Genomic DNA, 56,792 nt, shown 5'->3' on the forward strand with positions numbered 1-56,792 from the left:
TACCCACCCAAGACCACCTGTCATGACCGCTTCCAGGAATGGAACGAACGGCAGGTCTTCCCAGCCATCCTGGCCGCGCTCTACGAGCTCGGCGAGGAGCAACGACTCCTCGACCTGCGCGAGGCATTCATTGACGCCACCTTCAGTGCCGCAAAAAAGGGGGCGCTGACGTCGGCCCCACCAAGAAGAGCAAAGGCACCAAGATCATGATCATGGTCGATGCGAGCGGCGTGCCGCTCGCGCTTCACACCTGTCGCGCCAGTCCAGCCGAGGTGACGCTCGTCCACGACACGTTGGACCCCTCCTTCGGTATGGATTTCCCCGAACGCCTCATCGGGGACAAGGCCTATGACAGCGGCGGGCTGGATGCGGAGCTCGCGGTGCTCGGGACCGACATGATCGCGCCCAATCGCAGGAATCGAAAGAAAACCCAGGATGGTCGGCCACTGCGCCGTTATCGGCGGCGTTGGAAGGTCGAGCGCACCATCGCATGGCTCCAAAGCTTCCGTCGCGTGAGAACACGCGACGAAGTCAAAGCACAGAACGTTCTGGGGATGGTTCAGCTCGCCTGCATCGTCATCCTGCTCCGCGTAATTTCCGGATGATCTCTACAGATAGAGAAGAGGGACGTCCTACGGCTCAGTCTCACAGATGTCGCAAGGATCTCAATTGATCGTGAAGGTGATCGAGAATTCCTGTTAGCCGAATTTAAAGAGGAGCGTCTCCTTGACAAATTCGTATTGCAGATTAAGCCAACGCTCAAAATTGAATGGGGAAATGCATCTGTGTGGGCATGACCGCACGCTTGTCGTGTGAGTTGGACAAAATTTGACCCCTCGCTAGGTTAGCCCCCAGGAGGCAAGAAGGTTTACCCTCTCCTCCCCTTTCAGTCATTGAAGGTCAGCAGGTCAGGAAGGGACAGCCCAAACACCTCTGCCAGTTTTGCCAGTGTGCTGATGCGAACATCCACTTGACCTGTTTCAATACGGTGTGGATAGGCCCGGTGCATGCCTGTGAGATGCGCGAGGGTGTCTTGACTCCACCCTTGTTGCTCCCGTAACTGCCGGATGCGTTGCCCCACCACCTTCTGGAGTGGGACATCTGAAGCAGCGTCAGGATTCGGGTCAATCACGGCCCCAGCTTTCCGAAGACTTTGTGTCTGGCGTCTCTATAAAAATCGTCTTTATAAAAAGAGATAAACTGACGCTATCCCAGAGTCAGGAAGGTCCTCCGCTACGATGCCGAAGAAGAAACGTAAAGGCCAGTCTTCTCAACCAGAACGTAAGGTTGAGCTCACTCCTGCTCCCTCTCACCCCAAGCGCATGCCCTCAGAGCTGGAACCCTTCAGTACCACGATGACGCCTGCACATAAGCAACTGCTGCGGTTTATCAAGGCAGCTGAGGGACGCATGCAGTTCGAAATTCTTGGCGACGCCTTAGAGGCCTATGCGAAGGAGCATCACCCTGAGCTGCTCGCCCGCTACAGCTAGAGCCTACCTGCCAAGTGAACAGGTTGTTGAGGCGAGTTATGGGTCGAGAGCCTGTCGCTTCCCCGCAACTACAAAAGAAATTGTATGCCTGGGTAAGATCCCTCTGGTTTCCATGTCCAACGCCAATTAGACCAGGGCAGTATGGGCTGTCATTTTGTATCTGTTGTCGTGCTTAGGGAAAAACGCGCGCCATACTTTCCCTACGCGCAGCTTTCTCCGCCTTAAGTCCTGGTTTGCTGCGACATTCGCCGCCAGTGTGCTCTGTGAGGCTCTAGCTCAGCGCAGGCCAGCTCTGCTCCCTCCTGTGGGTCTGGCGGCAGATGTCGATGTGCAGGGCCCCGTAACGCGTATCGAAACCCTGGAAGGGCACCAGGTCACAGGTGTGACTCAGATTTCGACAGATGGACGTTCGGCCGTGTTCACCTCGCCTCGAGACAAGACCTTGCGTGGTGAGTACCGCTATGATCCCCGGACGAACCGACTGAGCTACACCCAACACAGCCAAGAGGGCCTCCTGACCTTCTTCAGTGAGTATTCGCCGGGCGGTTGTCTCACGCGCTCTGAAGTCAAACCTCCCAAGGATTCAGGCTTTCCAGCCACGACCACTGCCACCCACTGTGATGCTGAAAACCGCGCAGTCCGTACTGAGGAGCGGATTGCAGGTGTGCGTGATCCCGTGGTCATTACCCGGGCCTGGACGTTAGGGGGCCGCCTGGCGCGTGAGGTCTCGGTTGATTATCGTGGCAGGGAAACCCGCGAGGAGCGTTACGACGCGTCGGGGCGATTGATAAGTTCTAAAGTGGTTGATGCCTACGGCACGCACCTCACAATCGCAGTGACACACAAAGATGACGCATACGGTAATTGGCTCATGCGGCGGACCGTCACGGAGGTGCGCTTTGCTTGTGCCCCGGGTCCCACAGCAACGCAGTACGGTCTAAAGTGTCAACCAAACCTTCAGCCACAGGTCCAACTGGAACAGCGCCGCCTGACCTATCGCTGAGCGTTTCGGCAGCAGGCCCTCAAGCTGATCCAAGCCGGGTACCCTGCACTTGATCTTCGGATCATCCTCTTCTCTAAGCCCATTTAGTGTCAAAATCGGTTGATATGTTCCTCGTACCTCTCATCGGGCTTGGCTCGAAGGGCGATGGGCATTGCCACCTGAGGAATCATGTGGAAGGCATGGCAGAGCATCAAGGCGATGCGCACAGTCGATTCCCCTAGCTCGGCTGCTAGGAAAGCCGCTTCCTCCGACGTCCTACCTTCCGCTTTCCAGTCCTCCGCCAGGTACAGAAGCTCTAAGTAGGGACGTGACACATGATGAATGTAAGCGAATGGAGCGTCGAGAGGTGAATCTGCCGTTGACAATCGGCCTTACCCTGCAAAAGGGATCTAGGATGCGCCGGTACAGCTGGAATTGAGTCCAGGCTCCGGCTGTGGAGCCTTCCTTCTATCGGTGGCTTAGCTCGAAAGGATGGCATCCTCAAATGACTTACTTAGCCTTTCGCAAGGACATCACGGTAATACCGGAGACCATTTTCAAATTCTGAATTGTCGCAGTCGTTCAGCCCTTTTTCTAAACGGTAGTGCTGAACCATTTTCTCAAAAGCTTGTTGTGTCATCTCTTGAGTATCGGCATCATCGTTTAATGGAGGACCCCAGATATTGTCCATGTAACTGTGATCAATCCTAAAACTTCCATCAATCCAATCCATGGCGTAGGGCGTGCCGGCAAGAACTCTGTCATCCAAATGAATGACTTTGATTGGCCTGGCTCCAACGGCGAAATAGCTTACATTAACACTTTTCACTTATTTTCCTTTAGAATTTGCTGCCACACGTTCCTGTAGCCATCCTTGGCCATTTGAGTCAACTCATTCAGCCTCGCCTCTTCTGCTGGCGTGACTGGACGGTTCTCAGTGCTGAGTTTGGCTCGAATACTCCGCACCTCTTGGTAGATTTTATGTTCTGTGGCGGCAAAGTTTGACATTTTCGTGAGTTCTAACCGGAGTTCGACTACGTAGCCATTGCTGGCCCGAATATTCAGAACAATGTCTCTATATCCTGTCGCCATCGGTTCAACGAAACGATCTTTGACCTGAACTACGTTGTACCGGCTACGGATGTAGGCCAGAGCCTGGTACACATCGTCAAGCTTGTTGAACAGCAACCGCGATCCAGCCACGTCCAGGAGCGGTGCGGCGCTCCCCTCATAATCAGCCTGGACCTTCTCTGTGGAGCGGGTCACGTCCTTCAGGCCGTCCCGTGTCTGAAATGTTGCGCCATACCGGCGGGCCAGCGTATCCGTGAGGGGGATCAGCTCCTTATTGGCGGCCCGGCTGCCCTCGTAGACCGTGTTTATGGCACTGGACGGCTGTACAGGCTTGGCTGTTGGCGCCTGTACCTTCATGGTGGCTGACAGCGAAGCCTGCTTTTGCGTCAGTCCCTGTTTCATAGCGGCGGAGTACTGCGTCTGCCAGAGGGGAAGAGTCTGCTGCTGGGCTGTGGGAACGCCAAGCCCTTTCTGCTGCTGTGCGACGACTCCTTTGCCGGCTGCTCGACCAGCCGCTTTGCCGATCAGGCCAGCCAATCCAGCGGTGCCTAGAATGGCAGCAGCCTGCGCGAAGTGATTCCCAGCGATTTTCAGATCGCTTTCATTGGTGGCCCGGTCCGCTATGCGGAAGAACGCCCCCAGGTGCTCCCCAATAGCAAACGATGCGGGGCCATAAGTCGCCAGGGCAATAATCACAACCCCAACATCGAGAATCCAGCCTGCTGGTGTCAGTTGGAGAGCAACAAAAATGGCCGCCGTTGTGGCGATGGCCGTAACACTAATCATGCTCAGAAACTGCGTACGGAACGCTTCACCGACCGGCGCGTACTCAATGGCCTTCCCCAGTTTGGTGGCCAGTGGCATGTTGACGTAACGCCCGGCTGTCTCCAGAGAGGTGGTGGCCAGGGCTTGACCCTTCAGAGGAGCGTAGAGCGTAGGGCCAGCCAGACAGAAGTCAATGCTGGGGCTGCTGACCTTGGCCTTGACCAATGCCTTCCGCATCGGTTCCCAGGCAGGAAGACGCATGGCCGCGAGGAGCCCGATCACGGTGTCCCGCTGAGCCTGGGGCAGCTTTTGAAGGCTTTTGACGGCAGCATCAATCTGCCCAGCACTCATCTGGCGCTTGATCGCCTGCACAGTCACGATCAGGTTCGCAGTGGGGTCAGCCGTTTTTCTTTGAATGCTGCCATGGGTGAGGACTTTCCTGGATTGTGCAGGCCTGGCCAGGGCGCGGGCTGCTGATCTCGGGAGCGGCTGTGTGCTCAGCCGTCTTCCCATCTGCCGGGCTTCGGCTTCGAGGCCAGCATCGGGGTCAACCCCAGTGCCCGCGCGGCCCTGACTCTGTTGCACGGTATGGGTCACTTCGTGGGCCAGCAGTTCAAGGCCGCTCTGGCTGTTTGGGTTGAACTGGCCGGCCTGGAAGAAGATGTCCGTACCAGTGGTGAAGGCGAGAGCGTTCACCACTTTGGCCAGCCCGTGGGCTTCGGGATCATCATGAATGCGGACACGGCTCAGGTCATGATTCAGGCCCTGTTCCAGATGGCGCTGAATCGCTTCAGGCAAGGGATTGCCGGCGCCCCGCCGGGCCTGAATACGTTGGAAGACCGGCTGGGTGGCCTCGGCATCTAGGTCCGCGAGTTGCCGTTGCAGGGTGGCTGCGCGCAGCGTCTGATCCGCATGAGCCTGCTGTTCCCCCTGCCGCTGCACGGCATTGTCCACGGCACGCTGCAAGGCTAGCCGTTCGCCTGAGGGCACCAGACTCAGAACCACCCGGGCGACCGGCGCGCTGACCTCGTGGCGTTGCAGGGTCGCCAGATGATTGCCATACGTGTCGTACCGGGCCTGGGCTGGGCCACGGTCCGCTTTGAAGCCTCGGGTGAGATGCTGGGCCACCTGCCGTTGTAGAGCGGTGTGTTGCGCGAACTGGCGGCTATCCAGGCGCTGACCTTCGACCTGTTCCGCGTGACGTTGCATGACGGCCACCCAGTCTGCTGGGGTCTGAGGGCGAGCCGGTGGGGGAGTAGTTGGTTTGGTTTGCTGCTGGAGGACGGCCATCTGATCAGGGTGTGTAGGCCCCGATTCAGCCAGCCGGCGTTGCAGGATCTGGCGCTCACCCGTGAGACGGCTGACCTCTTCACGGTGTAGGTCCAGGGCGCGTAGCGCTGGGGCCGCCTGTTGCCGTTGGAGAGCCGGCGAGTGCAGGGTGAAGCGGGCGAGGTCGGCGCGCAGTTGGGCTTGACGTTGCAAGGCCGTATTGAGGGGTAACGTGGTGTGCTGAGGTGTCCCTTCTCTCTGAGTCTTGCGAGAAGATGTGCGTTTGCGGGCGTACTCCATAGACCTCCCGGGATACGTCCCCTCATGATGCCAGTCAGCGCCCCAGAAAGTGGCCGAAAATGACCATTTTTACCCGGATAGAACGGTAATACTAAATGGTTGGTGTGAGAATCGGCGGCAAAACTACCCATAGGGAGGGGACGAGTTGAACACTCCCTCCCTGTTGATTTCTGTCCTGATGTGAAGTGCCCGTCCTCGCCTTCAGCGGACCGCCTGGGAGAGCACCAGGCGACCCCTCAAGCCTGTGGCGGGCGCAAAAACAAAGCGCGCTAGGCTCCGCCCATGGCCCAAGACTTCACCTTCACACTGCCTACCGATAAGGAAGAACTGATTGAGCGCTTTCTGTCTGTCTCGGAGGGGCCACAGCGACTGCTGCTCATGGCCATGACACATGGGGTCACCGCACCGGGTCAGGCGCACATGGGGGAGACGATGCTGACGTGGCTCCGGACCGACGAGCGGACCCGGGCTCTGGTGAGCCAGCTGGAGTCCACCCCGGCACCCAAGCTCAGCAAGCCCAAAGGCGGGCGACGAGGCTTTGGCCGGAGCTGAGATCAATTCATCCCCCAACCTGGCCACCACCATCCAGGCTGACATCAGCAAGATCATTAGCATGACCACCACGGTTAGCCATGCCACTGGGTCCACCGTTGTTCCAATGAGATCTCCGGTTCACCCGTTGATCTTCGGTAGATTCCATCCACTTCTCCAGCTGCCGCTTCAATGTCGCTTTTCTGAGCTTGGGAGCCCCTTTAACTCGGCCCGTAGGTGCGTCTAGCGACCGCCTGTCCTGCCCATTTCCCTCTCTGCCATCTCGTCTACGCGACCGCCTGTCCTGCCCATTTCCCTCTCTGCCATCTCGTCTACGCGACCGCCTGTCCTGCCCATTTCCCTCTCTGCCATCTCGTCTACGCAAGATTAGCACTAAAGTGCATCTTGCCTCTGGAACGACGTTCCAGAGGAGAAAAACCTAAGCGCACGCATATCTTAATTAGCACTTCCCCTTTTTCCCCTTTACACTCAGGTATGACGAAGACGGCGGGACGCCCAAAACAGAAGCCCGTGCGGGTGACCGTGACGCTCGATCCGCAGCATGCCGCGGCGTTGAAACTGCTGGCGGACGAGGCAGGCGTGACGATGTCTGCGTTGTGCGCGAACGTGCTGGAGCGGTACAGCCTGCAGGACCGGCAGGTGATGACGTCCGACCTGGTGCGCACGCTGTTTGAGTCCCAAGCCGTGAAGCTGCAGGAAGGGCTGCGGACGGAGATTCACGCGCAGATGAACCGTGTGCGGCATCTGCTGGCGAGAAGTGCGCTGGAGAGCATGGCGGTTCGCAACGAGACCGGCTTGTTGCTCGTGGCGCAAGCCGGGAAGGAGAAGGCCCAGAAGTACCGGGAGCAGGCGTGGGGCCATGCGGTGCACTCCCTGAAAGAACCAACCCCCGCGATGCGTGCCGCATTGAACGAGCTGGCGGCTGGCATGGGGAACGACGACCCAGGTCTGCTGATGAAAGTGCGTGAGTCTACAGAGCAGGTCACGCACCAGCTGGCCCAGGTGCAAGGGCTGGCGAACCAGGTGGCGCTTCTTCAGCAACAACAGCAGGAGGTCACGACGGTCTTAGCGACGATGCAGCAGCAGCTCAAGGTGACGCAAAGTGTGGTGGTTAAGGCGGTGAATAAGCTGGAGGAAACGGAGGAAGAACTGCGGTCGAAACGCAAGGGGATCTTCGGGTTGTAAGCCGTGGCCAGACGCATGACGAACACGCAGCGGGTGGTGCGGTCAATCCCCGACCGTTCCGGCAACAACTACACCAAGACGAGTGCGGGTGGTCTCGCGAGAGCGAGCAGTGCCGTGAAGTACATGGACCAGAAGGAGCAAACCCAGCTGTACACCTACGAGGAGACCCAGCTGCGGGAGACCGACCGACTGCAGGCTGCCGAACGGATCGGGGAGACGACCACGAAGTACCAGCAGCACCTGACCTTCACCACGCAGCTGCCGGGAGAGCTGGAGGTTGACGAGCGACGGGCGGCCATGGTGGTCGCGCAGGCGGTGCAGGAGCGGCGTCCGGACGCGGACATCTATGCGGTCGCGGTGCATCAACAGGAGGGGAGCAACATCCACGTCCACATCTGCTTTGGGACCGACACCACTCTCCGAAGAGGGGCCGAGGGCGACCTGATCCACTTCCAGGGCAAGGCCTTTGAGCTGGAGCGGGACCTGGGCCAGGACCTGCACCTCAGCCCTTATGGAGAGCAGCGCAAGGAGCCGGCGGGCGGCTGGATCCTGGACGTGGACGAGGAAGACCTCAAGCCGCAGAAGGCGCGCCAGGTGCAGTGGGACATGGACTACTGACCCCCCTCCCTGTTGATCCCTTGACGGGGTGAGGCGACGGTCTGGCGTATGTTCGCAACAACGCCGCAGCACAGCGCCTGGTGGTCTGGGTCAGGTGTTTCAGGAGGGTGGCATGAAGCCAGAGGACAAGGCACCGATCACACCGGAAGAACGCGGCCGGCGATACGCGGCACTGGAAGCCGCACGGCATGGGATGCGCCTGTCGGGACTGCCGATGTACGGCCCGGATGAAGACCTGTTTGCAGCCTATGTGGAGGGTGACCTGGAGGCCGAGGAGGTGATTGAGGCGCTGCACCGCCGTCACAACCGCCGACGCTTTCCAGAGGGGCCGGATGGCCCTGAAGTCGTGGAAGAAGTCACGCAGCTGGAGGGGGTTGAGGTCATGGTTTACGAAGGGACCATTGAGCTGCCTGCTGATCTGCCGGCACCAATGCTGCCGGAATCCCTGGGGCTGAGTAAGCCCTACGACGGCTCAGATCCGTGGCTGGGACGGCGTATCCGATTTATGGCGCAGCATGGCCTCGATGACGAGGACCGACTGGACCTGAACTGAGAAAACGTGTTTGTAGACAGCTGCGGCGCCTGAGCCGAGAAGAAAGACGGCCGAAGCCGTCTTTGATGTTGAGCATTATAGCCCGGTATGTGCTTCTGTAAACAGAAAAGATTATAGCTACCTGGTTTCGGCGTAAAAGGTAGCTACGTGTATACAGGTCTATATGAGTAATAGCTTATTTAGGGTATATTCTCCTAATTCGGATATCTAACTTATTTATATTATATCTTCCGTGAAGCTTAGCCTTTGCGCTCTTTGAATCGTCAGCTGTAACCTCGCCTTCCCATTCATCTCCAAACTCTTGACTATATACTCTTCTGATTTTATAGGCAAATACGGCTTGAGCCGTTTCTTTATCGGCGAGCTTTTCTAACCGTTTTTGCTCTCTATTCTTTTCGAAATGTCTTTCCAAATTCCATTCATATTAATAGTCTCCACTAGTCTTATTCTTCTTTGATCTAGCATTAATATAGGTAGCGGCATTCAACAGATCACTAAATACTCTGCAAAAAAGATGAGTCCTCAAGTGAATTTTCATCCCGTCTTCTGAGTATATGCACCTCGGCTGGATATGAGTATCGGAGAATATTTAATTAAGACTCCTATTAACTTGTTTCTTCATTATGGCCATTTGCATGGCGAGATAAGCCTTCTCTTCGCCATATGCAATTGCTTGACGGCCATCATCAAGCTTAAATATAAAGTTTACCATCTTCTTACGACTTGCAAAAACACCTGCTATTAAGCCCACTGGACCAAGTATTACGCTTCCTAAAAGGCCTAGACCAATAGTTGAGCCTAGCTTTTGAACTGTTTCTGATGTAGCAATTTCGACACTTGTAACACGGCTAAGCTCGATAGCCTCTACTTTATTGGGATCGGAGTTTCCTTCTTTGAAGAAACCTAGTCGGTCACCAACCATCATATTTGTGTCCTCAGACCAGCTGCCGGCAAGAAGCTTGCATGTTGGTGGAAATAGTCCCATATGGCTAGTTTAATAGTGCCATCTTGCACATTTCTTCCAGTTAAGTTTTCTAACGAAAAAGACGACCCGAAGGCCGCCTTGATTTCTCTAACGTAGCGTCAAATACAGGGGGGGTCAACCCTATGCGGTGGGTTCGCGCCGCGCTGCCCTGGCATGAAGCCATCAGGGAAGGGTGGTTTCCCGCCTCAGTTCAGCGACTGATTGAGTTGCCTCGAGAACTTCGCCACGGTGGCGGGGACGTCCCCATACTCGTTCTCGTACAGCTCGCAGATCCGCTTATGAGCTGCGCGGGCTGCGGCGTGGCCTTTCAGGACCAGGGTCGCCTTCAGCAGAAACTCGTTGAGCGCTTCATCCAATGGATCAGTCCCCAGCAGGCGGGTGGCGAGATGCAGGCACTTCTCATGCTCACCCTGCGCATGCCATTCGTCCAGCGTTTCGAGGCCCAGTTGGATGATCCAGCTTTTCAATGCCTCACGCTCCGTTTCAATCCATTCCCCGTCCAGTGGCCAGAGCAGCGGGCCAGTGTAGAGGTCGAGCTTACCCAGAAAGTCGGGGTTTGACGAATCGTTGAGCGCGTGGCGGAGCTGCAGCAGATCCCATTCCAGTTGCAGGCCGTCCAGCACGACACTGTACGTCCGCCGTTCCCGGTTGTAGGGAATTTTTAGCCCGGGAATGCTGCGTTCCAGTTCACTGCGGGCCTGGTGGATATAACTCTTCGAGCGTTTGTGCTCCGCGTCTGGAAACAGCGTGATCTGCATCTGGTCCAGGCGGCTGTCCGGACGGTCAAGCAGGAATGTCAGGATTTCTACGCTGCGGGCCAGATCCAGCCGGACAGGTTTGCCGTCCATCAGCAGGCGGGCACCGCCCAGCGTCTCCAGTCGCACGGTGCGGGGGACGGCCCCTTCCGCTGCCGCGAGGTCCGTGAGCAGTTCCTGGCCATATTCTTCCGCTGCGCGGTTGCCCAGGTGGGCCTGCACCTGGGGCAGGGACCGCGACTCAATCACGAAAGCCTGACCACTGCCCAACGCATGCCGGAGATCAGTCGCTTCGGCCAGCGCTTCGTCCGCCGCTGTGATGTTGCCCAGGCGAAGATGGGCTTCCGCGAGATGCAGCCACGTCCAGCCCAGCTCGCGGTCCAGGCGGAGTTGGGTAAAGATCTGCTGGGCCCTGTGGAGTACGTCTGACGCGGTGGGTTGACCTTGCAGGGCCAGCAGGGCGCCTTCCCGCAGGAGGGCGAAGCCTTCCCCGCGCGGGCCGCTGGTCAGGTTGCGCCCCCGGGCCAGGTGTCGCCGGGCGACCTGGAATTCACCGGTGGCCGTAGCAACAGCGCATAAAGCCAGTTCGGCGTAGCACTCCGTTTCGTTCTCCCCGGCTTGTTTGGCCAGTGCTGCCGCTTCAGCAAAGAGCTTCTGAGCCCCTTGCAGGGCTCCCCTGGCGCGCTCAAGCACACCCCGGTTATAGGTCAGGACAGGTTGAGAGAACGGAAAGTGCCTGGCATGGGCCGCAGCGCTGCGCAGCGCTTCTTCCGCCTCGTCATATTGACCGAGGTAGACCAAGCTGAGACCTCTGGCCCCCAGCACAAAGGCCCGCCGGGCGGGATTGGCGGACCGCGTGGCAAATTCAAAGTACTCAATGGCGCGGGCGTCCAGGCCACGCAAGGCGTAGACCGTGCCCATCACCTGCGCGATAGAGACCAGCAGCTTATCGCCCGCCCAGGTGCCCTGACCTTCAAACCAGGCGCGTTCCAGCAGGGACGTGGCCTTGCCCAGGTCGCCCTCAGACAGGGCCTGTGAACTCGCCTCCCGGTACGCCAGGGCAGCGTCAAACGGCTCCAAGGGAAGCTTCATCAGGTCCGCCAGGGTGCTGCTGGCAATTTCAGGCTGACCCGCCAGCCGGTAGAGCGTGGCCAGTTCGATCCGTGCCGCTGCTTCCCCCCGCGAGACCGCTTTGGCCAGCAGGGTCTTGGCTTCAAACATGCGGCCCAGATTGTGCAGGCACAGACCTGCCCAGCGGTCGTCCTGAGCGCCTGGGGCTGAGAGCTGGGTGTAAAGCTCCCACCCACCCTCGTAGTCCCCCTCAAGAATGCGCAGCAGTACGGGATTCCGCTCGTCCATAAACGAGGCGAGTTTATACCCAGGACGGACCCAAACCGACCGCAAATTAGCCTCTGGGCACGTTCGAAGGAGGACGCCCCAGATGAAAAGCAACCAGAAAAAAACATTCTTCCTTAGCTTCGTCTTCATGGTCCTGCTGGGCATGGCCAAAGCGGATCCAACCGGCACCGGCACCGGCCTGCTGACCCCTGGCACCAAGACCACCGCGCCGTCCAGCCCAGCCCCGCGCTGAACGCCCTCCCTCCTTTTGAGATTTCCCCTTTTGAAGGTCAACAACATCAGGAAGACGCCATGCCCCGGCAGGACCCGTCTTTTCAAGACTAGACCCCAAGGAGGTGACTATGAAAGTTCAAGCCATCAAAACCCAGATGCGTAAGACCACCAGCTTCCTCAAAGACGTGCTGATGGTCTGGAACCACGCCCCCCGCCCCGGTCAGGACTGATTCCAGCTCTACCTTCCGCTCCCTCCTCACCCAATTCCGAGGTCCCTATGAAAGTACAAACCATCAAAGCCCAGATGCGTAAGACCACCAGCTTCCTCAAAGACGTCCTGATGGTCTGGAACCATGCGCCCCGCCCCGGCCAGGACTGAACTCCAGATCACCCCGCCGCCCTCCGCTCCTTACTCACCCGTTCCGAGGTCTCCATGAAAGTTCAAACCATCAAAGCCCAGATGCGCAAAACCACCAGCTTCCTCAAGGACGTGCTGATGGTCTGGAACCACGCTCCCCGCCCCGGTCAGGACTGAACGCCGCTTCCCGGAGGTGTTGGGGATGACCTCAACACCTTCCTTTTAAGGACACCTAACAATGGAACACCTCGTTGAATCCGCTCCCACCCACCGCTTCTTCACTGCTCTCATCCAGCGCGGCCACCTGCGCGGCGACGTGCGCGCCTACGTGCTGAACCAGCCCACCGCGCTGATGGATTACGCCGCCAACCACCTGTCGGACCTGGGGCTGCGGCGCAGTGAGAATCCCAGTGTCTTCACCCGCCAGATTCTGGTGTCGGTGAACCGCACCGACGTGGAACTGGCGTTGCAGGGCCTGACGACCCAGGACGCCTTCACGGCGAAACTGCTGGGGGAACGCGGAGACATCGAGGATTTTTTTGGGCAGGCGGCGGCCTCATCCGCCAGGGATCTGGACGCCCTGCTGAACTATTACGTGAATCGTGTGGGCTCCTGGAGTGACGCGGGCCGCGTCTGCACGGAGCTGGTGCTGCCGCAGCTGGCTGACCTCGTCAGAACGGACGCCGAATACGGGCCCATCCTGACGTTCAACACCGCCAACATGCTGGCCATCAACGCGGATCCCAGCTGCTTCAACCTGTACGACCAGGCGTTCGGCCTGTTCCACAACGAGTACATCCGCTTCTCCATCCTGTACCGCAAGATCGTGGCCAGCGTGAAGCGCTTTGACAACGCGTCGGTTGGGCAGCTCAACGCGTTCATGCAGGCCGCTGAAGCGTACCTGCAGTCCGCCAGTGACAGCCAGGAGTTCCACGACTTCTGCCAGTCCATGATCAGCAACATTCGCGCGCTCTACTACCTGAAAAGCGATCAGTCCGAACTGGCCTTCCGGGAGATTGAACGTGCCGCCCACCTCATTGACGGCATCGCCCGGATCGATGGAGACGGCCTGCACTACGACTCAGACATCAAAAAGCGCTACTATGTTCAGATTCACGAGAACTACGTGATGATGCTGAACATCCGCCATGAGACGGCGCAGTCCATCCGGACGATGCACAAGGTGATCGACTTCTGCCGGGCCCAGCACGACGAATCGCTCGTCGAAGCGCTGGCCATCCAGGGCTACAACTTCATCATGGCCGAGCGCTACGGCGACTCGCTGCCCTTCCTGGAAGAAGCCCTCGACATCCTGCGCCGCCGCTATGCCGTCTTCCCGCTCATCGAGCGACGCATTCTCGAAATGATACTCGTGGCCCACGCGGAACAGGGCCATGACCAGACCGTTGCGGAGCTGGAGCGGACCCTCGACCAGCAGGAAGCCCTGGCCGCCGCACGAATGGGAGCTGCTCATGCATCCTGAAAAACTCTGGAACAGAAACTTCGCGGCCTACTTTGCGGCCACCGGCTTCTCCAGCTTCGGCAGCACCCTCACCTCGGTCGCCCTGGGCTACCTGATCTACGAGAAGACCGGCTCCACCACCGGTTTTGCCATCAGCCTGGCGATCTCTGCCGCCACCGCGCTGCTGAGCCCGAAAGCAGGCGCCCTGGTCGACAAGTACGCCCTGAAGCCCATGCTGGTGATGGGGGACGTGATCCGCGGGCTGCTGTTGCTGGCCCTGGTCATCGCCACCCTGATGGGCCACTTTCATGTGGCGCTCGTCTACGCGGTCAATCTCATCAACGGCCTCACCGGACTGGTGTACCGCCCAGCGGTCGGCAAGCTGATCCCCCGGATGGTCCCCAGGGACCAGATGATGCGCGCCAACGGCCTCATGGGCTCGATGTACGACACCGCCGGCATTCTCGGCTTTCTGCTGGGCGGCACCCTCGTCGCGTTCGCCGGGTCGACGACCACCATCATTGTTGACGCCGTGACCTTCCTGCTGATGGGCCTCGTGTTCCTGCTCATCAATACTGGCGATAAGGAAGCTGCGGCGGCGGCCAGGCAGAACCCCACCGCGAAAGCAGAAGGAAGCTGGCCCGTCTTCCAGTACATGGTGAGCAGCGGCATGATCATCTGCCCCCTGCTGATCTTCCTGAGCTCCGTCTACATCGCGCCGTTCCGCATCACCCTGCCGGAACAGTTCAGCAGCGCCATGTTCGGCACGTTCTTCGCCGTCTACTCCGTGGGCACCCTCCTCGCCGGCCTCGCCACCGCCTACTTCAATGAGCGCCTGTTCCGCCGCGACATCCTGGTAGCTGGTGTCCTCGCCGCTCCCGTGGTCCTGCTGGCCGCCGCCCTGACCGCCCACCCGGTGGCCTACTTCGCCATCGCCCTGCTGCTCGGGTTTCTCAACGTCACCAGCAGCACCATCGCCTACACCAGCATCCAGACGCTCATCCGTGACGACATCCGGGGCCGTGTGTTCGGCATCATGGGGCTGATCGAACGTGGCGGCATGCCCCTGGCGTACCTGACGCTCTCCGGCATGATTACGCTCGTCTCCACCACCACGATCTACACCGTGTTCGCTGGTGCCCTGCTGATCGTCTCCCTCGGTCTCGTGGCCTATCTGGTGCGCAAGAACCTGCTGGCTCAGTCCTCCCTCACCGCCGTCGCCGCCGACTGACCTCCAAAGGACACCACCATGACCATGATGCCCCTGAACGACCTTGGCTGGGACCCTCACTTCGAAGCGCAACTCGCCCAGTACGCCGACACCCGCCTGGAACCCGCCCGCGTCAGCTATGTCGAACGGACCATGTACGGCGTCGTGACTACCAGTGGTGAGCGGCGGGCGGTTCTCTCCGGGCGCCTGCAGCACTTCGAACAGAAGTCCGTGGCGGTGGGGGACTGGGTGCTGGTGTCCCTGATGGGCGAAGACGAGGCGTACATTCACCACGTTCTGGACCGCAAGAGCCTGCTCTCCCGGGCGTTCATGAGTAAGGACTGGGCCTACTCCCGCAGCCTGGAAAAGCAGGAGATTGCCGCCAACATCGACTACATCTTCATCGTGGTGGCCGCCGACCAGGACTTCAGCGTGCGGCGTGTGGAGCGGTACCTCTCCTGCACCCGCCAGGCGCAGGCGCAGCCGGTCGTGCTGCTGAACAAGATCGACAAGGCAGACGATCCGGACCATCTGATGGAGGAACTGCGCGCGGTGGCCCTGGGCGTGCCGGTGCTTCCCCTCTCTGTGCAGGAGGGTCTGGGTCTGGAGCAGCTCGCGCCATACCTGAAACGCACCATCGCGATCGTCGGTTCTTCCGGGGTGGGGAAGTCCAGCCTGATCAATGCCCTGTGCGGCCGCGAGGTGCAGGCGCACGGTCTCGTGCGCAGCGTGGACGACAAAGGCCGGCACACCACCACACGAAGGGACCTGCTGCCCCTGGGTGGCGGCGGCATCCTGATCGACAACCCCGGTATTCGCGAGATTCAGGTATGGGCTGAGGAGCGCGACGTCCAGGACGTCTTTTCTGACATCGAAGCCTTGACGCATGCCTGTCAGTACCGGGACTGCACCCACAGCAAGGAGCCGGGCTGCGCCGTCCGGGCCGCGGTGGATGAAGGCACCCTGGACCCGGGCCGGCTCCGGAACTTCCGGCAGCTGCTGCAGGAAGCCACCCTGGTGGAAACCTATGACCGGCAGGGTGCCGCCAAAAAAGAAGCCCGGAACCGCCGGCAGCGCATTGACACGCACCTGCGGATGAAGGGCAAACGCTAAGCTGCCCTGATGTTCCTGCCCGCCCTGCGCGGCATCTTTCTGGAGGAATTGCCATGTTGTTCAACCCCATCGAGCCCCACGAAGCCGCTGCTTTTCTCCGCACCCAGGACGCCCCCGCCATGCTTGATGTCTTCACCAGCACCCCGGACAGCCAGTGGTACGCCGCGCGGACCCCGGACGGCACCCTGTTGGGCGTCAGCGCGTTCGCCCCGACGATTGAAGTCCAGGAGCGGCAGTTCCAGAACACGGTCTATGCCTTTGTGCCCGCGGCCGACCGGGGAAAGAACATCGGGAGCTTTCTGCTGATCTGGACACTGTTGCAGCACCAGTCGGCGACGGGATTCACCGGCCTGAGTGAAGCGCCGGATGCCCAGACACGGCTTTTTCTGCAGAGAAATCACTTTCACCTGCTGGGGGCGGCCTCTCCCAGCGACGACATGCTGGTGTACGTCCGGCATGACGCCTGAAGAAGCGGTCACGAGTGCCGCTTGCCTATGTGGGTATAGGCGAGCGGCATTTCTCCCTGCACCTGAGTGGCAGGGCAGCGTTGAGCCGGCTCTATGACGCCATTCCCTGATTACCGGCAGGCCTTGACGAGGCTGGCCGACGGGCTCAGGCGCCACCCCCTGTTGACTGTAGAAGCTTTCACCCTGGGCGACCCGCTCCCTGGTGAAGCGATCCGGGCGCTTGAAGGTGAGACGGGCTACGTGCTGACGGACGACCTCCGGGCCTTATACCGGCAGATGAACGGGCTGAGACTGAAGTGGTTCCTCAAACCCGGGCTGAGTAAGGCGGAGCGCCAAGCTGCCATCCTGGAGTTCGCCGGCATGGACGTCGAAAACAGCAGGGATGAGTACGCCTCGGCAGCCATCAATATTCTGCCGCTTCAGGAGGCGCTGAGATGGGGTTCCATGGTCAGGCGCTGAGTGTCGAGGAATTCTACGCGGCCATGCGACCATTTGACCTGTTCAGTGACGACCGCGCCTGCATCCTGGCCTTCGTCCGCAAAAAAGAGCCGGCTGTGTTCCTGCTGGAGAATCACCACGGCATCTGGGACGATTTCAGGGGCATAGACGTCAGGTCGTACCTCAATTTTATCCTGACGATAAAAGGGTAATCAGACGCTCGGAAGCGGTGGCTTTCCAGCCACCAGGGATTCAAGCAACGCGCGATCTTCGAGTTTTCCGGAACAGAGGGATGAACTGCTTCTTTCTTGAAAGAAAGTGAGCATGGGAGGTAATGTGGCCTCCCCAACTCAGCAGAGGCTCTCAAACAGAGTTCCTGAACGCTGTTCCTCCACGGAGTGCAGGAACTCTGGGAAAAGAAGCGGTTGCCCCCGTTTTTGGCAGCGCAGGTGGTACTCAATGTGAGCGTGGTACCGCTGGCTGGGGAGCACTAGGAGGTTCTCGCGGGCGTTGTTGCGGGCGTCGCCATCCCGGTGATGAACTACTTCCCCTGGAAGAAGTGGACGCCCTAGGGCTTCTTCGGCGCGCAGCCGATGCACCCGTCGCCGTTTTCCCGTCTTTGGGTCACGAGCCTTGGCGTAGTTTCTGCCCACCTCTCCTCCTTACAGGATACTTGGAAGTTAGAAAGAAAAATTACTTACTTCTATTCTTTCATATCTCGAGCCGCTTTCGGAGTAGAGAGCATCCCCTTCTACAGTGGGCTTATTTCATTGGGCCCTTGGCCCATCCCGTGGGAGCCGGGGTGAGTTTGAGTGGCTTGATCGGCCCTGTGCGGGTGGCCACCCGCTCATTCCCGCAGCGGCCAGTCAATTGCTGCCAGGTGTAGCGGGGTGTGGGGCCAGGGGTGACACGAATCAGGGCGCTGGTCCACTGCCCACCTGATTCCACTACGCCGCAGTTGTCGTGATACGGCTGAGGCAGGTGCTCATAGTTCAGTTGTCCCAACAGACGCCGGACAGGGCCAAGTTCCACGATGTCCAGCCAGCCTTCGGTGTAGCCCTGTCCGGTGAAACCGCCGTCCAGCACCAGCTCGGTGAACCCGTTGCGATTGATGTCTTTCAGGGCGTACATGGACGAGATGTGGTTGACGAAGACGTAATGGGCGGCCACGTTCAGACCATCCAGCACCACCAGCCCCTGCAGGTTGCCCGGGCGCCTGAAGCAGAAGGTGTAGACGTACGCGGTCTGCTGGCGTCCCTTGACGGTGAACGCCCCAGGCGCCGCCCCTTCAATCCGGAAGTCCGAGCCGTCGCAGAAATCCATGCCAGCGTCGTCCTCGCTCCAGGCACGTTGCTCAGCAGCCTGGCGGGCCAGGTACTGAACGCGGCTGCGCTCGCTTTCGGTCAGGCGCGGTTCTGGATAGGGGAGGCGCGAGTCGTAAAGAACCCGCTCCTGAGCAAAGGCTTGGCTTGCTGGGAACAGCATCAGGGCCAGGAGGAGTGTACGCATCATGCAGACAGCATAGGCAGCGGTCTGGAGTCTGATGGGCTCAGATGCGCATCGCTGTGGGCAACGCTTGGGCCGGGTGACAGGCCCTCAACCTGTTCTGCAGGGTTTTCTACCTCCCCACCACAGGACTTTGTCACTCTCACAAATCGTTTCCAGCGGAAGCCCGGTCGTAGAGTGCAGTGTGCTGACGGTCGACGCTACCCCCGCTGAAATCAACCTCTCTTATCTTGAGGACGCCGTCCGCGCACTGGCTCAATCCCCTGAGGTTCAACAGCAGCTCCTGGCAGAGAACCCCATGGCAGGGGATGAGATGGCGATAGATTTCGACGCGTGGTACGTGCCCGCAGTACGCGATGGGTACCTGGCAGACTGGACACCCGACCAGTGCCAAGCGTTGAAGAAGATCGACCTTCTCCTGACCCAGATGACGGCACTTCAGGAGACGGAACTCTGGACGTCCGACGCGCTGGCGACCAGTTCCTGGTGGGTCATCGTCCGGTCAGCTGCGCGGGACGCACTGCGCAGGCTGCAGTGGCCACCGAACCCACCAGAACGTCTGCAGAACAAAACGATCGTGGTGGGGGAATCTCAAGAGTGACAAAGTCCTGATCACAACTGTTGGCTGAGCTGGGCATTCCGGCCCACCTCTTTGCCTCATAGCTTTCTTGTCAGAAAGAAATTATTCTTTCTTCTCCAGATAGTCGATCAGCGCAGTCTGCACAACATCCTGAATCTTGCGGCCCTCGGCGGCAGCGTGCATCTTCAGGCGACGGTGCAGCCCAATGGGCAGACGCGTGTTGAAGGACTCCAGCGTTTCAGGCGTCTCTTTCACCGGCTTTTCGGGCGCGTCCTCAACGGCTGGGCTGTCCGTTTCCTGCATCCGTTGCTTCATAGCCGCGCCGATGCTCAGGCCCTTGCCTTTCTTCGTCATGCCAGCACCTCTGCCAGGGCTTCGCGGTACTCGGTCAGGCCATCCGGCAGGGTGCCAAAGGCCCGCTCGAATTTAATGAGGTGCGGAATGATGCCGTACACCGGCAGGTCCTCGTCCTCCAGGGCTGCTTTCATCTCGCGCCCCAGACCCCCTCGTGCCTGGGTCAGGAGGATGCCCCAGGGCCCACTGAAGCCAGAAGCAGCCAGGGCGTCGAGTGTGGGTACTAGGCGGTCAGCTTCCAGGGCATTGCATTTGGCCACGACCAGGACGCGGGCAGCCATGCGAGCGGCGTCGCCGAGGGCCTTGGGATCGTTAGGCGGTGTATCCACTACCACCACAGCATGTTTCATGGCCTGCGCTTGCTTGCCTTCGGGATAGACCGGGAAAGGGAGATTCCCAGCCGCGCGTGCCCACGCCCCAGCGCTGCCTTCGGGGTCTTTGTCCAGAACAGCCACATCGCGGCCTTGGGTTTTGAGGAGTGCGGCCGTATACATGGCGGTGAGCGTCTTGCCCACCCCACCTTTGCGGGAAAGCACAGAGATCACTTCTGCCATGAAGGAATATTACTTGAAAGAAAGAAAGAGTAGGATGCTGGCTGCAGAAATTAGCACCTATAGACATAACTTCGTACCATCGGACAGTTGCCAGAGGTTCGGGCAAGCTTGCAGGTTGAGTGCTCACACAGTCCGTGAGGCGATCGTTGAGGCGTAGAACTAGCGATCATCGCCCTCTCCTTGGTCCCGGGCTGGTGTACTACGCTGACTTATGCGGCTTTTCGTCGGCGTGACGGACGACCAGTGGTTCCACCTGCTGGCGGAACGTCCAAGCTGGGCGGAAGTGAACTTCTGGCGGCCCAGTGGCTTGGGTTTTCAGGCGCTGAGCGAAGGCGAACTGTTCCTGTTCAAGCTCCATGCTCCCCACCACTTCATCGTGGGCGGGGGGTTCTTCGCCCGGGCCTTGCGACTTCCGCTCAGCCTCGCCTGGGAGTCCTTTGGTGAGGCCAACGGCGTGAGGACTCTGCCAGAGATGCGGCGGCGCATCGCGAAGTACCGCCGTCAGCCTGAAGAGGACCTCGGCAACCCCGACCTCACCTGCCTGATGCTTGCTGAGCCGTTCTTCCTGAAGCGTGAGGAGTGGATTCATGTTCCTGCCAGCTTCAAGCCCAATGTCGTTGTGGGAAAGGGGTACGACACCGCTACCGAAGAGGGGAGGTGGCTATTTGATGCTGTGGCTGAACGCCTGCAGGCGAAACCGCTGCAGGAGGTAGAGGAACGGCCTGCGACGCTCGCGGCGGTGAGTACCCCTCGATTTGGGGCGCCGAAGATCGTGCGCCCGCGGCTGGGACAGGGGGCGTTCCGGGCCTTGGTTACGGAAGCATATGAGCGCCGCTGTGCGCTCACTGGAGAGAAGACCTTACCTGTGCTCGAGGCAGCCCACGTTCAGCCGTACGCGGAGGGAGGCCCTCATGACGTGAGCAACGGCCTCCTGCTGCGTAGCGACCTGCACCGCCTGTACGACCAGGGGTACATCACGGTGGACCCGGACGACCGTCGCCTGCTGGTGAGCGGCCGCATCCGCGAGGAGTTTCACAACGGACGCCACTATTACGCTCTGGAGGGGCAAGCGCTTGCGGAACCTCATCGGGGCTTCATGCCGGTGACCCGTGAACGGCTGCTGTACCACGCGGAGCGGGTCTACCGTGCATGACGGCCGTGAGGTGCTGGCCACCCTGCTGCGGCATGAGGCGAAGTCCAACACCTACAAGTTCGCGTTGATCCGCGCGCTGAACGATCTCGCTCTGGAGTACCCCTGGTTGCCGGACCAGGACGTCATCGTGCCGCTCCGCCGGGTGGCCGAGCGCTGGCTGGTCTCCTACTGGCCGTTTGTCGGGGAACGGGAGGTGCAGCAGGGCGCCAGGTCGCTGCGTGATGGCGTGCGCCGGCAGGACATGAGTTTTCGTGCCGCCCTGACCCGGTTGCGGCTCGCCTGGGAGGCTTTGCCCTACACCCGCAGCCACCCGGCGGACGGCGCGCTGCTCCTGGCCGAGTACCGCACAGGACGTGGTCGGCTCGACCCCGAACTCCTCATGCTGACCGAGCAGACCCTGTCCGCCATGGTTCAGACTGTGAAGCAGCCCGTGAAGTTTGCAGGGCCATGGGGTCCTCACGGCGTCTTCGGTCCCCCCCTCCCCGCTCGCACCTTGCTGGGCGTTCCCCTCCCGGGCGCTCGACCCGATGAACCCGCGTTCGTCGTTCCTGCCACCATGTGGCAGGCCCTGCGGGACCTCTCTCTGTGGGTCGAGGCGCTGTGCCTCCATGAATGGAGCCTGTTCGTGGAGCGCGTCGATCAGACACCAGCGGTCACTCGCGGAGACGTGTTCACACTGCTGACCGCCGTTCCGGAAGCTCGGGTGCCCCTCACCTGGGAACGGAACCAGGTGAGGCTGTTGCTGCTGGAGGGGACCCCATTCGCCTGCCCCTGGACGGGGCGGGACCTTGGCGCTGACGACTTCAATCTTGACCACCTGATTCCTGTCTCAGTCCATCCCATCAACGAGCTGTGGAACCTGGTGCCCAGCGATCCACAGCACAACATGCACGTCAAACGCGACCGGATTCCTGGGGACGCGCGGCTCCGCCAAGCCGCCCCTTTCCTGACGCGGATTTATGCAGGCTATATGACCGCACCAAGACTGGGGAGCAGCCTCCAAGAGGATGTTCATGGCCGCTTCGGCCGTCTGCTGGCTGCGCCGCACATCACCGCGGAAGTCATTCGACTCAGCGACGCTGTGGCACAGGCCCGCAATGTTCCCCGCTATTAGGCGGCCATTGCTTCATGTCGTGGATTCGACCCATCAACTGCTGCAGGGACGATTGGTGTTGGTGAGTGGCCTGCCCGAGTTTCTCACTCGCTCAAGCGCGCCACAGCGGATACTCCTCTCCCTGATAGGTCTTATTCGTAGCTTGTTCCTGGTCTAACCACGCCAGATACGCCTGGAGCCTTTGGATCTCCTCCCAACGTCTTGCCTGCTGATGCAGAGCTTCACGACAGGCGTTCGTTTCATCCTCCCGGCGCTTGAGTTCGGTCTGAAGAGCAGCGGCCCGGTGACGTGTGGCCTCCAGGCGCTGCTGCTCGGCGCGGCGGATCTCTTCCTCCTGGCGCCTGGCCTCCCGCTTCGCTTCTGCCACTTCCGAGAGGCGCTGGAACGACGAGAGGATCACAGGCAGTTGCTCATCCAAAGTGAGTTTGCCGTCCGACCAGGCAATCTCGTACAGCTAGTCGTCCGGCTCGCGCGTCAGGAACATGAGTCGGCCGGTGCCCACAGCTTTCTGCCGGACAGGGGGTTCGAACGAAGAGAGGAAGCGGCGCGTCAGAAGCGGCAGGTCCGGTTGTGAACACAACTTCTCCTTGACCCGCAGGTACAACTGATCCTGGCTGCTCTTGAGGACGGTACGGTAGCTATGTGAGATCCGTACCCTTCAGGCTGTCGAGGATCAGGGCCATGAGGTTCAGGGCTCAGGGCAGCGCTTCACGCGACACCATCAGGTTCAGGTGGCGCTGGTCGGTGAGGACGATGCGGCCCCAGACGTCCAGGTCGGCCTGGGCATAAACGGCTTCGGCCGCTTAGATCAGCGGTGCCTGGGAGGGTACGCGCATCACTACCGGCGCATGGAATGTCTGCAGAGGCTTGACAGGTTTTGATTTCGGCTGGGAGGGGCGGGCGTTCAACCTTCTGGCCCGCATGACGCTTGGCCCAGTAAGGGAACATTCAGTCGCGCGCAGGCTTTCGTCATGGCGGGGCCGGATAGCCCCAGATCGATGGCCACCTGCTTAGCTGGCTTGGACCACATCAAGTCGTACAACTCTTTACGGGAGGGCCAGCGGTGCGACATGTCCTACCTACTCGTTGTTCCCTAGTTAATGATCCGGGCGTAAATCATTAGCTTACCGGCCCGGCACCGTCCTCTAGATTGACCAGACGTAGGCCGGTCTCCCTTATTTGTTAGAACTTCGGCTATTTTAACGGGTTGCTATGAATTAAAGCAAAGATCAGTGAAAATCGTGAGAAAGCGTCGAGGGTCAAAGTGTGTTGACCATACACTACCGAAGAGGGCTCGATCGAAATAAATTGGGGCGAGCTCGTATGTCTATGATCCTGTTCTTTGCGATGTTTGTTTAATTAAAACGACAGAGTTCCCAAAGTAATTTATAAATTCAAGTGCCTAAATAGTTTATCGTACCTATGGATAATTTTATGTCTACTTCAAAGATTGACTGACTCTCCAACAGGATTCTGTAGCCATTATCGTAGGTAGCTGGCGGAAAGAGAGAGTGAGTGTCAAGCAGCCTTCCATCGCCTAACCACTCAAGTGCATCTGACAGATTAATTCGCAAAATTCCCGCGATTGAGGATGAATAGTCAGGAGCGCGCCCACCGGGAATGCCTAAATTTCTGAACAGAAGGCCATGTTGCGCATGGGGGCGCAAAAATATTGAAGGGGCGGCTAACCTTAGATCCACAAGTTCAGTTTTGCTGCCCTTCCACACGCCTGGATGGACTACTGCGGCATTTGCCAAATCTGTAGAGATCAAATATATATATGCGTATCTTTTATCATCATTTTCCCTTCTTTCTACTCTTTTCTCAAAGTTTAAGTATTTATTATCTTTGCCTGCCGAAACCGATTTATAGCAAGCAAACCAAAGAGCCACCCAAATATTATCTACTAAATCGAGCCAAGTCGTCTGAATTCCGTAGTGTTGAAGCAGTGGTTCAACTACTAGATCGGGCATATTTTTGAAAATTCCCTCTGATTTCTTTAGATTTGCCACTAATTTATTTAGACTTTCGGTTTTAGCGCTTCTTCCGGCGGGCGTGCCAACTCCTCTGTATAAGGAAGGTAGAAGCTCGGTATATATTTGCGACTGACCTCTATAATAAACGTTTTGATTATTTTTTTGAGCAACTAAATATTTTATATAGCCGGCCGCCTGAACCAACGCATGCTGGTCATTAACGTGGTATACTTTCAATGCGGTAATTGGACATTCTACCAACCTGCTATTTCGGATTTCTAATTTACCTAGTGGGGTCACTCAAAAATTCTACATTCCTCTTTGTCGATATCGAGTAAATGTATAGTGTTACATCTCTTGAACGGTCCGATGACAGCTGTAACATGGATGAGTGAGCCTCCTTGCAGTTGCCTACTATCGGGTCAGTACTGCCAAACAAGGTCAATCCGGTCTCGGCCTCGAAGCCCAGCAAGCTGCAGTCCTCGCCTATGTCCGTGCCAAAGACCTTGAACTTACCCTCGAGTTCACTGAGATCGAAACTGGTACGCGGAAGCGCCGACGGCCGCAACTCGAAGCCGCCCTTGATCAGACTCGCCGCATCGGTGGCGTGCTCCTCATCGCTAAGTTAGATCGTCTTGCCCGCAACGTCGCCGTCGTCGCCAGCCTCATGGAATCCGGTGTCCGCTTCGTTGCGGTCGACATGCCCGAAGCCGACAATCTGACCATCCACGTCATGGCGGCCGTTGCCGAGCGGGAGGCACAGCTGATCTCCGCCCGGACGAAAGCGGCTCTAGCCGCCCGGAAGGCCCGTGGACTCAAACTCGGCAAGCCGGAGAACCTTACCACTGAAGCGCGCTTGGCGGGAGCGGCTACCTCACGGACCCGGGCCATAGCCGACATGCGACCAGTTGCCGCGTATGCCAGTGCTCTACGCGCGCAAGGGCTGAGTCTGCGAGCGGTTGCTACGCAACTGGACGCGCATGGCTTCCGCACACGCCAGGGCGGTCCCTGGAGTGCCGTGCAGGTGAAACGCGTTCTGGACAGGGGAAAACAGCCTTTTACGGAGCCGGCCGCATAGGGTTGATCCAGGCTGAATACCGCTCTATATTGGAGAAATCAAGGCGACCTCCGGGTCGTCTTCTTCGTTGTCTAACGTCAGCGGTACACCCTGTGGACATCTGCGGCGTCCTCATTGGAGGGCGGCTGCGCTTGGCCGCCCGGACAGGACCGCCGGTGATCCTGACGGTCAGGTGAGTGGGCGCCTGCTCCTGTAGATCTAGGGCGTCCGTCATCCTGGGCAGTTGACGTAGTCGCAGGACTCCGGAAGCCAAGGAGAGTTGAATGGCCGCAGCCCAGGTCTGCTCCCCCAACACATCCCGGGATGCGCCTAGGGTATAGGCACTTGGGGCGTCCCTGACATTCAGGGTGTGTCAGTGGCAGGAAACGTCACCTCCTCAGCGATGCCTTGGGATTGATGATGGCTATCAAAGTGCCCGAGGCGGATATCTCACGCGCGGTGTGCAGGTGAAACACATCGTTTAGCGGCAGTAAGGGGAGTGGAGCAGCAGCTCTCAATCCTCATGCCTGCATGTTCCCCATTGGAGGCAACCCCTATTCGCGGTAAGTTGACTGTTCGACTCCACACCGCGCTCGGATCTCAGCGAGAATCAACGTCTCTCGCGCTATAAGGAAATGCTCGTATTTTTGCCCAAGCTCTTCCGGTGTCAGCGTCTCATCTGCAGAGATCAAGTGTTCTCTTGCTGCACCACCCAAAAAGTGAGGGGCTAGTAGCTGATCGGATGCTCCACTGGGGAACACCTGCTCCCAGGCGGTGTACTCGCGCGGGGATTTGTCGCGGATAAGCCGGTTGGTCTCATCACTGATCAAGGTGCGGTTCAGCACTGTATTCACCAGCATGCGGCGGGTAATTCCTGCCCGTTTGAGGTAGGCACGCGGGAAGACGTGATGGTCCTCGAGTTTCTGTAGGGTTAGTGCCTCATTACGCCGCCAGTCGCGCGCGCCATTCAGGGCAAGCAGGCAAAACACGCCGGAATACACTGAGCTGCCAGATGATGCGGAGCCCCGGATGGAATAGGCCGGTGTTCCCATACGCGCCTGCGCCTCGGCGAACACCCCGGGCTCGCTCCCGCCGGCCCAGTACGCCAGAAGATCCATGAAATCCCTGCGTGCCTTAGTTTCGACGGCGCTCGAGTACCGCTCCAAGAACACGCTGCACCAGTACCATCGGCGTAGGCTCTCGCGTTCGAACCCGCCGCGCTTCTTCTCTTCGATGCGCTGGCGCCCAGCGGCCAGAACGGCAATCAGGCCGGTGCCGGGCAGCCACTGCCGGTCAAAAACGCCAAAGCCGTCTGGGCCGATCGATTCAAGGTGCTCCAAGGCCCGCTCGACACCCTGCGCAGCGCGGTTCCAGTCCTTCTCAAAGTCCTTGGGAGAGAGTTTGATCAGCTCCTTGGGCGTAGGCGTGACGTCGCGCAGGAGCGCCAGCACACGCAGAATGATCACCCCGAGCTTCAAGGTCTCGGCTTTGCCACCAGACCAGTCATTCAGGCGGTTGTGAGTCTCGCACGACTTACGCCACAGGTCGTGGAGTTTGATGCCTGAGCGGTACAGCCGGGCAGTCAGCAGGTCGTACACGCTCAGCTCGACGCCGTTCGAGTTCAGTTTCTCGAAGATTGCGCAGATGCGTCCCAGGGCATCGGAATCATTTTCTTCGACCTGCGGGAGTTCCACCACAGCCACCTGAAACGTCTGAAAGCGCGCGACGAGTTCCGTCCAGGGGTCGCGCCACTCGTCCCGGTACTGCTGCTGCCTGGCCTTGTCAGTCGCGCTGAGATGATCATCGAGCTTGTCCTTCCATTTCGAGAAGGTGCCGCTCTCGAGCAGCGCCGTGCACGGCAGCAGCAGCCGCTCAAACTGCCCCTCCGGCGTAGCCAGATCGCCCAAATCCTCAGTGGCAACGTCGACCACAATGCTGTCGTCGTCAATGTCGCTGAGGGCCTTCTGAAGATCGATGAAGAAGCGCCGGGGCTTACTGGTCTCCTTGAGGCTGTAGTTCGGGGCCGTGAGGGCATACATCAGCGAGGTCAGGCGCTGCTGGCCATCGAGAACCAGCTGCTTGGGCCGGGGGGACGTTCCCTTGGGTTTCGCGCCACGCAAGAAACTGGGCTGGAAGGGCGGATGATCCGGGTTGGTGTGAAGCAGGAGCACCGAGCCCACGTAGTACCCGCGCAGTACCGACCGTACCAAGTCGGCTACCTGATCGCGCGGCCACACGAAATCCCGTTGGAATTCAGGTAGGCACAGATCACCGTGATGGGCCTGCTCGACCAAAGCCACAAGCTTCCGCTTATCTGGGGTGATGTCCATGGATAAGGCAGAGTATGCGGTGAATGAGGAGCTTATCGCCGCAAGTTCGCGGCATGGCTGGCTGGGGCTGTCAGAACACCCAGGGCGTACTCTGGATTCACAAGAATGAAGGCTGCCCACTAGGGCGTGTATGCCAAGGGAAGGAAGGATGTAGATTCACCAAGGAACGACTTGTCAAGACGGTCGCTCAGCCTCGGGAAACGTCTTCAGAACTGTGTGTGCTTGTAGTTAAATTTACGTTGTAGACGCACTTGCTCCAGATATCCGCACTTGGCATACACGCCCTAGGGCAGCTTTCGCGAGTGGAAAGAACCAATGGCCTACGGCTTTTGTCGCCAGGCGGCGACGATGTCGCGCATGATCCGAGCCAAATCCCGCGGGGCAACTATGCCCACCAGCACCAGCGCATTCAGGACGATCAGTCCGGGGGTCGCTACGCCGAGCACTGCCCCCCAGATCAAGATCATCGTCGTACAGATCGCCCAGACCATTACATTTTCGCGCTCGTATCCGCTCATTCTCTCCTCCAAGGTATTGCAGAGATCTCTGTTGTGAATTACTATATCACTTGTATGGAGGTGACCACAAGTGAGCAGCCCTCATGACCGCAGTTTGGTTCAGCTGCAGGATGTAGCAGCGTCTTTCCAGGGCGTTCAGGCAACAATTACCCCTCAAAACAGCTCGACGCAATTTGGCATCATGTCCATCCACAACTTGGAACGCTTGAACTTTGAGAGTTTCCTAGAGCCCATCCCCGTTGATCCAAAGATGGAACGGCTGCAACTGGAGTGGGATGACGTCGTGGTGTCGCTGAGAAATCAACCCATGCGGGCCTCAGTCTGGCGCTCCTGCTATGGCCCTATGATCCCAGGGTCGACGCTAGCCGTCCTGCGGCTCAACAAGAAAGCGAAAAAGTTTCTCCTGCCAGCGTATCTGGCATGTCTCTTGAAATCGGACATAACATCCGATGATTTGTCTTCGAAATATCGTAAGACAACGGCTGGAATGTATATAAAACTCAGCGATTTAAGGGAATACGAGATTTTGATTCCGTCAATCGAACAGCAAGAAGCTGTCATTGATGCATTCTACGCTACCGAGTTGTTTAAAATAGAGGCAATTAAGCTGGTTGACGTACGCGAGAGGATTGTCCAATCAACTCTAAAGCAACTGCTGAGGGAAAATCGATGACATCTGGTAGAATTATTGCCGATGCTTTTGATCAGCTAAGACTATACACATCTCAACGCGAGGCAAGCGAACATATCGCACTGCTTTTGCTCATTAGTACGATTGGAAAATTGCAAAACGATTATATGAGCCTTGGCTTGAAGTTTGAAAGGCTTGATGAATTTTTGGATTTATATTCCACAAATACGATAGATAGAGAGCAAATTCTGATAAAGACAATTGAAGATTTGCAATACCGCAATCCTCATATATTTATCGGCCTGACCTCAATAGTTAACAACTCGATACCAGCTCGGGTCTCTCGCGATACCTGGAAGATGCTTCAGGCATTGCCCTTGCCCACTCTTGAACACGGGTTGATCTCGACTGGGCCTTTGATTGAGGATCTCTTGCGCCGAGGAGCAGTTTCCGACCGTGAAGGAAAAACCCTGGTCACGCCTGAACCCATTCTGAGGCTTATGGTCGGCCTGACCTACCCCCAGGAAGGACAGTCCATTCACGATCCGACCTGTGGTGCGGGGAGTTGCCTGATCGCTGCCGCGCGTTACGTGGCCAGTAATGGTGGAGACCCAACAAACCTTCGTTTAAGTGGCCAGGATATTAACCCGCGCGCGCTGGCGTTGTGCGGCCTCAATTTAGCTGCACATGGCCTGATTAACGTTGATTTGCGGCAAGGGGATACGCTTGCCGAGCCCAAATTCGTAGATGCCCAAGAGCTAGAGCAATTCGACCTCATCCTCACTACTCCGCCGTTAGGGCTTAAACAACCCACACCGCCCTTCCGCAGTTTTGGTCGCTGGCATCCTTCCATGCTTTCGAAATCAAGAGCGGACGTCGCCTTCTTGCTGCATGCAGCAGCTGCAACGAAGCAGGGAGGCAAAGTGGCGCTCCTGGCCCCTTTGAGTTTGCTCTTTCGTACTGGAGTTGAAGCCGATGCTCGAGAGTCATTACTGCGCGCAGAGCGGGTCGAAGCAGTCATCTCTCTCCCGCCTGGCGCGCTTCCATACTCCAATGTGTCAACCGCGTTGGTCGTGCTGCGTGCACAGGAGATGCAGAAACCTGTATGGATGTTCAATGCTCAATCCGTTCTGCTGAATTGGCGAGAAGAAGACCGAGCGGCTGTAATCGACAACGTCAATTCTATACTTGAGGACTGTAAAAACGCAGTGATTGGTCATCTGTCGAGACCTGTGAGCTTCGATGAATTAGATTCAAATAATTTCAACCTTGATCCAAATGTATTTGTGAAGGGAAACAAATTGCAAGTCGATCCTGAAAGTATTTTTGCGGAATTGAAGATGTTAGAAGAAAGCTTTGTTAAAGCAGACGAATTCTGGAAATCCAGCTTCGAAAAAATGATTCATTTTATCGATTGACAGAAATGATATCTGTTTTGTTCATCATAATCAGTAATTTGCAAATAAAATTGAATTACCAACAAACATCTCATAGGATTTCTTCTGATTTAGAGTAAGAGTATCGCCGAACTCTGAGTAGACTGCGTAATCAGCGAGTTCAAAGACCTCTTTACTGTAGCGAATAACGTAGTGACGATTTAAAATGTGTCCCACATAACTGTAGCTATTTAATAAAGCGTCAATTGAGTCGCACTTAGAGTTGGTCGCAAGAGCTAAGTTCGGCCCGTTGATTTCCATGCCATAGCCAATCAAGCCTCTTCCTATATGTAGAGAGAGATTCGAAGAATAAAATTTGCATTCAACAACTAAGCAGCATTGAATCCGCGTAACTTCTCGCCCTATCCTCCGAGCAGAATCACACTCTGTTTGATTGATTATTGAGATATCCGCCTCATGGCCAACACCGGAAAAGCCTTCAATCGTTATCCCTAGGTGAATCTCGTGGGATTTACCATTTGCGGAGAAGGCGGCATATGAGAAAGCTTGGTTGGATATTTTGCCTGGGGCTCCACGAGCTACGAAAACGCCATGAGTCCTATTAATATAATTCACATTGGTTGAGAATCTCGAGTTGATCGCTTTGGCTGTTCTAACGAACACAACGACCTCGTAGATGTCGTTTCCTACACTTATTACCTTACCGCCGTTAGTTTGGACATTGCGAATAGTTTTGTTGATTTCCCTGAGCAATTTTTTGGCAGTTGCACTTGGGGTTCCGGCAGTTGTCATTGTTCGTCCAAGGCACGAAGCTGGCCCAGCAGCTGTTCGAGTTGATCCGCTAGCTCGATAAGTGAAGAAATGTCCACTGTGTTATCGGCCCCATCGTCTGCGACGAAATTGCTATTCCGACCTTGTTGGGGCCGGCCAAGACGCATTCGCACCACGTTCTCTGTGAGTTGCCCTTCCAGGGCACCAAAATCGTCACGGATTTCGAGCACCTGAATGCCAGCTTGTGGGTCCGTTTCCTGAAGTCCAATTAGAGCCTCTTGCGCGAAGCGAATAGGCTGGATCACCGCCCGGTGGGTCGCGTCCATCAACTCGTGCAGACGGAAGCGGCGGATGTCCGTAGACAAAGCGTTCCCGACCTCTCCCGTCTGCTCCGCGGCGTTCCCGTTCCGGCTTGCTACATATGCCTCATACCATGTGTCCTCGACTTGACGTACAACGGCCTCAAGTCCACGCAGGCGGAGAATGCGGGCCAGTTCGTTGTATATCGCTGTTAGTTCTTCCTCGTTCATGAGGCTTCGCCCTCAGATTCGAACAGTCCTACCTGCCGCGTTCCTTTGGCCCGCTCGATCTTTAGTGCTTCCAGGCGGCGGATGGCGTCAGTTTCGCTGGCGGCTTTGGGGATGGAGCAGGCCGGTTCATCCAGATTCTTGCGGGGGCGGCCAGGGCCACGGCGTGCTACCACGGCTGCATCCTCTGCACCGACCAATTCAGCGGGCTCCTTACGAGGTCGTCCTGGCCTACGCCGCACCCCCATCACTTCCCCATCTTCACTGGCCGCTTCTGCAAGTTCTTGGCGTGGACGGCCTGGATCTCGGCGTACAGTTTCTCGTGCCAACGCTCTGGCAGGCGCAGCCCGGCGGGTGGGCATTGTGCTAGCTGGGGTCACGGCGGCCATAACGGACGCCAGCAGCGCGGACTGTTTGCTCGCCTGTGCGGCGAGCCCGGCTTCCAGTCCGTCGCACAAGGCTATGAGTTGATCGATCTTGGCGACGATGCGTCGCTGTTCGGGGAGAGGGGGGAGGGGCATCGGAAAGCTTGTAATTTCGGAAAGGTATAAACAAGGCTGAGCACCACCTCTTTTCTTCTCTCGAATGGTGGTTTGTAGCAAATCCGAATCCATTGATATTTTCAGATATTGAGACAACATCACTAAAGGCTTAATAAGGGCAACACTTCTTACAAGGGCAAAGTCCGAGTCAGTGGGAACTAGGGACGATCTGCCAATAGTGCCCCCTACTGAAACTATTAGTAGATCACCCTCTTCGGGAAGACAGCGCTCTCTAGACTTCTCGTAATCTTTTTCGGAGATCTGATCAAAATTATCAAAATCTAGAAAGCCGTCCCTGACGTTCTTCGCTGAGAATAATCTTTTTCCTTGGGTTATCCTTTTGGGCGTCTGATGATCCCCATCTGTAATCTTTGAAGTGATTGCATTCAATCGTACCCACTCCCACCCTTCTGGGACCGGATATGGCATCTCTTCCGGCGTCATAGGTGGCAATGGGTTAGCTGCACGAATCCTCCCTGCAATGATCAAGCGGCTTTTTTCCTCCTCAATCTCCTTAAGGAGTTCGCTGGCGGGCGGATCGCTCGGGTCTTGCTCGACCAGCTTGCCCATGACGGCCAGTTGCAGCACGGCCTTCCGCAACTCAGCCACATTCCTAGGCACGCTGTGCAACTCACTGAAGTGTTGCGCCACGAACTGCCACGCTTCCGCAAAGGCAGCGGGCTCTTGAGCGCTGAGCAGGGCGTTTAGGGCGGCGGTGTGCACATCCACGCGCTTCTGCTCGCGCGCGGCGCGTAGGGCTTCTAACTCGTCGCAGCGGGCCATCAATTCATCGATTCTGGCAACGATGCGGCGCTGCTCGGCGAGGGAGGGAAGGGGAAAAGGCGTCTTTGTAAAGTACTCCGTAGCAACTCGTCTCTGACCGGCGGTTCCCGTCATAAATGGAATTGCGTCAGATATATATCGTGGATTTTTTAGATGGTACAAGAGATACTTTAAATCCACACTTCCAAATGAATTTCGGAATACATGGAGCTCTGTCGTGCCGGCCCCAATACCATTTGGAAGCCCTTTGAATATACATGATTTCGCATTCTCAAAACATGGCGTTATTTTCGCTAATCCAACATCCCCGTCACTAAAATGTGTAAATCCTGTTTTTATATCCTTCCACTTCCGAACCTCAAAGGCGTGATCCACTCCCATTTCGGCATAGATCATCGGCATAGGCACGAATCCAGCATCAATAGCGTCTAAAGCGTCATTTCTCGGATTGATGACTCCAATGCTGCCCAGCCGTACCCATGCCCACCCCGCCGGCACTTCGTATGGCACTTCATCCTCTTCAATCGCTGGCAGCGACTTCGGGGTTCTGATCTTACCGGCAGCGACGAGACGGCGTTTCTCGTGCTCAATCTCTTCCAGTAGCTCGCTGGCGGGCTGATCGCTCGGATCCTGCTCGACCAGCTTGCCCTGCATAGCCAGGGTCAGGATCAGCTCCCGCAGCTTCTTGATGCCGTCCGGTGCGGCGAAGGCAGCGTCGAAGTGCTGTTCAAGCAACTGCATCAGCGCCCGCCCCCTAGCGCGGCCATCAGTTCCTGCTTCAGGGCGTCCTGCGCGGCCTGCACCTGCCGGGTCAGTTCCTCGTATTCCGCCATCAATTCGGCGGGGTCACCGTGGATCACCTCGATCTGGTGCGGGTTCTTGATGTCCAGATTGTAGTTGCGCGCGGCGATGTCGGCAGCGCTGACCTTCCATGCGTATTCGTTTTCCTCGCGCCCCATGCGGCTGGGGCCGTCCCACCAGGCGATCTCGCGGTCGAATTCCGCGCGGGTCAGTGGCCGGGTGCGGGAGTAGGATTTGTAGCCCGCCGGGTAGGGGTGCTCGAAGAACCAGATGTCCTCGGTGGAGCCGCCCTTCTCGAAGAACAGGATGTTGGTGTTGATGCTGGTGTAGGGGCTGAACACGCCTTTGGGCAGGCGGATGATGGTGTGCAGGTTGAAGTCGCGCAGGAGTTCCTGCTTGATGGTAGTTTTGACGCCCTCACCGAACAGGAAGCCGTCGGGGAGCACCACGCCGGCGCGGCCAGTGCCAGGCTTCAGAAGTTGCATGATCAGCGCCATAAACAGGTCTGCCGTCTCGCGGGTGCGGTAGCGGCTGGGGAAGTTGTTCTCGATGCCGGGTTCTTCCGTCCCGCCGAAGGGGGGGTTGGCGAGCACGATGTCCACCGCGTCGGCCGGCGTGTAGTCACGCAGCGGGCGCGACAGGGTGTTGTCGTGCCTGACGTTCGTGGGCACGTCGACGCCGTGTAGCAGCATGTTGGTCATGGCGAGCAGGTGCGGGAGGGGCTTCTTCTCGATCCCGCGCACAGTCTCCTGGACGACCACGTCGTCCTCGGGCCGTTTTTTCTGGGAGCGCAGGTGGTCCAGCGTGCCGGTCAGGAAGCCGCCCGTACCACACGCCGGGTCAAGCACAATCTCGCCCAGCCGCGGATCAATGATGTCCACCATGAACTGCGTGACGGCGCGCGGCGTGTAGTATTCGCCGGCATTGCCAGCGGACTGCAGGTCGCCGAGGATCTTTTCATAGATGTCGTTGAACAGGTGCCGGTCCTGTGAGTTGTTGTAATCAATGTCGTTCTGGATGACGTTCACGACCTGCCGCAGCAGTGTGCCGGACTTCATGTAGTTGAACGAGTCTTCGAAGACCAGGCCGACGATGTGCCCGCGCGGGTTGGGACTTCCGCGCAAGCCCTTTAGGGCAGGGAACAGGTCATTGTTGACGAACGTCATCAAGCCTTCGCCCGTCCGGCCTTCTGGATCAGCCGCCCAGTTCGACCAGCGGTGTTCTTCTTTGAGGGGGGAGACGTAATCGGGAATGGTGAGTTCCCACTCCTGTTCCTTGTCGTCAAAGATCTTCAGGAAGATCAGCCAGACCATCTGGCTGATGCGCTGGGCATCGCCGTCGACGCCGGTGTCCTGGCGCATGATGTCCTGCACGGATTTGACGAGGGTATTGATGGACATAACGCTCCATTATCGCGTACGGCGAGGCGTGCTGGAGGCCACTGCGCGCTTACGCGCTGTCGGTATAGAGCTGCGTTTCCAGGTTGCGCACGGCGGCCTCATACGCGGCTTTGTTGCCGAAGGCTTTCACGAGTTCCATGGGAGTTCCCAGCTGCCGGAATGGCTCGAGCTGCAGCACCTTGAGGTCTTCAATGGGGCCGACGCCCTGATCGGCGTACTTGTCGAGGAGAGCGTTCAGCACGCGCCGGGCCAAGTCCCCATAGGTGGTAAAGGCGTCCCGCCGACGCACCTTCGCGGCGCGCTCCCGGCGCGTGAGGGGTGGCTGTCCCCAGGCCAGCTGGCAGATCAGGTCAAAGGGATCAAGCTGCTGACCATACTCAGCGGCAAGCACCTCGAAGAACACCCCCTCGTCGGTCAGCTGATCAATGATGACTTGCTTGCGCTGCGCGGTGTTCCAGCGCCGCAGGAAGTCGTCCAGCGACTCGAACTCGCGGTGCAGGGTGTTGCGGGTATAGACCTCTAAGCTCTCTGTGATGGCCTTGCCATCCCGGTCGTACTGGATTTCGCGTTTTGCCGTCACGGTGACGGGCACATTGTGGACCACGAATTTCTGCTGGGGCTCTGGTGTTGGCGGGGGCGTAGGCCCTGGCCCCGGCTCCGGTGGCACCGGGGGGTCGGTGGGGCCGGGTTCATAGATGACCTCGGGGTCGCCGTCGAACTTCGGGTCAGAGAAGAGTTCCGTGGCGCGTTTGAAGTCCAGCACCGTGAAGTAGTGCTTGTCGTAGTCCTTGTTGATGCGGGTGCCCCGCCCGATGATCTGCTTGAACTCCGTCATGGACTGAATGCGCTGATCGAGAACGATCACCTTACAGGTCTGCGCGTCCACGCCGGTCGTGAGGAGTTTCGAGGTGGTGGCGATCACCGGGTAACGGCTGGACGGAAAGATGAAATCATCCAGGTAATCTTTGCCGCGCTCGCTGGTGATTTCCACGACGTAACGGGGATCCTCCCGCATGAGGTCCGCGTTCTCGTTCGCCAAGGCGCTGCGCATCCGGTCGGCGTGATCGGTGTCCTCGCAGAAGACGATGGTCTTGGCGTAAGGATCGGTCGCGCGCAGGAACTCCGTGACCTTCTTCGCGACCAGTTGGGTGCGCTGTTCCAGCACAAGCGTCTTGTCGAAGTCACGCAGGTTGTACTCACGGTCTTCGACAAGACGGCCATGCTTGTCGCGCATGCCCTCCGGTGGCCGCCAGCCGCTGAGATCCTTGTCGAGGTCGAACCGCACGACCTGGTAGGGGGCCAGGAAGCCGTCGTCGATCCCCTGCTTGAGCGAGTACGTGTACACCGGATCGCCGAAGTAATGCGTGGTGGACACGTCCTTGGTTTCCTTGGGCGTGGCAGTCAGGCCGATCTGCGTAGCGCCTTTGAAGTAATCGAGAATGTCTCGCCAGTTGGAGTCGTCTGCCGCGCTGCCGCGGTGACACTCGTCCACGACAATCAGGTCGAAGAAGTCTGGACTGAACTGCTTGTAGATGTTGCGTTCTTCCTCAGTGCCGGTCACCGCCTGGTAGAGGGACAGGTAGATCTCATATGAGGGGTCGGTCGTGCGGTTCCGAATCTTGGTCATGGCGGCCCCGAAGGGCTTGAAGTCGTTGGTCATCGTCTGGTCGACGAGGATGTTGCGGTCCGCCAGGAACAGGATCCGTTTCTTGGCCCTGGCACGCCACAGCCGCCAAATGATCTGAAAAGCGGTGTAGGTCTTCCCGGTGCCCGTGGCCATGACGAGCAGGATGCGGTTCTGACCGCGCGCGATCGCCTCGACGGTCTTGTTGATGGCCAGCACCTGGTAGTAGCGCGGCATTTTCTCGGAGCCGTCACTGTAGTACTCCTGCGTGACCAGCTGCTCCTGCGCGGCGGTCAGTCCCTTCGCCTCATTCCACCAATCCCATAACTGTTGGGGACTGGGGAAGGCATCCAGGGAAATTTCCTTCTCGTAGGCTTCGGCGTTCGGCAAACTATTTCGGAAGAGGAACCCGTCGCCATTCGAGCTGAACACGAAGGGCACTTCGAGCATCTGGGCGTATTCCGCGCCCTGTTGTAAGCCGCCACCAACTGGATAGGTGTTGTCCTTGGCCTCAATGACGGCTAGTGGCACGCCCGGCTTGTAGAACAGCACATAGTCCGCACGCTTGGAGGAGCCGCGGGCTTTGAGGCGGCCACTCACCATCACGCGGCCCTCGGTCAGCCGGTACTCGGCGCGAATCTGCGTGAACTTGTCCCAGCCTGCATTGAGCACGGCGGGCGTGATGTACATGTCGCGGATGTCCTGTTCGGACAGGTCTCGTTTGTTCATGAGGCTCCGGAAGAGTAAGGGCTGGCTCTGGTCTGACGGCAATTCAGGTGAATCGGGAGGTGCTGCCCACCAGCACGCAGCAGTGGAAGATGCTTGCACTCAATTTAGAGCGTGAATCAGCTCTCCCTGCATCATTTTGGGCAGGGCAGTGATGCCCTGCGGGAAGCATTTCAAAGCCCGCTCGTCCTCAAAGTTGTACTGGCCACGAGTCTGCCCCTAGCGCCCGAAATTGTCGAATGCGAGGCGGGATTCCTTTTCAGCGGCCCACAGGCTCATCTCGCTCGTTCTGATTGCTGCATGAATTGACAGGGCATGAATACCGCCCTACATTGAAGAAGTAAAGGCGACCTCTGCGTCGCCTTCTTTGTTTTCTCTTCCGACCTCACCGGTACACACTGCGGATATCAGCGGCGTCCTCATGGAAAGGTAAGGGTTGCTGTCCTGCGCGTCCAGGCGCCCCAGTGATCCTGACATTCAAGTGAGCCGGGGCCTGCGCCTGAAGGTGTACGGCATCTATCATCCGGGGAAGCTGGAGAAGCCGTACGGTCGCAGAAGATGAAAAGAGGTGGAGGGCGGCCGCCCGGGTCCGCCCCCCAGCCTCATTCCGGGACGCGCCCAGGGCACGGGCACTCGGCGCGTCTCCAACATCCAGGGTGTGCAGATGCGGGTGAGCCGCTGCGGCGTCCAGCAGGGCAGCAAGGCCGTGATCGCCAATCCCGCAGCTCGCCAGGCCCAGCACTTCCAGCGCGGTGTTGTGCCCAAGTGCGGCCGCAATGCCCTGGGCGCCAGCGTCTCCCAAGGTATTCACACTCAGGTACAGCCCCCTAAGGCTGGGATGCTGTGCGAGGACGGCGGTGATGTCTGGCAGGATGGCCGGCGTCAGGGCGTTGCCACTGAGATACAGGTACTGCAGTGAAGTGTTGCCTTCCGCCAGGGCTTGCAGGATGGCCCTGGCGCCCAGGTCACCAATCCCCGTGTGCACCACGTCCAGGGTGCGCAGGGTCGAGGTGTCACGCAGCAGCTGTGCCAGAGTCTGAGCGCCGGCTGGCCCGATGGGATTGCGTTTGAGCCACAGCGCCTTGACCTGCGGCTGTGCCCGGATGGCTGTCGCCAACGATTCGGTCCCGGGTGCGCCGATGAGGTTGCAGCCCAGGTAGACCGTCCGGAGCGGCTGGTCCCTCACCAGCGCGGCGACATGCGCGGCGCCTGCATCCCCAATGCCGTTGGTGCCCAGCAGCAGACTCTGCACTGTGTTCGTGTGCCGCAAGACTTCCGTCACAGCCTGACACCCCAGCACGCCGGCATCCTGTTTACACAGATCCAGCCGGCCGTCGGCGCGGAGGGTGCCGCGGGGGAAGACCTCGTCAGCCGTTATGGGGAGGCCGGTCTGGAGCCGCTCCAGAAGCGGCGCAAACGCCTGGAGGTCTGGGATGGGGACGTCTTGAACGGGACACTGCACCTGCACTTCAGACTCTGCCATGAGGCTTCCTCTCTTCACCAGGGGTAAGGGCGGTAATCCTTGAGAAACACACCGAAGGGCGGAGTCTGCTCCTGCGTCAGGCCCACCACCACAGGGTCGTAGATCCGCGAGGCGCCGTCGATCAGGTCCAGCGGGAGACGGAATCCCAGATCCCCCATCCGGGCGGCTTTCGGGTGAGGATTTTCATTGGTGATCCAGCCTGTATCCACACTCGTCATGTAGATGCCTTCCTTAGCGAGGTCTGGTCCACTCGTCCGCGTGAGCATATTTAGGGCGGCTTTCGCCATGTTGGTGTGGGGGTGGCGTTCTGTCTTGTTGCGGCGCGTGAACTGGCCTTCCATCGCGCTGACATTCACGATGAAGCGCCGGGCGAAGGGAGAGCGGCGCAGCAGTGGTAGCAGGCCGGTGCAGAGCAGGAACGGCGCGGAGGAGTTGACGAGCTGCACTTCCAGAAGCTCCCGCAGACTCACATCCTGGAGGCGGGCACTCCAGCTGTTCGCGGGGCGGAGGTCAAGTTGCTGCCCGTCGGCGTCCAGTTCTCCTTCCGGGAAGTACTGTTGCAGCGCTTCGGATGATCTGGCGTCGTCGGTCAGCAGAGCAGAGGGCTGGAGAATGCGCAGACTGGCGCTCTGGAGAGGCAGGGCCTGCCGTTCGCCGTCCAGCAGGTGGGCATAGAACTCGCGCGGCCTGGAGATTGTCTGCGCAGCGTTGTTGATCAGGACGTCGAGATGGGGCTCGGTATCCTGCAGATGCTCGATGAAGGCCTGCACACTCCGCAGGTCACGGAGGTCAAGGCCGTACAGAGCAAGGCGGTCACGCCATTCCTGAACATCCGGTTCCTGGGCGTAGCGCTGCGCGGCGTCCTGCGGAAAGCGGGTGGTGACAATGACGCGGGCCCCGTCGCGGAGCAGCTTGAGGGACGCAGCGTACCCGATCTTGATGCGTCCTCCGGTCAGGACCGCTGTCCGGCCCGTCAGGTCGGCGCGGGCGGAGCGTTTCTGCGCGTTGAGGGTGCCGCAGGCCGGACACAGGGCCGGATTTGACGAGTGGGCAAGGGCGTAGCGTTCTTTGCAGATGTAGCAGCGGGGGAGAGATCGCTGTTGGGGAGGCACGTCTGTTTGCTGCACCGCCTGTTGGCGGGCATGCTTTCTCCCTGCTCGGTTGACCCCTGCCACCAGAGACCGGAACTCGGTCCGGTCATCGGCCAGGGTGGGGTCGTGAAGCACCGCCCGCAGCACGCGCTGTGCGGTGTCCCACTCGGCCGGGGTTGGGTCTGTCGTCATGGCATGTGCCTCACTCAACGAAGAGCAGTCAACGCTTATGGAGTCGTCGACTGCTCCTCAGGTCTGAAGCGGAGTCGAACCGCCGCCCCTCTGCTTGCAAAGCAGATGCTCTTCCACTGAGCTACCAGACTTCATCAGGATACAGAAGGGAATGGAACTGCAACGCAAAAGGAGCAGTTGGCCACCTTAGCAAGGTGGCACTGCTCCGACGTTCATCTGGAGCGGAGTCGAACCGCTGACCTGAGTCCTGATGGGACACCGCTCTTCCACTGAGCTACCAGACCTCATCACGGTAACAGGAAAAGAGGTGACGATTGCTCGTAAGGGAACTACGAGCTCTGGAAGCTTGAAGAGGGTGCTCTCATCTCTCCAGACAGCTTCTCAAATCGAAAGATAGAAATCTTTCTTTCAAAAAAGATTCTCAATTACCGCTTCTAGCACGCTTAATGGCCCCGATTGAGCTTCTGTACAACCGACCTACACTGAAGTGGACATGGCCATCCCTCTTCAGTTACCCGAGGACTACGCCACGCTGCTGGGTGAGCTGAAGCAGCAGATTCGGCAGGCCCAGACGCGCGCCGTTCTGGCCGTCAACCGGGAGCTGATGGCGCTGTACTGGCGAATCGGCCAGAGCATCCTGGACCGGCAGGCTCAACAGGGGTGGGGGGCAAAGGTCATTGATCAACTGTCCCGTGACCTGCGGGCTGAGTTTCCTGATCTGAGGGGCTTTTCCCCCACCAACCTGAAATACATGCGTTCGTTCGCGCAGGCTTACCCGGACTTTCAAAGTGGTCAACAGCTTGTTGACCAATTGCCCTGGGGGCATCTGGTGACGCTTCTCAACACCGTGAAAGACCCGGTCCAGCGTGAATGGTATGCCCGGTCGGCCATCCAGCATGGCTGGAGCCGAAGCGTCCTCCAACACCAGATTGACAGTCGACTCATCGACCGGCAGGGGCAGGCCAGCACGAACTTCGACCGTGCGCTCCCCAGCGCGCAATCCGAGCTGGCGCAGCAACTCCTGAAAGACCCCTACAACTTTGACTTTCTGTCCCTCCACGCCCAGGCCCTGGAGCGGGATCTTGAGAAGGGCCTCCTCGCGCACCTGAGAGATTTTATGCTTGAACTGGGTGTGGGCTTCGCCTTCGTGGGCAATCAGTATCACCTGGAAGTCGGGGGGGAAGACTTCTACCTTGATCTGCTCTTCTACCACCTGAAACTCCGCTGTTACGTCATCGTGGAGCTGAAAATCGGCGAGTTCAGGCCTGAGTACGTCGGGAAGATGAATTTCTACCTGAGTGCCGCCGATGACCTGCTGCGCCATGAGCAGGACGCGCCCAGCATCGGCCTGCTGCTGTGCCGCACTCAGAACAAGGTCATTGCGGAGTACGCCCTGCGCGGCGTGGACAAGCCCCTGGGCGTGAGCACCTACCAACTTGCAGAAAGCCTCCCTGCAGAGCTCGAAGGCAGCTTGCCCAGCATTGAGGCCTTGGAGCAGGAGCTGGCCACCCTGACACCGCACGAGGACGCGTGACCACGCCTCTGCGGTTTCTTGGCCTGGGCGGCACAGAGGAGGTGGGCGCCAGTTCGTCCCTCTATCTGTTGAAGGAAGGCCATCTCCTGATCGATGCAGGCCTCCGCCCAGGTCAGGTGACCCGCCATTCACTTCCCGTCACATCGTCACCTCAGCCCAGTACTTCACTACATCGGACAAACTCGGCTGCGCCATGGGTGTAGCGAGAAACGGCCCTTCCGGTGGCCAAGTGTGCACCGGCCAACCCTTGACGGTCAGCGACCAGGTGCGCGGCGGCATGATCGTCAACTGCAGGAGGTCGCGTAGGACGCACAGGCACCGGAGGTAATCAGCGTTTGGAACATGCAATGAGCGCCAGGTCCAGGGGGCACTTAGATCGTTCTGCACGGCCTGGGCGACTTCGACTGCCAGCGACGGGTGCTGTTGAAGGTAGGTGGCCAGGCGAGCCGGGTCGAGATCACCCGTAAGCAGGAACACGGTGCTGGGCAGCACCCATGATGAGCGGCTTGCCAGCGTCCCGCCCATGCGACGCACATCGAATGTCGCCTCATCGTCCATGAACGACAGCGCTCCCTCCGCCAATGATCGGCGGAGGTGTGGCAGCGCGTGCACTGCCCACACGACCAACCTGGCATCACCGTTCAAGAGCTCACGCCGCCAGTCGACAGGACGGACACCCACTTCATCAGACATCACCAACGCCAGCAGCTCGTGCGCGGCGCTCAGACTTCCTAACTCGACGTATTCACGGAGCGTGTCCAGCGCCCTATCCACGCCACGTTGAACCTCGTGGCCGAGGCGCGCGGCACCGTCAATGCTCAGTGGCACGGGAGACGCGTCGGTCGCCGCCCGAAGCACGTTCAGACTCTGGCGCACCACGGAGTACTCGACGGCAGGAGAGGGGCGATGGGGGACAATGACCTGCACGTCCCCCGATGATCCGGTCGGCCAGTCAGCCAAGGCGCATGCCGCCCCGACTACCTCACGGACCGAGACGCGGAAGAACTCACGCCCAGCTTGAACGCGTTGCGCTGCGAACTGCTGATGCAGGGCCAGTTCCAGCGCGGACGGGCGCTCAGTCATCAGGCAGAACTCCACGCGGAAGGGCATCGGCAGGCCAGTCGTCGTCAGTTCCGCTGCCCGGGTGAACGGATCCCGACTGGTCATGCCCACCTTCAGCACACCAGGCAGACTCTCGTTGCTCAGGACATACACGTAGCCGGACACAGTCGCAGCGTAGACCATGCCAAACGGGCAGGCGAACATCTCACGCTCAGGAACAGCGCGTGCGCTGCTCCTGCCGCCACCCGGTTGATCATTCCAGGTTCAGCGGCAGCAGTCCCAGAAGGTCGTCCTTGCTCGGTGGCCACCCTTATCTCTCCGCTTGATTGTTGACAAATAGAACTGTCGTCACCGCAAGAGCATGTGTAAACAGGATTCAAGCGACGTCTCAACCTGATTGGCGCTCAGGCAATCCATCAGCCTGCTCCAATAGTCGAGCATGACCTCGTCGTATAACGCCAGGTCATGCTCAGTGACCCCGTCGTTTTCGAAGTACCACGCTAGCCTCTCCTTCTCAGCCGCCGTTGCAGAGAGAAGTTGTTCCCGGCTCACGTTCTGAAGCTGACCGCCATCCTGCATCAAACGTCCTATAGCGGCGCGGAAAGCGTCACGCAATAAACTCACGGACCGCCCAACATTGTCCAACTGCCTTTCACTGTTCATAGTTCTCCAAAGGTCACGTTGATCGATTCTGGCGGGCTTTCCCGCCTCTAGCATGGAAGGACCACAAACTTACTTCTTGGTCGGGAGTCTTGATGTTCCGCCCGAGAGTTCGATGATCTCGACCGTGCCGTTCTTGATGCCTTTTTCGAGGGCACTGTTTAGAACTGTCCCCGTGAACTGCAGCATGCCGCCTTTCCCGGCCTCCAGGCATGCAGCAGTAGTAAATTCTCAGTCAGCCAGCTGGTCTGTGTTGCCTGACGGCCAGGGTCCTTCCGCGCGGCTAAGGAGACTTCTGGGAATTTTGATGACCACATCCGGATTCCCATCACTCTAGAGCTGGAACAGAACCTCCTGTCAAGGCTGTAATGCAGTATCTGAGCTAGTTGAGTTACACCCCATCCCCACACGCGGGCTCTTCGCTCAGCACGATCTTTCCCTGTCCAGTTGAAGTGCGTTTCACCTGAATCTGGCACCTGTCAGGCCGGGTCTACACGTCAACCTGACCTGGGATTCACCGCTTGCAACTCTACTGTTAAGCCGGTGACCTCCGCCCCTTGAGCCTGGACCTCAATGGTAGCGAGCCCACCGTCGATCAGTGGGCCTGTGGGCGTCAGGTGCGCCAAGGTGAGTGCTGGGCTGCCGAGGCGGTTCTCCCAGACCCGCACATGCAAATCCCCGTAAAGGCCGCCATCCTCCAGAGCTTGGCCAGCGGACTCCAGGTGGTATGGGAGGTACACAGTTCTGCCCTGCATGGACTTCTGATCTAACAGGCGACGGGCCTGGGCAAAAGCCTGCCTGACGAGCATCTCTGGCGGGCCAGTTATGACGACCTCTCCGTCATACGCGAATGGACCAGCACTGCTCTTCACCCGGAGTTCGATACTCCCCCGCCGAGCCTCAGGGCTCAGCTCATCACGAGGATCCGCCGGGTACTTCACGCTGACCCCGCCCGATGCCGCTTTCAGTGACGTTACTGGGCTTGCTCTGCGCTCCGCACGCTCGGACAGAATGGTCAGTACGGCGGTCAGGGGCGGTAGAGGCACGGTGGGTGGTTGAGTCCCGGTCAGACCCACCCGGACCAGCGCCGGGGCCGCTTTGGCACGGGCCGGTAACCCAACCGCGCGGAACCTCTCCCAATCCTCCGGTTGCAGCTCTTCTCGCTGGCTCAGCGTCAGACTTTCCAGGCCCCCGGTGGCCAGCAGCACCAGTTCAGGGTTAAAGCTGTTCAGGATGTGCTTGCTGTACCTCAGCCAGTCGGGGTACAGCGCCAGGCCAAACACCTCACCGAGGTCGCCCATCACCGTCGCGTACAGCTGGCCAGCTGTGCCGTCAGGGTTCGTCCAGCTCACCCGCACGGGTTTGTCAGGCGCAAAGTTTTGCCATGGTTTAGCGTTCACAAAGCGCGCGAAGGCCTCCAGCAGGGCTTTGACATCCTGGTCCGGCACATCCTGGAGAAACGCGTGTGGACGCTGACATTCGATCTGGGCCTGCATCTCGGCCCCGACTTCTTCCGTCAGGTGGGCCAGCAGTGCCTCAAGCTCAGGACTGTCCCGCCGCTCAACCCTGATCCCGAGTGAAGCCAGCGCCGTGTGCAGCGAGAACGCCAGGGCCGCGTCCAAGGTGAAGATCTGCCCGGGACGCTGCGGCCTCAGATCATCTGCTTCAGGGGCCAGCATCGTCTCGATCACGATTTCCTGCACAACCTGCGCCGTGATGTCGGTCGTGACCTCGCTGGTCACGATCTGCCCACTCGCGGCGTCCACCACCAGGACCACGGCGGGGACACCCTCTTCCGGGGGCAAGATGTCTGGCATCTCCTGAACAGCGACCAGCCAGACGGTTTCAGCCTGCAAGGGCAGCGTCTGGACGTAAGCCAGGACTTCCTGATCGAGGTCCTGGTCTGGAACGCTTGTGTCCTCAGGGGAAGTGGGCGTCTGAATCAGGGTGCGGGTCGGTGGATCTGCTTCTAGAGGATCCTGCCCGTTGGTCGGTGTTGATGGCGTGGGCGGCCAGCTCTCGTCGCTTCCTCCTGCGTAACCGCAGACCCCCATGCGCGGTGAATTGACGACAGGTAGCTGCTCATCACGGGTCTTCTGACCATGCGCGCCGCAATACAGCAGCGGACCACCCGTGGCGGCGTCAGCTTCCCAGGAATGGACCCATTTGGCCGGTTTCTCGCACCGAGAACACATCAGGACTGGCGCCAGGTTCCGTGCGAGCAATTTGATCTTCCCGGTCGCCTTGCCGCTCACTGCCTCGTAGGCCTGAACCTGCACGGTTAAGTTGGTGCTGCTGCCGAAATCGTAGGTGTACCCAAACTTGTCGCCCGGCTGCAGACCAAGTTTGGCCAGCGGAGGCTGTCTGGTCCGTCTGGGTGCTCTGTACGGGTCGAAATTGCTGTCGTCCTGTGGCCCGATGGTAAAGCTGCTCAGATGACCGCAGCAGTCCAGCCAGAGATCGCGCAGGAAACGGTCAAGGTCATCCAAGGTGGCCTGAGGCGTGAGCTCGACGTCCAGCCAGTACGCAGGCAGATCAGTGCCACTGACGCGGAAGCGGAACACATCGTGGGTCGGTCCGTCCGTTGCCTGCCTCAGGGCACACCCGGCTTGATGCCTGGTCATGCTGGCTTTGGCACCGACGTAGCCACAGGCGCGGCACATTCCCCGAGACGGCGGACGGGACCTGGTCATGGCAGGAGTGTACGGCCCCTTTCGTACTGCTCAACGCACATGCACTCTCTTGAAATATCTTATGAAAGTTTTCTTTCAAGAAATATTTCAATGAGGTTTTTGATGATCTCGCGTTGCTTGCAGCTGCATCCTCATGACTGTCTGCAGCCTATTTCCCAGCCAGGTTGAACGGCTGTTCGCCTCTCACAAGACCGACCTCAGCAACGTCGTCAGCTTCCCATCCACATTCACGTGGAGCATGCCCAGCTTCCTGATGGCCGGTTCCAGGTCCAGCTGATACGCAGGTTTGTGATCGGGCCCCTGAAGCGTCCTGAGCTGCCTCCACTCCATGTGCCCATGCACGCTGGCCTGATGCCCTTCAGGAAGTGGCCACTGCACCTCACACCCGTCTTCCAGCCCCAAAGGGAACCAGACCACTGGATCCTCCTGTGCATTCGGCGTTAAGAACTCGGCCCTCTCCAATCCGCGTTCAATGCGCAGGGGATTAGGCCGCGTGGCATGCGCCGCCAGAACCTGCTGCCCAGGCGGACCGACACTGCACCACAGCCGGCCATGTTCCCGCAGCCAGCGGAGGTCATCTGGCAGAGGTCCTGCCGTGTCTCGGAGGCGCCAGCCGTAGCCCGCCGCTGCTTCCCGGCCTCCGTGTCGCCACCAGATGTTCAGGAACCCTTCGTGTCCGTCAAGCACCGCCCCAATGGCCATCACCTCATGGTTGCCCAGGAGGACCGTGGCTTGCCCAGCCGCATGAAGGGCCCGGACCTGCCGGAGTACCTCCCTCGAGTCGTCTGGGGCACCGGCTGAACGGTCATCGCGGCGGGCTAAGCGGCGATGCGGCGCATCGTCAATCAGATCCCCCAGGAACACCAGCGAGACCCCTGGAATTTCTCGTGCGGTGTTCAGCACAGTCTGAAGTCGGGGCAGATGCCCGTGAAGGTCCGGCACCATCAGGTGACCACCAGGAAGGGGCGCTGTCTTTGGCAAGGTGACCTCTTCTGCCGATTGAGCCGTCAACTTTGGTTTGTCAGAGACAGCTTGCGCAGGCCTGCCTGACCGTTATTGCCAGATGAAACACCTGCGGGCATCGGGGGCCTCGCTGGTGGCGCACACTCCTCAACCCAGCCCCTGAATTGTTCAACTGGGCCTGGAGGCCATATGAAAGCGTACACGGTGAAGATCTCAGCGGTCGAGTTATCCCAACCCAGAGAGTCGCGTTCAAACTTGAAACAGGTCTGGCCTGGCATGCCGATTTCGTCTTGCTCCCAGTGCATGTCATTCGAAAATCCGGCCTGACCAGCGGCGAGAGACATGCCCAGGCTGTACAACACCGGTCTTCGGTCCAGGGAGGACGGGGGCACCGGGAGATGGACGAGAAACGACCGACGCATGGCGGTCCAGGCCGCAAGCGGTGCTGTACTGCGGATACGGTAAAAGGGAATTAATCGATCTGACGACCCAGGGATTATGTTCGGAACTTTGAATGGCGCGAGGCGCTCTACCGTGAGGGTGTGCAGGATGGTTGGCGGATCAAGCCATTCATTGGGTGCCGTAATTTGGATGCCATCCAAACTGGTGATGGTCTGGCCTGGGCCGATGGCATGGATGGCGACGGCGGGCGTGTCGTTCGGGCGTACAAGGGGTAGATGTTGAGGGACCTGAAGCTTTAGCGCGATGTGGTGGTGTGTGCGCCCGGGGCAGCGGCCCTCAGAGCAAGGTGCTGTGCGGGCCGTCATGACGGAGAGGCTCAACAACGCAAACAGCAGGAGAGGACGCCGCATAGGTAGACGAATTCTTCCATGACCGAGATGTCGAGGGAGACGCAGCTGCGGGGGCCCACGGAGATACACCCGAGGTGTGACACCGACCTATGGCGAGACAGCCGACATGTGCCCTTGAGGGCCCAGGTTCGTTGTCAGCCTGGAGGGGGCGGTCTTAACACAGCTGATAAACCCTCTCTGACGGCCCACTAATGGGCCGTCAGAGAGGGTCTGTCTGGGGACTTGACTGCTTCGCATCCAGCAGCACGCTTGGAGAGCGGAGCGGCTGATGCAGATTCAGATTGATCAGCTCATTCATCTCGCTGCCTCGTCTGGCGTACAGACGCCCTTCACGGGCCAGCACCAACCGGCCCTGCTGATCGAGATCGGCCCAGGAGGCGCCTTCTAACAGTGGCACCGCCTCTGGACCATGCCAGATGTACCTGACATACCGGGTGTGCCGGGGTGAACTGATGAACCGCAACTCCAATGCCTTCTTCCTGAACACGATGGGATGAGCCTCACCCATGCATCTCCACCGCTCTGGCCAGGCTGTGACCCGCCAGTCGGTGCGCTGCAGGGCGATCACGAACGTGTCCACCCGTTGCCGGTCGCATGCCACACCCTCGACCACAAAGCCTTTGGCCTCAATCAGTGCCTTGAGCGCCTTGGCTGAATGGTTGATGGTCAGAACATGGTTGTCCGTGAATACACCACCGCCGCTCCAGTAATCAGAGGCATTCCAGAGGCCCAACGCCTTGACCCAGGGCGGGCGGCATAACGCGGTCCACGACCACATGCGTTCCCCATCGAATTGCTCTGCGGCAGCCTGCACCCTACGCCGGGCTTCATTGTGGGCGACGTACAGCAGATGCTGGCCATCCGGGGACAGATCACTCATCCATTCGTACAGCCGGCCGTGGAACCAGGAGCCTGGGGTGATCTCGTCCGTGCGTGTGTTCCACTGGTACAGCCGAGTCCAGCGGCTGGGGCCACGCCGGAAGATGACGGCGGTGCTGGCTTCGCTGGCCAGCAAGGCCCAGATGCGGACTGGCGCCGGGGGGGTGTGGGCGGGCCCTTTTGGCCGGGTCATGGTGTCATCCTGGCACGTACAGAGGCGCGTTCATCCGCTTGATCAAGAGGACGGTTACTGACCGGAGAGGCCATAGAGAAGCGGCGGACCAACCTTGACGGCCACTGTGCGCAGTGGCAACGGCTGGAACGTGAATCCTACCGACTCCGTGAGGGAGAAAACGAAAATGCCTTTTGAAAGTCGTGCATGCTTTCCGGCATTTTTGGCGCCATTGCGCCCTCCCGGCTGCAAAACCTGATTACATCACTTCACAAGGGTGCTATGCTTCAGTCTATCGGAGGCGAACTGACAATCCACCCCACGTAGACCCACCACCAAAACCGAAAATCCCCGCTTGCCGGCGAGGATTTCTGGTAAAGCTCAGTTAGGAGAAGCGGAAAAACGACTATGCCGCCATTCTAACTGGGAAGCCCCCCTGTTGCAAGTTTGCAAGGGAGAGACCCATGAATGACGGTCCAGGGGGGGCGCACACGCGCCCCTTTTCGCTTGGTAGTCCACCAAGCCCACCGCCGCCCGCCCAACTGGCGGCCCTGTACGAAGCCCAAGCCCGCCTCGAATCCAGACGCACTGCAGACCGAGCTGAGCGCCTACGTCAGGCCGAGGACGCACAGGCGTTCCGAGCAGCGCTCAGGTTCAACACCCAGCCTGCGCTCTTTCAGGCGCCCACTGAGACCACTGTTCGCCCCCAGACGCCCCCTCAACCAAGCGTGCGGGTCAAGGTAGCTCAATCACTCCCCAAGGCCCCTTCCCAGGCTGCTCAGGAGAAAGAGGCCTTGGTTAAACGGCAAGCCAACGTTGAGCGGGTCATGGTGGCCGCCGAAGAGACGATTGTGAGCGCTATCCGGCCGCGGGCCCGTGCGCGGGCCCGTGCGGTGTACCGGGCCGCCGTCGAAGCGACATTCGAACTGATTCAGCAGCGTGGGCAGCTCGCCCACCTGACCTCATACACCTTTTTCACGGTGCTGGACGTTCTGCCCGTCCCCACGAAGCTGGGCACGGCCACCTGCGAGCGTGCCGTGGATGACCTGCGGTCCTGCGGCCTGATCAGCACCCGCCGTGTCTATCAACCTGCAGAGTTCCTGGACAAGACCACCGGTGAAGTCGTCACCCGCAGTACCTGCATTGGGGTGTGGCTGACCGTCCTGCTCAAAGCGGTGGCCCCAGGCCTCCGTGCCCGGGTGATGCAGGAGGAACTGCCCCTTGAGGCCCCCCGTGACCTGGCAGCCGACCGCAGGCGGGGCCGCACCGGCTACGCCCTGAAAGTTCAGCACCAGGAAGAGCAGGCCCTGAAGGCCCAGGAAGCCTCCCTTTCAGAAGTGAGGGAATCAGTTTCCCCACAAGGGGGAAATTTCAGAGGCAACCCCTTACTTCAGTGGTCGTTACCTAGAAATAGCTCAGAGTCTCTGGCTACTTCTGATTCCCTCACTTCCGCGACCGAGCCGGCCGAGGTCGTCTGGGCCCTGGGCGCGATTCTCAGCGAGCACCCCCAGCGGCGCCGGGATCTGATCGAGCAGGCGGGCCAGCGCCTTGCCCTGCTCTTCCGTGACCGCCACAGCGCCAGGGCCTATTACCGCCTGCTCTGGTGCGCCGTTGAAGCCGAGTTCCGGGGCATTCCTGCGTTCTTCGGCCTGCAGAACGCCATGCAGCGCGTCTTGGTGGCCATGCGGGAAGTCCCTGTGCGTTCACCTGGGGCCCTGCTCCTGCATGAGCTGGGTGATCAGGGCTGCGGCTGGCTGGCGGCCAGCGGCTGGCATGACCGCCGCCGATACTTGGCCTGAGTTGTCAGTCGTCCAGGTGATCCCAAAGGCATTCAACACATCGATTCAGAGTGATAACGGGCTGTGGCCTGTCGGGTCAAAGACCTCTACGAGTCCTGGGGACCGACAAGGGCCGCCACACTCTGGACACCCCACCGCCTCAAACCTGTACCGGATGATTGGCGGCTCAAGACCGTCGAGCCAGTAGTCATCCCTGGAGATCGCGAAGGCTGGAAAGGTCAGGCCGCAGTCAAAGCAGTGGAACCGGTGATTGAAGTACACCCGTTGTGGAGAAGTCTCACCATTCATGCGTCGCCCTGGATCCGCCGGCTTCCCTGCTGGCCACCGCACCAGCACGGGCACAGAGCCTGCGCATTTCTTCTGCCTTTGCAATACGTTGGAACACGAAGAAACGCGTGCGTGGTCCGGGTCTCATGGGCACCGAAGGCCACAGTGAAACGAAGGAAATGCTCCAGTGAATCCTGGTGCACCGGAAGGCCATCAATGGTGGAACGTGCTGGCAAGGCCAGCCATTCCTCGGTCGAGAACGTGTACAGCATGAACGTCACCCCATCATGCGGCCTTCAGGACAGCAGGTAAGCGGCCTGGGCGTCAGCCCTCTGCTTCTGTGCTCTCTGGCAGGTCGAGTTCAGTTTGGTCCTTGATCTGTTGTGCCCACCGCTCCTCGGCCTGAAGTTCCCAAGATGTTCGTCCAAAGAGGGGTCCAACATCCTCAGCGACGTACACCCTACCCGCGACCACCAGGGAACGTCCCTCAGCAGCGTCCAGAGCAAAGAGATGAAGATGTCTCAGGAGCTTTGGGTTCACGCCCGCTTGCTGCGCCGCTCCTTCTGCGTCATGAATTCTCGTGATAGTCAGGCCTCCCCGGAAGTTGGTGTCCAGCAACACCATGGCCCCGACCGACGTGAACCAGACATCCGTACGCTCATGGTTGTCTGTGCCTTTGATCCACCGGCCACTGCGGAGCAGCAACTGACCATGACTGACCCGGTACCACCACACCTGGAACTTTCGGTCCGGTTGAAAGGCGTGCAGGATTTCGTCCATCACAGACCTCCACCCTGGTTCAGCAAGATGAGACTGGCGACCACCAAGAGTGCGTCCTGGCTCCTGCCCGCACTCAGCTTCCAGACCAGACCAGCGGACAGGACAGAGAAGACCCCCACGGTCACCTGAAGAACGACCAACACAGATCGCGGCACCGAAAAGGCAGAGGCCATCATGTACAGCGTGATCAGCCCGGCCATCAGGATCAGCAGCGTCAGCAGTACCTTGCCGAAAAGGAGCACGTTCAGAGCATAGGGCGTGTCATCTCGCCACATCGTTTGAAGACCAAATGCTTCCGCAAATGGCAGGCGGAACACCACGCCGCATCAACCGGAAGCTTCACCAACCCTGGCTCACGACTGAACCCTCTGAGGTCAGGACCTGACCAGTGGAGCTTTTTTCGTCGCTCCGCCTAAGAAGAGCAGAGGTCGGTGATGCTTCTTTTCGCGTCTAGGCGCTCTATCCCTCACTTGTTTGATCGTGCTTGCACCTGGGCCAACCGTGGCGGCAACACCCAAGTGGCTGCCCACCTTCTCAGCTTGTCCAGCAACAGGACCAGGTCGCGCAGCTGGGTCAAGTCTCAGGTTGGTTATCGGATCATCGGTGGGCAGCGGGTATGAGTCTCAAAGCATCAGCGTTCAACCGGGCGCATGACCACCAATCGTTGCGCGGCTTCCGCTGCATGACGAACAGCAGAAGCGACTCGCACAAGCTACCCTTGAACGGCTCATTGGGCGGGTTCGATGCCGACACGAGTTGAACCCCTCAATCTGCTGCTCTGACACCCCTTGGAAGAGCAGCAGAGGAGTTAGGGCAGGATAAGGGCGTATACAATCGGGGTTTTTCATTGTCTGGATCAATGAAAGTTTGTATACGAACCAAAATGTCGTATACGACGAGGAGCACATGATGGCGAATGTGCAAGTGCAGGCCCGCGTGGGGTCGGATGTCAAGTTGAACTTGGTCAAGCTTGGCGAGCAGACTGGCCTGTCAGAATCGGCATTGGTTGAGGAGTTGCTGGGGCAGGCGCTCAGTGGTCAGGACAGTGAGTTGGCCACCACGTTCCTAATCCCCAAGCTTGAGGCGATGGTTGAGGTGGCGGTCGGCCGTCACTTCGAGCGCTTGGCCAAGCTCCAGACTCGGGCGGCGATTGACGCCAATACCAGCGTGACGCTTCTGATGGGGCTCTACCAGTTGCTCAACCCCAAGGCCGACGACGCGGCCCTACACCAGATTCAACAGGGGGCGAGGCGAATGGCTTATGACAGCCTCACCCGGCGCAGCACGGAGGTGGAAGCTTTGCTGAGTGCAGATGTTCCTGCACGCCCTGCTTGCTGAGAGGCTTTTTCAGAGAGGCGTGAAGTGAACATGCTCTGAGGATGAGCTACTGTCAGGCCGATGATTACGCCGGCCCTTCTGGCCTCTCTTGAAGCGTTGGTAGACGACCTGTGGCTGTGGGGACCGAAGACCGTTGGGGCGTGCCATGAGGCGTACGGCGCAGATGCTCTGAGGCTGGCCACAAAACGGGAGATGGTGACGCGGAGACAGGTGCTCAATTCGCGGGTCATAGTGCTGACTGGCCGTGGTCTCTACGAGTTCGGCTACACCAAGCGGTACAACTACCTGCCTGCACTCACCACCCTGAAGGCCAGCCTGGTGTACCGATATGCGCTGCACCAACTGCAGACGCAGGGATACACCGATCCCGAACCCTATAGCGGTTACGCTGCGGGTCTTCAGAATATGGCGGCGCTAAAAAGGGGAGACGAGACTGTTGTGGTCATAGGGCGCAGTGAGCTGACACTGCGCACCATGTACAACGTCCTGAACCACTTTGAAAGTTTGGAGGCTACAGAGAAGCCCACCCAGGTGCTTTTTTACGTGCTCGCGACCAAGAAGGAGCCAGCGCCAGGTCGCAAGGTCATCAAGGGATCTGACACCGCCGTGGTCCATGTCAGTGTGGAGGAGATCAGAGCCGTGGAGCGTGAGTTGTAGCCTGGCCATCTCGACGCTGCGTTCGGCTGTGATTTAGCTATTCAACAGGGGGGAAACACTCTTTCCCTCCTCTGTTGATCACTGTGGTCGGCAAACACTTGAGCTGGCGATGGCAAAGCAGCTGGCTGAATACCGCGCCGGAGAGATAGGACTCTAGAGGGCGACCCAGTAGACTGATGACTGCTCGGGAGGTCAGCCATGACATTGGTGCAGCGCTGTCCATCCACCCACGACACGGCCCAACGGTCGGTCGCGTCCCCTCGTCAGCCGCACATCAATGACACTGAGCTGCAGCGGGCTCAAGCCCAACAGGCTGTTCAGCGTCATACCTTGCGTCCAGTGACGGCGCAGAGACAAGCCGTGCAGGCCCCATTGCGGGCGGCGAGTTTAGAGCGGCAGGAGACGGCGCGTGTTCAGGTCCAGCGCCAGGCGGTGCAGTCGGAGCCGGTTGGGCTCACCTTGCCCGCAGGCGCCCTTGAAGCGGCCCTTCAACGTCAGGTGCAGACGGCCGCGCCAGTCCCCGCAAAGCCACAGACCCCCAGCGACTGGGTGACGGTGATGCGCGCGCGCGCCGAAGAAGTAGACGGCAAGGCCCTCGACACGCGGCAGTACGCGCAGTTCACCAGCCTCCAGCGGCAGGTGGCGCAAACGTTGGCACAAGGGTTCAAGACAGATTCAGGCCCAGCGGCAGCGCGGTACGAGACCTATGGCGAACATCTGGCCAGTCTGCAGCGGCACGCCATCAGTGCCCCCGTATCCCGGGTGGTCATGGGCATGGTGCCTGGCAGTGAGCGCCCAGCGCTGCAACGTGCCGTGGATCTAGCTGTCCAACGTCATGAAATCCAAGCAGCCCAGGACGCTCAAGCGGTCCAGGCGGTCGCCCTTCAGCGCCAGTTGGCCGACTTGGACGCTGAGGCCACTCAGCCCGTCCTGCAACGGATTCAAGCGAGACGTGGCAGTGGCAACCCGCTCCCGGAGACCGTACAGCGTCACCTGGAACAGGGGCTCAACCATGACCTGAGCAAGGTCCGTATTCATGACGACGCTGAGGCTGACCTCATGGCCAAAGGTGTGAACGCGATGGCCTTTACAACGGGCACGGACATCTTCTTCCAGAGTGGGAAGTTCAGCCCGAATACCCAAAGTGGGTTAGAACTCCTGGCGCACGAAGTGACCCACACAGTGCAGCAGTCCCAGGGCCGGGTCGGCAAAGGCATTGACCCGGATGCTGGTCTGGAAAGCGAGGCTCGCTCTATGGGCAGCAAGCTGGCCCAGGTCATGCCCAGCCCGAAAACCCTGATGCCGCCGAGCCCCCACGCGCCAGGCGTCTACAATAAGCAGGCGGCGCTGCAACGTGCCCAGGACGGCACGGTTCAGCGGTTCGCCCTAAAGCCGCTCTACGACCTGCAACCGCAGACGGTGCAGCGCTGGGGCAATCCCTTCAGCTGGGCGGCCGACAAGGTCAAAGACGGCGCGCAGGCGATCGCGGACAAAGGCAAAGCGGTGATTGCTGGTGCTCTGACGGCCTTGCCGGGCTACCGGGAACTGTGCCTGGCGTTCGGGAAGGACCTGGTCACGGGCAAGACGATGGCGGGGGATCCCAACTCCATCCTGGAGACGCTGGCCGGCTGGGTCCCAGGACCCTTAAAAGACGTCCTCAAAGCCCTGAAGGAGACGAACGCGATTCCGAAGGCCTGGACGTGGTTTAAGGCAGAACTGGGCAAGCTCGACCTGGGCGGCGCCCTGGGGGAAGTGGCCAGTGCGATTGGCAAGGCGGATCTGGGCGCGGTCTGTCACACCGATCGCCTGGCGGCCTACAAGAGCGTGGTGTTTGGGGGACAGCACTGCATTGGTGGGACACAGCATAGAGAGCGCTTCAATGCGACCTTGCGCGCCCGTCTGGCTCATCTCGTCCGTCGTTCGCTGTCCTTCAGCCGACGCCAATCACATCTGGAGACCGTGATCTGGCTCTTCATCAGTACAACGCGTCATGACCTTGAACCCTCGACCCGGCGGGTTCCCTGTTCAGCGGGTTCGTCCCCCGCGGGGAACGGACTGACACCCCGCGGGGTGCTGGCTCCTGGGCTTCACGTGAGTTCGCTGAGGGCATGAAGGCCGAGTAGTACCACGCGACCCCAGTAACCACTTCAGGCCGCTCAGCGATGCCCGCGTCGGGGATTCATCTGCCCCCGCCATGAACGATCATCGCTCAGCCCCCCTGTCCCCCCGCCCTGGTTTCCACGCTCCCGGCATGGAGCGGTCATGTCGGAACTGGTTGCCGGTCGCGGTCCGCGCCCTCTCCAAGGTCACCCTTGCCCGCCTCGTACAGGCGATTGACCTGCTGGCTGTGATGCTAGAAGGACTCGGCGTGCCAACGCCCCTCCGGGAGCTGCCTCCTCACTGTTTGGACGGGGCGGACGAGTTCACGCCGGGGCACCTGGCCCAGGCGCTCCTGTGGGTCCGGGTGACGGCGCAGCACCTGCTACGCCGCGCTCGTGCCATAAGGCAGTCCAGGCGACGGCGGTGACGCCGCTGCCCTATGGGGCGGTCCAGGTCCACGGGTGCCTGGATGGGGTGTGGGTGCACCCACGCGCTGCATGGGTGCACCCAGGGCATCTAAAGGTCAATCGCAGAACAGGAAAAAGGCGACCCTGAGGCCGCCTTTGATTTCTCTAAGATAGCGCGGTATGCGGGGGGGGTCAAGGATATGCGGCGGGTTCTTACGGCATCTCGGTGTGGAAGCCGTCGTCGGTGAGCCAGATGGTTTGGACGCCCTGGCTTTTGATCAGGGCCAGCAGGTCGGGACGGGGCTTTGACGGCAGCAGGACCGCAAGGTGGTGGGCGCGCACGTACCGCTGGTAGTCCATGAGCTGTCCGAGGGCCATGCGGATTGCTTCCCGCGTGACCGTCCCCTTGGCCTC

Annotated in this window: 52 protein-coding genes, 2 tRNA genes and 1 pseudogene (1 of these 55 running past the window's edge); 25 read left to right on the top strand and 30 right to left on the bottom strand. The window is 59.3% G+C overall.

Features of this window, described 5'->3' with window-relative positions; genetic code table 11:
- Window positions 1–605: pseudogene (locus K7W42_RS17630) on the top strand (IS5 family transposase); the annotation flags it as partial.
- Between the two features lie 281 nt (window positions 606–886).
- Here K7W42_RS17630 and K7W42_RS17635 read toward each other — a convergent pair.
- Window positions 887–1,132: a helix-turn-helix domain-containing protein gene (locus K7W42_RS17635; RefSeq protein ID WP_224576248.1), complete on the bottom strand. Its 246-nt coding sequence runs from the start codon at window positions 1,130–1,132 to the stop codon at window positions 887–889.
- Window positions 1,133–1,238: 106 nt separating this feature from the next.
- On the opposite strand from K7W42_RS17635, the gene K7W42_RS17640 reads away from it, so the two are divergent.
- Both K7W42_RS17640 and K7W42_RS17645 read left to right on the top strand, forming a co-directional pair.
- A complete protein-coding gene (locus K7W42_RS17640; RefSeq protein ID WP_224576249.1) occupies window positions 1,239–1,490 on the top strand; it encodes a hypothetical protein in 252 nt (83 codons plus the stop codon).
- 304 nt (window positions 1,491–1,794) lie between these two features.
- A complete protein-coding gene (locus K7W42_RS17645) occupies window positions 1,795–2,493 on the top strand; it encodes a hypothetical protein (RefSeq protein WP_224576250.1) in 699 nt (232 codons plus the stop codon).
- Between the two features lie 493 nt (window positions 2,494–2,986).
- Here the strand turns inward: K7W42_RS17645 and K7W42_RS17650 are convergent, their stop codons facing one another.
- Window positions 2,987–3,301, bottom strand: coding sequence for a hypothetical protein (locus K7W42_RS17650; RefSeq protein ID WP_224576251.1), 315 nt, complete (start codon window positions 3,299–3,301; stop codon window positions 2,987–2,989).
- Window positions 3,298–5,517, bottom strand: a complete 2,220-nt coding sequence (locus K7W42_RS17655) for an eCIS core domain-containing protein (RefSeq protein WP_224576252.1) — start codon at window positions 5,515–5,517, stop codon at window positions 3,298–3,300. Before K7W42_RS17655 ends, K7W42_RS17650 begins: the two co-directional genes overlap by 4 nt.
- 642 nt (window positions 5,518–6,159) lie before the next feature.
- On the opposite strand from K7W42_RS17655, the gene K7W42_RS17660 reads away from it, so the two are divergent.
- The 4 genes from K7W42_RS17660 (at window position 6,160) to K7W42_RS17675 (ending at window position 8,785) form a co-directional block, all read left to right on the top strand.
- Complete coding sequence (locus tag K7W42_RS17660; protein WP_224576253.1) at window positions 6,160–6,429, top strand: hypothetical protein; 270 nt, start codon at window positions 6,160–6,162, stop codon at window positions 6,427–6,429.
- A 474-nt stretch (window positions 6,430–6,903) separates the two neighbouring features.
- Entirely contained in the window at window positions 6,904–7,614 is a 711-nt protein-coding gene (locus K7W42_RS17665) for a hypothetical protein (RefSeq protein ID WP_224576255.1), read from the top strand.
- Window positions 7,615–7,629: 15 nt separating this feature from the next.
- Window positions 7,630–8,232 carry a hypothetical protein gene (locus K7W42_RS17670; protein ID WP_224576257.1) on the top strand — a complete coding sequence of 201 codons (603 nt, stop codon included), beginning with the start codon at window positions 7,630–7,632 and terminating at the stop codon, window positions 8,230–8,232.
- Window positions 8,233–8,344: 112 nt separating this feature from the next.
- Window positions 8,345–8,785, top strand: coding sequence for an antitoxin VbhA family protein (locus K7W42_RS17675; RefSeq protein ID WP_224576260.1), 441 nt, complete (start codon window positions 8,345–8,347; stop codon window positions 8,783–8,785).
- A 589-nt stretch (window positions 8,786–9,374) separates the two neighbouring features.
- On the opposite strand, the gene K7W42_RS17680 is transcribed toward K7W42_RS17675, so the two are convergent.
- Both K7W42_RS17680 and K7W42_RS17685 read right to left on the bottom strand, forming a co-directional pair.
- On the bottom strand, window positions 9,375–9,770 hold the full coding sequence (locus tag K7W42_RS17680) for a hypothetical protein (RefSeq protein WP_224576262.1): 396 nt from the start codon (window positions 9,768–9,770) through the stop codon (window positions 9,375–9,377).
- A 185-nt stretch (window positions 9,771–9,955) separates the two neighbouring features.
- A complete protein-coding gene (locus tag K7W42_RS17685; RefSeq protein WP_224576264.1) occupies window positions 9,956–11,884 on the bottom strand; it encodes a BTAD domain-containing putative transcriptional regulator in 1,929 nt (642 codons plus the stop codon).
- A gap of 82 nt (window positions 11,885–11,966) precedes the next feature.
- On the opposite strand from K7W42_RS17685, the gene K7W42_RS17690 reads away from it, so the two are divergent.
- The 7 genes from K7W42_RS17690 to K7W42_RS17720 all read left to right on the top strand — a co-directional run bounded on the left by K7W42_RS17690 (window position 11,967) and on the right by K7W42_RS17720 (window position 17,357).
- Window positions 11,967–12,116 (top strand): hypothetical protein, encoded by a 150-nt coding sequence (locus K7W42_RS17690; protein ID WP_224576266.1) that lies wholly within the window; start codon window positions 11,967–11,969, stop codon window positions 12,114–12,116.
- A 577-nt stretch (window positions 12,117–12,693) separates the two neighbouring features.
- Window positions 12,694–13,938, top strand: a complete 1,245-nt coding sequence (locus K7W42_RS17695) for a hypothetical protein (RefSeq protein WP_224576268.1) — start codon at window positions 12,694–12,696, stop codon at window positions 13,936–13,938.
- Window positions 13,928–15,148, top strand: a complete 1,221-nt coding sequence (locus K7W42_RS17700; RefSeq protein WP_224576269.1) for an MFS transporter — start codon at window positions 13,928–13,930, stop codon at window positions 15,146–15,148. The genes K7W42_RS17695 and K7W42_RS17700 overlap by 11 nt, the downstream gene beginning before the upstream one ends.
- An 18-nt stretch (window positions 15,149–15,166) precedes the next feature.
- Complete coding sequence (gene rsgA / locus K7W42_RS17705; protein WP_224576270.1) at window positions 15,167–16,240, top strand: ribosome small subunit-dependent GTPase A; 1,074 nt, start codon at window positions 15,167–15,169, stop codon at window positions 16,238–16,240.
- Between the two features lie 53 nt (window positions 16,241–16,293).
- A complete protein-coding gene (locus K7W42_RS17710; RefSeq protein WP_224576271.1) occupies window positions 16,294–16,707 on the top strand; it encodes a hypothetical protein in 414 nt (137 codons plus the stop codon).
- Between the two features lie 93 nt (window positions 16,708–16,800).
- Window positions 16,801–17,166, top strand: coding sequence for an SMI1/KNR4 family protein (locus K7W42_RS17715; protein WP_224576272.1), 366 nt, complete (start codon window positions 16,801–16,803; stop codon window positions 17,164–17,166).
- Entirely contained in the window at window positions 17,142–17,357 is a 216-nt protein-coding gene (locus K7W42_RS17720) for a hypothetical protein (protein ID WP_224576273.1), read from the top strand. Before K7W42_RS17715 ends, K7W42_RS17720 begins: the two co-directional genes overlap by 25 nt.
- Before the next feature lie 138 nt (window positions 17,358–17,495).
- On the opposite strand, the gene K7W42_RS17725 is transcribed toward K7W42_RS17720, so the two are convergent.
- The gene (locus K7W42_RS17725; protein ID WP_224576274.1) at window positions 17,496–17,798 is read right to left on the bottom strand and encodes an HNH endonuclease; all 303 of its coding nucleotides are present in this window, start codon (window positions 17,796–17,798) and stop codon (window positions 17,496–17,498) included.
- A 109-nt stretch (window positions 17,799–17,907) separates the two neighbouring features.
- Entirely contained in the window at window positions 17,908–18,657 is a 750-nt protein-coding gene (locus tag K7W42_RS17730; RefSeq protein WP_224576275.1) for a hypothetical protein, read from the bottom strand.
- A gap of 178 nt (window positions 18,658–18,835) precedes the next feature.
- Here K7W42_RS17730 and K7W42_RS17735 point away from each other — a divergent pair, with 178 nt between their 5' ends.
- Window positions 18,836–19,252 carry a hypothetical protein gene (locus K7W42_RS17735; protein ID WP_224576276.1) on the top strand — a complete coding sequence of 139 codons (417 nt, stop codon included), beginning with the start codon at window positions 18,836–18,838 and terminating at the stop codon, window positions 19,250–19,252.
- Between the two features lie 81 nt (window positions 19,253–19,333).
- On the opposite strand, the gene K7W42_RS17740 is transcribed toward K7W42_RS17735, so the two are convergent.
- Both K7W42_RS17740 and K7W42_RS17745 read right to left on the bottom strand, forming a co-directional pair.
- Window positions 19,334–19,585, bottom strand: coding sequence for a hypothetical protein (locus tag K7W42_RS17740; protein WP_224576278.1), 252 nt, complete (start codon window positions 19,583–19,585; stop codon window positions 19,334–19,336).
- The gene (locus K7W42_RS17745) at window positions 19,582–20,121 is read right to left on the bottom strand and encodes a ParA family protein (protein ID WP_369411383.1); all 540 of its coding nucleotides are present in this window, start codon (window positions 20,119–20,121) and stop codon (window positions 19,582–19,584) included. Before K7W42_RS17745 ends, K7W42_RS17740 begins: the two co-directional genes overlap by 4 nt.
- 229 nt (window positions 20,122–20,350) lie before the next feature.
- Between K7W42_RS17745 and K7W42_RS17750 the strand changes: the two genes are divergently transcribed.
- The gene (locus K7W42_RS17750; RefSeq protein WP_224576282.1) at window positions 20,351–21,292 is read left to right on the top strand and encodes an HNH endonuclease; all 942 of its coding nucleotides are present in this window, start codon (window positions 20,351–20,353) and stop codon (window positions 21,290–21,292) included.
- Complete coding sequence (locus tag K7W42_RS17755) at window positions 21,285–22,406, top strand: HNH endonuclease (protein ID WP_224576283.1); 1,122 nt, start codon at window positions 21,285–21,287, stop codon at window positions 22,404–22,406. Before K7W42_RS17750 ends, K7W42_RS17755 begins: the two co-directional genes overlap by 8 nt.
- A 91-nt stretch (window positions 22,407–22,497) precedes the next feature.
- Here the strand turns inward: K7W42_RS17755 and K7W42_RS17760 are convergent, their stop codons facing one another.
- Together K7W42_RS17760 and K7W42_RS17765 are read right to left on the bottom strand one after the other, a co-directional pair.
- Window positions 22,498–22,824: a hypothetical protein gene (locus K7W42_RS17760; RefSeq protein WP_224576285.1), complete on the bottom strand. Its 327-nt coding sequence runs from the start codon at window positions 22,822–22,824 to the stop codon at window positions 22,498–22,500.
- 976 nt (window positions 22,825–23,800) lie between these two features.
- Window positions 23,801–24,682, bottom strand: coding sequence for an FRG domain-containing protein (locus K7W42_RS17765; RefSeq protein ID WP_224576286.1), 882 nt, complete (start codon window positions 24,680–24,682; stop codon window positions 23,801–23,803).
- A gap of 91 nt (window positions 24,683–24,773) precedes the next feature.
- Between K7W42_RS17765 and K7W42_RS23320 the strand changes: the two genes are divergently transcribed.
- The gene (locus K7W42_RS23320) at window positions 24,774–25,460 is read left to right on the top strand and encodes a recombinase family protein (protein ID WP_224576289.1); all 687 of its coding nucleotides are present in this window, start codon (window positions 24,774–24,776) and stop codon (window positions 25,458–25,460) included.
- 533 nt (window positions 25,461–25,993) lie between these two features.
- On the opposite strand, the gene K7W42_RS17775 is transcribed toward K7W42_RS23320, so the two are convergent.
- Entirely contained in the window at window positions 25,994–27,769 is a 1,776-nt protein-coding gene (locus K7W42_RS17775) for a GmrSD restriction endonuclease domain-containing protein (protein WP_224576291.1), read from the bottom strand.
- 320 nt (window positions 27,770–28,089) lie between these two features.
- Window positions 28,090–28,287 carry a hypothetical protein gene (locus K7W42_RS17780; protein WP_224576292.1) on the bottom strand — a complete coding sequence of 66 codons (198 nt, stop codon included), beginning with the start codon at window positions 28,285–28,287 and terminating at the stop codon, window positions 28,090–28,092.
- Window positions 28,288–28,357: 70 nt separating this feature from the next.
- On the opposite strand from K7W42_RS17780, the gene K7W42_RS17785 reads away from it, so the two are divergent.
- Complete coding sequence (locus K7W42_RS17785) at window positions 28,358–28,960, top strand: restriction endonuclease subunit S domain-containing protein (protein WP_224576294.1); 603 nt, start codon at window positions 28,358–28,360, stop codon at window positions 28,958–28,960.
- The gene (locus tag K7W42_RS17790) at window positions 28,957–30,336 is read left to right on the top strand and encodes an HsdM family class I SAM-dependent methyltransferase (protein WP_224576296.1); all 1,380 of its coding nucleotides are present in this window, start codon (window positions 28,957–28,959) and stop codon (window positions 30,334–30,336) included. Before K7W42_RS17785 ends, K7W42_RS17790 begins: the two co-directional genes overlap by 4 nt.
- 30 nt (window positions 30,337–30,366) lie before the next feature.
- Here the strand turns inward: K7W42_RS17790 and K7W42_RS17795 are convergent, their stop codons facing one another.
- The 9 genes from K7W42_RS17795 to K7W42_RS17835 form a co-directional block, all read right to left on the bottom strand.
- Complete coding sequence (locus tag K7W42_RS17795; protein WP_224576298.1) at window positions 30,367–31,107, bottom strand: hypothetical protein; 741 nt, start codon at window positions 31,105–31,107, stop codon at window positions 30,367–30,369.
- Window positions 31,104–31,616, bottom strand: a complete 513-nt coding sequence (locus tag K7W42_RS17800) for a hypothetical protein (protein WP_224576300.1) — start codon at window positions 31,614–31,616, stop codon at window positions 31,104–31,106. Before K7W42_RS17800 ends, K7W42_RS17795 begins: the two co-directional genes overlap by 4 nt.
- Window positions 31,613–33,679, bottom strand: a complete 2,067-nt coding sequence (locus tag K7W42_RS17805) for a restriction endonuclease subunit S (RefSeq protein ID WP_224576302.1) — start codon at window positions 33,677–33,679, stop codon at window positions 31,613–31,615. Before K7W42_RS17805 ends, K7W42_RS17800 begins: the two co-directional genes overlap by 4 nt.
- Window positions 33,679–35,139 (bottom strand): type I restriction-modification system subunit M, encoded by a 1,461-nt coding sequence (locus K7W42_RS17810; RefSeq protein WP_224576304.1) that lies wholly within the window; start codon window positions 35,137–35,139, stop codon window positions 33,679–33,681. Before K7W42_RS17810 ends, K7W42_RS17805 begins: the two co-directional genes overlap by 1 nt.
- Before the next feature lie 49 nt (window positions 35,140–35,188).
- The gene (gene hsdR, locus K7W42_RS17815; RefSeq protein ID WP_224576306.1) at window positions 35,189–37,492 is read right to left on the bottom strand and encodes an EcoAI/FtnUII family type I restriction enzme subunit R; all 2,304 of its coding nucleotides are present in this window, start codon (window positions 37,490–37,492) and stop codon (window positions 35,189–35,191) included.
- 382 nt (window positions 37,493–37,874) lie between these two features.
- On the bottom strand, window positions 37,875–38,972 hold the full coding sequence (locus K7W42_RS17820; RefSeq protein ID WP_224576308.1) for a leucine-rich repeat domain-containing protein: 1,098 nt from the start codon (window positions 38,970–38,972) through the stop codon (window positions 37,875–37,877).
- Between the two features lie 14 nt (window positions 38,973–38,986).
- Window positions 38,987–40,255, bottom strand: coding sequence for an SDR family NAD(P)-dependent oxidoreductase (locus tag K7W42_RS17825; RefSeq protein WP_224576310.1), 1,269 nt, complete (start codon window positions 40,253–40,255; stop codon window positions 38,987–38,989).
- 59 nt (window positions 40,256–40,314) lie between these two features.
- A tRNA-Ala gene (locus K7W42_RS17830) sits at window positions 40,315–40,385 on the bottom strand.
- Window positions 40,386–40,467: 82 nt separating this feature from the next.
- Window positions 40,468–40,539, bottom strand: a tRNA-Asp gene (locus K7W42_RS17835).
- A gap of 209 nt (window positions 40,540–40,748) precedes the next feature.
- Here K7W42_RS17835 and K7W42_RS17840 point away from each other — a divergent pair.
- Complete coding sequence (locus K7W42_RS17840; RefSeq protein WP_224576312.1) at window positions 40,749–41,789, top strand: PDDEXK nuclease domain-containing protein; 1,041 nt, start codon at window positions 40,749–40,751, stop codon at window positions 41,787–41,789.
- Between the two features lie 138 nt (window positions 41,790–41,927).
- Here the strand turns inward: K7W42_RS17840 and K7W42_RS17845 are convergent, their stop codons facing one another.
- The 5 genes from K7W42_RS17845 to K7W42_RS17865 all read right to left on the bottom strand — a co-directional run bounded on the left by K7W42_RS17845 (window position 41,928) and on the right by K7W42_RS17865 (window position 49,051).
- Complete coding sequence (locus K7W42_RS17845; protein ID WP_224576314.1) at window positions 41,928–43,016, bottom strand: GIY-YIG nuclease family protein; 1,089 nt, start codon at window positions 43,014–43,016, stop codon at window positions 41,928–41,930.
- A 183-nt stretch (window positions 43,017–43,199) separates the two neighbouring features.
- Window positions 43,200–43,514 (bottom strand): hypothetical protein, encoded by a 315-nt coding sequence (locus K7W42_RS17850; RefSeq protein ID WP_224576316.1) that lies wholly within the window; start codon window positions 43,512–43,514, stop codon window positions 43,200–43,202.
- Window positions 43,515–44,008: 494 nt separating this feature from the next.
- On the bottom strand, window positions 44,009–46,204 hold the full coding sequence (locus tag K7W42_RS17855) for a DUF6930 domain-containing protein (RefSeq protein WP_224576318.1): 2,196 nt from the start codon (window positions 46,202–46,204) through the stop codon (window positions 44,009–44,011).
- 183 nt (window positions 46,205–46,387) lie between these two features.
- Window positions 46,388–47,149, bottom strand: a complete 762-nt coding sequence (locus tag K7W42_RS17860; RefSeq protein ID WP_224576320.1) for a metallophosphoesterase — start codon at window positions 47,147–47,149, stop codon at window positions 46,388–46,390.
- Between the two features lie 1,029 nt (window positions 47,150–48,178).
- Window positions 48,179–49,051, bottom strand: a complete 873-nt coding sequence (locus K7W42_RS17865) for a hypothetical protein (RefSeq protein ID WP_224576321.1) — start codon at window positions 49,049–49,051, stop codon at window positions 48,179–48,181.
- 773 nt (window positions 49,052–49,824) lie between these two features.
- On the opposite strand from K7W42_RS17865, the gene K7W42_RS17870 reads away from it, so the two are divergent.
- Entirely contained in the window at window positions 49,825–50,829 is a 1,005-nt protein-coding gene (locus K7W42_RS17870) for a hypothetical protein (RefSeq protein ID WP_224576322.1), read from the top strand.
- Window positions 50,830–51,420: 591 nt separating this feature from the next.
- Here K7W42_RS17870 and K7W42_RS17875 read toward each other — a convergent pair.
- Window positions 51,421–51,876: a hypothetical protein gene (locus tag K7W42_RS17875; RefSeq protein ID WP_224576323.1), complete on the bottom strand. Its 456-nt coding sequence runs from the start codon at window positions 51,874–51,876 to the stop codon at window positions 51,421–51,423.
- Complete coding sequence (locus K7W42_RS17880; protein ID WP_224576324.1) at window positions 51,876–52,196, bottom strand: hypothetical protein; 321 nt, start codon at window positions 52,194–52,196, stop codon at window positions 51,876–51,878. The genes K7W42_RS17875 and K7W42_RS17880 overlap by 1 nt, the downstream gene beginning before the upstream one ends.
- A gap of 586 nt (window positions 52,197–52,782) precedes the next feature.
- On the opposite strand from K7W42_RS17880, the gene K7W42_RS17885 reads away from it, so the two are divergent.
- The 3 genes from K7W42_RS17885 to K7W42_RS17895 all read left to right on the top strand — a co-directional run bounded on the left by K7W42_RS17885 (window position 52,783) and on the right by K7W42_RS17895 (window position 55,983).
- The gene (locus K7W42_RS17885) at window positions 52,783–53,214 is read left to right on the top strand and encodes a hypothetical protein (RefSeq protein WP_224576325.1); all 432 of its coding nucleotides are present in this window, start codon (window positions 52,783–52,785) and stop codon (window positions 53,212–53,214) included.
- A 60-nt stretch (window positions 53,215–53,274) separates the two neighbouring features.
- On the top strand, window positions 53,275–53,871 hold the full coding sequence (locus tag K7W42_RS17890) for a hypothetical protein (protein ID WP_157459681.1): 597 nt from the start codon (window positions 53,275–53,277) through the stop codon (window positions 53,869–53,871).
- A 339-nt stretch (window positions 53,872–54,210) separates the two neighbouring features.
- Window positions 54,211–55,983 (top strand): IS1 family transposase, encoded by a 1,773-nt coding sequence (locus K7W42_RS17895; RefSeq protein WP_224576326.1) that lies wholly within the window; start codon window positions 54,211–54,213, stop codon window positions 55,981–55,983.
- Window positions 55,984–56,591: 608 nt separating this feature from the next.
- Here the strand turns inward: K7W42_RS17895 and K7W42_RS17900 are convergent.
- Window positions 56,592–56,792 carry the 3' end of an SRA domain-containing endonuclease gene (locus tag K7W42_RS17900; RefSeq protein WP_224576327.1) on the bottom strand. It continues 753 nt past the right edge of the window, so the window shows 201 of its 954 coding nt (coding positions 754–954); its start codon lies off the right edge, out of view; it ends in the stop codon at window positions 56,592–56,594.

Origin of the sequence: Deinococcus betulae (genome assembly GCF_020166395.1) — a bacterium.
In the GTDB taxonomy this organism is placed as follows: Bacteria; Deinococcota; Deinococci; order Deinococcales; family Deinococcaceae; genus Deinococcus; species Deinococcus betulae.

Excerpts from the sequence above, each read along its gene's own strand:
- K7W42_RS17850 (WP_224576316.1), bottom strand. The coding sequence starts at position 43,514 with ATGAACAGTGAAAGGCAGTTGGACAATGTTGGGCGGTCCGTGAGTTTA.
- K7W42_RS17710 (WP_224576271.1), top strand. The coding sequence starts at position 16,294 with ATGTTGTTCAACCCCATCGAGCCCCACGAAGCCGCTGCTTTTCTCCGC.
- K7W42_RS17660 (WP_224576253.1), top strand. The coding sequence starts at position 6,160 with ATGGCCCAAGACTTCACCTTCACACTGCCTACCGATAAGGAAGAACTG.
- K7W42_RS17795 (WP_224576298.1), bottom strand. The coding sequence starts at position 31,107 with ATGACAACTGCCGGAACCCCAAGTGCAACTGCCAAAAAATTGCTCAGG.
- K7W42_RS17675 (WP_224576260.1), top strand. The coding sequence starts at position 8,345 with ATGAAGCCAGAGGACAAGGCACCGATCACACCGGAAGAACGCGGCCGG.
- K7W42_RS17790 (WP_224576296.1), top strand. The coding sequence starts at position 28,957 with ATGACATCTGGTAGAATTATTGCCGATGCTTTTGATCAGCTAAGACTA.
- K7W42_RS17670 (WP_224576257.1), top strand. The coding sequence starts at position 7,630 with ATGACGAACACGCAGCGGGTGGTGCGGTCAATCCCCGACCGTTCCGGC.
- K7W42_RS17730 (WP_224576275.1), bottom strand. The coding sequence starts at position 18,657 with ATGATGCGTACACTCCTCCTGGCCCTGATGCTGTTCCCAGCAAGCCAA.
- K7W42_RS17695 (WP_224576268.1), top strand. The coding sequence starts at position 12,694 with ATGGAACACCTCGTTGAATCCGCTCCCACCCACCGCTTCTTCACTGCT.
- K7W42_RS17820 (WP_224576308.1), bottom strand. The coding sequence starts at position 38,972 with ATGGCAGAGTCTGAAGTGCAGGTGCAGTGTCCCGTTCAAGACGTCCCC.
- K7W42_RS17890 (WP_157459681.1), top strand. The coding sequence starts at position 53,275 with ATGATTACGCCGGCCCTTCTGGCCTCTCTTGAAGCGTTGGTAGACGAC.
- K7W42_RS17810 (WP_224576304.1), bottom strand. The coding sequence starts at position 35,139 with ATGTCCATCAATACCCTCGTCAAATCCGTGCAGGACATCATGCGCCAG.
- K7W42_RS17680 (WP_224576262.1), bottom strand. The coding sequence starts at position 9,770 with ATGGGACTATTTCCACCAACATGCAAGCTTCTTGCCGGCAGCTGGTCT.
- K7W42_RS17800 (WP_224576300.1), bottom strand. The coding sequence starts at position 31,616 with ATGAACGAGGAAGAACTAACAGCGATATACAACGAACTGGCCCGCATT.
- K7W42_RS17665 (WP_224576255.1), top strand. The coding sequence starts at position 6,904 with ATGACGAAGACGGCGGGACGCCCAAAACAGAAGCCCGTGCGGGTGACC.
- hsdR (WP_224576306.1), bottom strand. The coding sequence starts at position 37,492 with ATGAACAAACGAGACCTGTCCGAACAGGACATCCGCGACATGTACATC.
- K7W42_RS17720 (WP_224576273.1), top strand. The coding sequence starts at position 17,142 with ATGGGGTTCCATGGTCAGGCGCTGAGTGTCGAGGAATTCTACGCGGCC.
- rsgA (WP_224576270.1), top strand. The coding sequence starts at position 15,167 with ATGACCATGATGCCCCTGAACGACCTTGGCTGGGACCCTCACTTCGAA.
- K7W42_RS17685 (WP_224576264.1), bottom strand. The coding sequence starts at position 11,884 with ATGGACGAGCGGAATCCCGTACTGCTGCGCATTCTTGAGGGGGACTAC.
- K7W42_RS17825 (WP_224576310.1), bottom strand. The coding sequence starts at position 40,255 with ATGACGACAGACCCAACCCCGGCCGAGTGGGACACCGCACAGCGCGTG.
- K7W42_RS17655 (WP_224576252.1), bottom strand. The coding sequence starts at position 5,517 with ATGCAACGTCACGCGGAACAGGTCGAAGGTCAGCGCCTGGATAGCCGC.
- K7W42_RS17860 (WP_224576320.1), bottom strand. The coding sequence starts at position 47,149 with ATGGTGCCGGACCTTCACGGGCATCTGCCCCGACTTCAGACTGTGCTG.
- K7W42_RS17875 (WP_224576323.1), bottom strand. The coding sequence starts at position 51,876 with ATGGACGAAATCCTGCACGCCTTTCAACCGGACCGAAAGTTCCAGGTG.
- K7W42_RS17640 (WP_224576249.1), top strand. The coding sequence starts at position 1,239 with ATGCCGAAGAAGAAACGTAAAGGCCAGTCTTCTCAACCAGAACGTAAG.
- K7W42_RS17865 (WP_224576321.1), bottom strand. The coding sequence starts at position 49,051 with ATGACCCGGCCAAAAGGGCCCGCCCACACCCCCCCGGCGCCAGTCCGC.
- K7W42_RS17775 (WP_224576291.1), bottom strand. The coding sequence starts at position 27,769 with ATGGACATCACCCCAGATAAGCGGAAGCTTGTGGCTTTGGTCGAGCAG.
- K7W42_RS17855 (WP_224576318.1), bottom strand. The coding sequence starts at position 46,204 with ATGACCAGGTCCCGTCCGCCGTCTCGGGGAATGTGCCGCGCCTGTGGC.
- K7W42_RS17750 (WP_224576282.1), top strand. The coding sequence starts at position 20,351 with ATGCGGCTTTTCGTCGGCGTGACGGACGACCAGTGGTTCCACCTGCTG.
- K7W42_RS17715 (WP_224576272.1), top strand. The coding sequence starts at position 16,801 with ATGACGCCATTCCCTGATTACCGGCAGGCCTTGACGAGGCTGGCCGAC.
- K7W42_RS17700 (WP_224576269.1), top strand. The coding sequence starts at position 13,928 with ATGCATCCTGAAAAACTCTGGAACAGAAACTTCGCGGCCTACTTTGCG.
- K7W42_RS17740 (WP_224576278.1), bottom strand. The coding sequence starts at position 19,585 with ATGACGAAGAAAGGCAAGGGCCTGAGCATCGGCGCGGCTATGAAGCAA.
- K7W42_RS17805 (WP_224576302.1), bottom strand. The coding sequence starts at position 33,679 with ATGCAGTTGCTTGAACAGCACTTCGACGCTGCCTTCGCCGCACCGGAC.
- K7W42_RS17840 (WP_224576312.1), top strand. The coding sequence starts at position 40,749 with ATGGCCATCCCTCTTCAGTTACCCGAGGACTACGCCACGCTGCTGGGT.
- K7W42_RS17780 (WP_224576292.1), bottom strand. The coding sequence starts at position 28,287 with ATGAGCGGATACGAGCGCGAAAATGTAATGGTCTGGGCGATCTGTACG.
- K7W42_RS17690 (WP_224576266.1), top strand. The coding sequence starts at position 11,967 with ATGAAAAGCAACCAGAAAAAAACATTCTTCCTTAGCTTCGTCTTCATG.
- K7W42_RS17885 (WP_224576325.1), top strand. The coding sequence starts at position 52,783 with ATGATGGCGAATGTGCAAGTGCAGGCCCGCGTGGGGTCGGATGTCAAG.